At 57.3% G+C, this 57,671-nt stretch carries 48 protein-coding genes, 1 other RNA gene and 1 riboswitch (2 of these 50 running past the window's edge); of the genes, 28 read left to right on the forward strand and 21 right to left on the reverse strand.

The window, feature by feature from the left end:
- The 3 genes from H4317_RS12095 to H4317_RS12105 form a co-directional block, all read right to left on the reverse strand.
- Positions 1 to 502 carry the start of a heavy metal translocating P-type ATPase gene (locus H4317_RS12095; protein WP_260625648.1) on the reverse strand. The gene continues 1,571 nt to the left of window position 1, outside the view, so only the first 502 of its 2,073 coding nucleotides appear in the window; the start codon lies at positions 500 to 502; the stop codon falls past the left edge of the window.
- A gap of 161 nt (positions 503 to 663) precedes the next feature.
- Entirely contained in the window at positions 664 to 1,062 is a 399-nt protein-coding gene (locus tag H4317_RS12100; protein WP_185886854.1) for a hypothetical protein, read from the reverse strand.
- Between the two features lie 74 nt (positions 1,063 to 1,136).
- The gene (locus H4317_RS12105; RefSeq protein WP_185886855.1) at positions 1,137 to 1,730 is read right to left on the reverse strand and encodes a glutathione peroxidase; all 594 of its coding nucleotides are present in this window, start codon (positions 1,728 to 1,730) and stop codon (positions 1,137 to 1,139) included.
- A gap of 480 nt (positions 1,731 to 2,210) precedes the next feature.
- Here H4317_RS12105 and H4317_RS12110 point away from each other — a divergent pair, with 480 nt between their 5' ends.
- Positions 2,211 to 6,005 carry a PAS domain-containing sensor histidine kinase gene (locus H4317_RS12110; protein WP_185886856.1) on the forward strand — a complete coding sequence of 1,265 codons (3,795 nt, stop codon included), beginning with the start codon at positions 2,211 to 2,213 and terminating at the stop codon, positions 6,003 to 6,005.
- Positions 6,006 to 6,140: 135 nt separating this feature from the next.
- On the opposite strand, the gene H4317_RS12115 is transcribed toward H4317_RS12110, so the two are convergent.
- Positions 6,141 to 6,536 (reverse strand): thiol-disulfide oxidoreductase DCC family protein, encoded by a 396-nt coding sequence (locus H4317_RS12115; RefSeq protein WP_185886857.1) that lies wholly within the window; start codon positions 6,534 to 6,536, stop codon positions 6,141 to 6,143.
- A gap of 599 nt (positions 6,537 to 7,135) precedes the next feature.
- On the opposite strand from H4317_RS12115, the gene H4317_RS12120 reads away from it, so the two are divergent.
- From H4317_RS12120 to H4317_RS12145, 6 genes are all read left to right on the forward strand, one after another.
- On the forward strand, positions 7,136 to 7,363 hold the full coding sequence (locus H4317_RS12120) for a hypothetical protein (RefSeq protein WP_185886858.1): 228 nt from the start codon (positions 7,136 to 7,138) through the stop codon (positions 7,361 to 7,363).
- A gap of 10 nt (positions 7,364 to 7,373) precedes the next feature.
- Complete coding sequence (locus H4317_RS12125; protein WP_185886859.1) at positions 7,374 to 7,709, forward strand: hypothetical protein; 336 nt, start codon at positions 7,374 to 7,376, stop codon at positions 7,707 to 7,709.
- Positions 7,710 to 8,135: 426 nt separating this feature from the next.
- The gene (locus tag H4317_RS12130) at positions 8,136 to 8,849 is read left to right on the forward strand and encodes a DUF5819 family protein (protein WP_185886860.1); all 714 of its coding nucleotides are present in this window, start codon (positions 8,136 to 8,138) and stop codon (positions 8,847 to 8,849) included.
- A 27-nt stretch (positions 8,850 to 8,876) separates the two neighbouring features.
- Positions 8,877 to 9,848 carry an HTTM domain-containing protein gene (locus H4317_RS12135; protein ID WP_185886861.1) on the forward strand — a complete coding sequence of 324 codons (972 nt, stop codon included), beginning with the start codon at positions 8,877 to 8,879 and terminating at the stop codon, positions 9,846 to 9,848.
- Between the two features lie 6 nt (positions 9,849 to 9,854).
- Positions 9,855 to 10,175 carry a hypothetical protein gene (locus tag H4317_RS12140; RefSeq protein WP_185886862.1) on the forward strand — a complete coding sequence of 107 codons (321 nt, stop codon included), beginning with the start codon at positions 9,855 to 9,857 and terminating at the stop codon, positions 10,173 to 10,175.
- Between the two features lie 35 nt (positions 10,176 to 10,210).
- Entirely contained in the window at positions 10,211 to 10,732 is a 522-nt protein-coding gene (locus H4317_RS12145) for a hypothetical protein (protein ID WP_185886863.1), read from the forward strand.
- Positions 10,733 to 10,890: 158 nt separating this feature from the next.
- On the opposite strand, the gene H4317_RS12150 is transcribed toward H4317_RS12145, so the two are convergent.
- Complete coding sequence (locus H4317_RS12150; RefSeq protein ID WP_185886864.1) at positions 10,891 to 12,117, reverse strand: homoserine dehydrogenase; 1,227 nt, start codon at positions 12,115 to 12,117, stop codon at positions 10,891 to 10,893.
- Positions 12,118 to 12,395: 278 nt separating this feature from the next.
- Positions 12,396 to 12,510, reverse strand: a riboswitch (SAM riboswitch).
- A 175-nt stretch (positions 12,511 to 12,685) separates the two neighbouring features.
- Here H4317_RS12150 and H4317_RS12155 point away from each other — a divergent pair.
- Positions 12,686 to 14,080: a dihydrolipoamide acetyltransferase family protein gene (locus H4317_RS12155; RefSeq protein ID WP_185886865.1), complete on the forward strand. Its 1,395-nt coding sequence runs from the start codon at positions 12,686 to 12,688 to the stop codon at positions 14,078 to 14,080.
- 60 nt (positions 14,081 to 14,140) lie between these two features.
- Complete coding sequence (locus tag H4317_RS12160) at positions 14,141 to 14,347, forward strand: hypothetical protein (protein ID WP_185886866.1); 207 nt, start codon at positions 14,141 to 14,143, stop codon at positions 14,345 to 14,347.
- Between the two features lie 74 nt (positions 14,348 to 14,421).
- Here H4317_RS12160 and H4317_RS12165 read toward each other — a convergent pair whose 3' ends face one another.
- Positions 14,422 to 17,013, reverse strand: a complete 2,592-nt coding sequence (locus H4317_RS12165) for a TonB-dependent receptor (RefSeq protein ID WP_185886867.1) — start codon at positions 17,011 to 17,013, stop codon at positions 14,422 to 14,424.
- A 378-nt stretch (positions 17,014 to 17,391) separates the two neighbouring features.
- A complete protein-coding gene (locus H4317_RS12170) occupies positions 17,392 to 20,022 on the reverse strand; it encodes a valine--tRNA ligase (RefSeq protein ID WP_185886868.1) in 2,631 nt (876 codons plus the stop codon).
- Between the two features lie 276 nt (positions 20,023 to 20,298).
- Here H4317_RS12170 and H4317_RS12175 point away from each other — a divergent pair, with 276 nt between their 5' ends.
- Together H4317_RS12175 and H4317_RS12180 are read left to right on the forward strand one after the other, a co-directional pair.
- Positions 20,299 to 21,246: a carbon-nitrogen hydrolase family protein gene (locus tag H4317_RS12175; protein WP_185886869.1), complete on the forward strand. Its 948-nt coding sequence runs from the start codon at positions 20,299 to 20,301 to the stop codon at positions 21,244 to 21,246.
- An 80-nt stretch (positions 21,247 to 21,326) separates the two neighbouring features.
- Entirely contained in the window at positions 21,327 to 22,490 is a 1,164-nt protein-coding gene (locus H4317_RS12180) for an N-acetyl sugar amidotransferase (protein WP_185886870.1), read from the forward strand.
- 144 nt (positions 22,491 to 22,634) lie between these two features.
- Here the strand turns inward: H4317_RS12180 and H4317_RS12185 are convergent, their stop codons facing one another.
- Entirely contained in the window at positions 22,635 to 22,979 is a 345-nt protein-coding gene (locus H4317_RS12185) for a 4Fe-4S binding protein (protein WP_185886871.1), read from the reverse strand.
- Positions 22,980 to 23,227: 248 nt separating this feature from the next.
- On the opposite strand from H4317_RS12185, the gene H4317_RS12190 reads away from it, so the two are divergent.
- Both H4317_RS12190 and H4317_RS12195 read left to right on the forward strand, forming a co-directional pair.
- Complete coding sequence (locus tag H4317_RS12190; RefSeq protein WP_185886872.1) at positions 23,228 to 24,241, forward strand: acyl-CoA reductase; 1,014 nt, start codon at positions 23,228 to 23,230, stop codon at positions 24,239 to 24,241.
- 137 nt (positions 24,242 to 24,378) lie between these two features.
- Positions 24,379 to 24,684 (forward strand): hypothetical protein, encoded by a 306-nt coding sequence (locus H4317_RS12195; RefSeq protein WP_185886873.1) that lies wholly within the window; start codon positions 24,379 to 24,381, stop codon positions 24,682 to 24,684.
- Between the two features lie 139 nt (positions 24,685 to 24,823).
- On the opposite strand, the gene H4317_RS12200 is transcribed toward H4317_RS12195, so the two are convergent.
- The 8 genes from H4317_RS12200 to H4317_RS12235 form a co-directional block, all read right to left on the reverse strand.
- Positions 24,824 to 25,696, reverse strand: coding sequence for a nucleoside phosphorylase (locus H4317_RS12200; protein WP_185886874.1), 873 nt, complete (start codon positions 25,694 to 25,696; stop codon positions 24,824 to 24,826).
- Between the two features lie 172 nt (positions 25,697 to 25,868).
- A complete protein-coding gene (gene trhO, locus H4317_RS12205; RefSeq protein ID WP_185886875.1) occupies positions 25,869 to 26,822 on the reverse strand; it encodes an oxygen-dependent tRNA uridine(34) hydroxylase TrhO in 954 nt (317 codons plus the stop codon).
- Positions 26,823 to 26,913: 91 nt separating this feature from the next.
- Positions 26,914 to 27,546 (reverse strand): NeuD/PglB/VioB family sugar acetyltransferase, encoded by a 633-nt coding sequence (locus tag H4317_RS12210; protein ID WP_185886876.1) that lies wholly within the window; start codon positions 27,544 to 27,546, stop codon positions 26,914 to 26,916.
- A 94-nt stretch (positions 27,547 to 27,640) separates the two neighbouring features.
- On the reverse strand, positions 27,641 to 28,909 hold the full coding sequence (locus H4317_RS12215; protein ID WP_185886877.1) for a hypothetical protein: 1,269 nt from the start codon (positions 28,907 to 28,909) through the stop codon (positions 27,641 to 27,643).
- Complete coding sequence (locus tag H4317_RS12220) at positions 28,906 to 30,210, reverse strand: DUF2851 family protein (protein WP_185886878.1); 1,305 nt, start codon at positions 30,208 to 30,210, stop codon at positions 28,906 to 28,908. Before H4317_RS12220 ends, H4317_RS12215 begins: the two co-directional genes overlap by 4 nt.
- 148 nt (positions 30,211 to 30,358) lie before the next feature.
- Positions 30,359 to 31,003, reverse strand: a complete 645-nt coding sequence (lolA1, locus tag H4317_RS12225; protein WP_185886879.1) for an outer membrane lipoprotein periplasmic chaperone LolA1 — start codon at positions 31,001 to 31,003, stop codon at positions 30,359 to 30,361.
- A 119-nt stretch (positions 31,004 to 31,122) separates the two neighbouring features.
- Complete coding sequence (locus H4317_RS12230; RefSeq protein WP_185886880.1) at positions 31,123 to 34,110, reverse strand: FtsK/SpoIIIE family DNA translocase; 2,988 nt, start codon at positions 34,108 to 34,110, stop codon at positions 31,123 to 31,125.
- A 119-nt stretch (positions 34,111 to 34,229) separates the two neighbouring features.
- Positions 34,230 to 35,948 carry a DUF6044 family protein gene (locus H4317_RS12235; protein ID WP_185886881.1) on the reverse strand — a complete coding sequence of 573 codons (1,719 nt, stop codon included), beginning with the start codon at positions 35,946 to 35,948 and terminating at the stop codon, positions 34,230 to 34,232.
- A gap of 105 nt (positions 35,949 to 36,053) precedes the next feature.
- On the opposite strand from H4317_RS12235, the gene H4317_RS12240 reads away from it, so the two are divergent.
- A complete protein-coding gene (locus tag H4317_RS12240) occupies positions 36,054 to 36,485 on the forward strand; it encodes a hypothetical protein (RefSeq protein ID WP_185886882.1) in 432 nt (143 codons plus the stop codon).
- On the opposite strand, the gene xerD is transcribed toward H4317_RS12240, so the two are convergent.
- Positions 36,482 to 37,384 carry a site-specific tyrosine recombinase XerD gene (gene xerD / locus H4317_RS12245; RefSeq protein WP_185886883.1) on the reverse strand — a complete coding sequence of 301 codons (903 nt, stop codon included), beginning with the start codon at positions 37,382 to 37,384 and terminating at the stop codon, positions 36,482 to 36,484. The genes H4317_RS12240 and xerD overlap by 4 nt on opposite strands.
- A 143-nt stretch (positions 37,385 to 37,527) precedes the next feature.
- Between xerD and aroQ the strand changes: the two genes are divergently transcribed.
- The 9 genes from aroQ (at position 37,528) to H4317_RS12290 (ending at position 47,800) form a co-directional block, all read left to right on the forward strand.
- Complete coding sequence (gene aroQ / locus H4317_RS12250) at positions 37,528 to 37,974, forward strand: type II 3-dehydroquinate dehydratase (protein ID WP_185886884.1); 447 nt, start codon at positions 37,528 to 37,530, stop codon at positions 37,972 to 37,974.
- A gap of 189 nt (positions 37,975 to 38,163) precedes the next feature.
- Complete coding sequence (locus H4317_RS12255; protein WP_185886885.1) at positions 38,164 to 39,228, forward strand: aminotransferase class V-fold PLP-dependent enzyme; 1,065 nt, start codon at positions 38,164 to 38,166, stop codon at positions 39,226 to 39,228.
- 5 nt (positions 39,229 to 39,233) lie between these two features.
- Positions 39,234 to 39,794, forward strand: a complete 561-nt coding sequence (locus tag H4317_RS12260; protein WP_185886886.1) for a MarC family protein — start codon at positions 39,234 to 39,236, stop codon at positions 39,792 to 39,794.
- A gap of 80 nt (positions 39,795 to 39,874) precedes the next feature.
- Positions 39,875 to 40,342, forward strand: coding sequence for a ribonuclease HI (rnhA, locus tag H4317_RS12265; protein WP_221899155.1), 468 nt, complete (start codon positions 39,875 to 39,877; stop codon positions 40,340 to 40,342).
- Positions 40,343 to 40,360: 18 nt separating this feature from the next.
- Positions 40,361 to 40,768, forward strand: an RNA gene (rnpB, locus tag H4317_RS12270) — RNase P RNA component class A.
- 86 nt (positions 40,769 to 40,854) lie between these two features.
- Entirely contained in the window at positions 40,855 to 43,488 is a 2,634-nt protein-coding gene (locus tag H4317_RS12275) for a cellulase family glycosylhydrolase (RefSeq protein ID WP_185886888.1), read from the forward strand.
- 2 nt (positions 43,489 to 43,490) lie between these two features.
- Positions 43,491 to 45,905, forward strand: coding sequence for a glycoside hydrolase family 2 protein (locus H4317_RS12280; RefSeq protein ID WP_185886889.1), 2,415 nt, complete (start codon positions 43,491 to 43,493; stop codon positions 45,903 to 45,905).
- A gap of 106 nt (positions 45,906 to 46,011) precedes the next feature.
- Positions 46,012 to 47,169 carry a sigma-54-dependent transcriptional regulator gene (locus H4317_RS12285; protein WP_185886890.1) on the forward strand — a complete coding sequence of 386 codons (1,158 nt, stop codon included), beginning with the start codon at positions 46,012 to 46,014 and terminating at the stop codon, positions 47,167 to 47,169.
- A gap of 112 nt (positions 47,170 to 47,281) precedes the next feature.
- A complete protein-coding gene (locus H4317_RS12290; protein WP_185886891.1) occupies positions 47,282 to 47,800 on the forward strand; it encodes a DUF421 domain-containing protein in 519 nt (172 codons plus the stop codon).
- A gap of 44 nt (positions 47,801 to 47,844) precedes the next feature.
- On the opposite strand, the gene H4317_RS12295 is transcribed toward H4317_RS12290, so the two are convergent.
- Positions 47,845 to 48,849, reverse strand: coding sequence for a long-chain-fatty-acid--protein ligase (locus tag H4317_RS12295; protein WP_185886892.1), 1,005 nt, complete (start codon positions 48,847 to 48,849; stop codon positions 47,845 to 47,847).
- A 117-nt stretch (positions 48,850 to 48,966) separates the two neighbouring features.
- On the opposite strand from H4317_RS12295, the gene H4317_RS12300 reads away from it, so the two are divergent.
- On the forward strand, positions 48,967 to 49,548 hold the full coding sequence (locus tag H4317_RS12300; protein ID WP_185886893.1) for a hypothetical protein: 582 nt from the start codon (positions 48,967 to 48,969) through the stop codon (positions 49,546 to 49,548).
- A gap of 75 nt (positions 49,549 to 49,623) precedes the next feature.
- Here the strand turns inward: H4317_RS12300 and H4317_RS12305 are convergent, their stop codons facing one another.
- Complete coding sequence (locus H4317_RS12305) at positions 49,624 to 52,044, reverse strand: alpha-ketoacid dehydrogenase subunit alpha/beta (protein WP_185886894.1); 2,421 nt, start codon at positions 52,042 to 52,044, stop codon at positions 49,624 to 49,626.
- A 265-nt stretch (positions 52,045 to 52,309) separates the two neighbouring features.
- Between H4317_RS12305 and H4317_RS12310 the strand changes: the two genes are divergently transcribed.
- The 4 genes from H4317_RS12310 (at position 52,310) to H4317_RS12325 (ending at position 57,179) form a co-directional block, all read left to right on the forward strand.
- Positions 52,310 to 53,083 (forward strand): DUF1573 domain-containing protein, encoded by a 774-nt coding sequence (locus tag H4317_RS12310; protein WP_185886895.1) that lies wholly within the window; start codon positions 52,310 to 52,312, stop codon positions 53,081 to 53,083.
- A 214-nt stretch (positions 53,084 to 53,297) separates the two neighbouring features.
- Positions 53,298 to 54,425 (forward strand): alanine dehydrogenase, encoded by a 1,128-nt coding sequence (gene ald / locus H4317_RS12315; RefSeq protein ID WP_185886896.1) that lies wholly within the window; start codon positions 53,298 to 53,300, stop codon positions 54,423 to 54,425.
- Between the two features lie 161 nt (positions 54,426 to 54,586).
- Positions 54,587 to 55,186, forward strand: coding sequence for an SMI1/KNR4 family protein (locus H4317_RS12320; RefSeq protein WP_185886897.1), 600 nt, complete (start codon positions 54,587 to 54,589; stop codon positions 55,184 to 55,186).
- A gap of 76 nt (positions 55,187 to 55,262) precedes the next feature.
- Positions 55,263 to 57,179, forward strand: a complete 1,917-nt coding sequence (locus tag H4317_RS12325) for an LTA synthase family protein (protein ID WP_185886898.1) — start codon at positions 55,263 to 55,265, stop codon at positions 57,177 to 57,179.
- Between the two features lie 25 nt (positions 57,180 to 57,204).
- On the opposite strand, the gene H4317_RS12330 is transcribed toward H4317_RS12325, so the two are convergent.
- Positions 57,205 to 57,606 carry a response regulator gene (locus H4317_RS12330; protein WP_185886899.1) on the reverse strand — a complete coding sequence of 134 codons (402 nt, stop codon included), beginning with the start codon at positions 57,604 to 57,606 and terminating at the stop codon, positions 57,205 to 57,207.
- 4 nt (positions 57,607 to 57,610) lie between these two features.
- Positions 57,611 to 57,671, reverse strand: partial view of a PAS domain-containing sensor histidine kinase gene (locus tag H4317_RS12335; RefSeq protein ID WP_185886900.1) — the end only. It continues 1,790 nt past the right edge of the window; only the last 61 of its 1,851 coding nucleotides appear in the window; its start codon lies off the right edge, out of view; its stop codon occupies positions 57,611 to 57,613.

The following is a 57,671-nucleotide window of genomic DNA, read 5'->3' on the forward strand; positions in this document are numbered from 1 at the left end:
CCCCAATGGTGTAGAATAGCATTACTGCTACGCCTTCCGGATATTCGCCAATGGCAAAAGCGCCCAGTGTGGCAATGCTCATAAGCAGAAACTCATTGAACACGTTGCCGGAAGGAATACTCAATACGGCTGCTTTCATCACCTTCCAGCCCACCAGCAGGAAGGCTACGCCATACCACGCCAGGCGCACATACCCCGCAAAGAAACCTGCGTCATAATAATCCAGGCCAATACCAACGAGCAACAGCACCAGGCTTACGCCGGGTATCAAATAGGGATTCTCACCGAGCGGCCCGTGGTTATGGTCATCTTCCCCAAAGCCCAACTTGCCTGGGTCGTGCGAGTGGCCAGCATGGTCGTGGCCGGCTACATCATGGCCCTGAGGCTGGCGGGCTGCTTCAGGCGTAAGCTGCTCCCGGCTGAGTGCGCCCACGTTTTCGGGCTTAAGCTGCTTGGCGGTATTCAGTTTTTCGCCAGTATTGCGGGATGTCGGATCAGGCATGAGGAAGTAGATGCGTCTTGGGTTGGAGTACACAGTGGCTTACGCTTGCTGCTACTACGCAAAACCGGCAACCCCAACCATATCTACCGTTGCCTACGCACGCACACCGTATCCATTGCGGCCTGCCGCATGAAAACCCAACAGACGTAAGACTCCGTGGCTTATGCTACCGCCCATTCCCGGGCCTGCTGCAGATCAGAAAACGAGCGTATTTCCAGTTGCGGACCGGGGGCAGCCTGCTGGTACATGTTCCCAATCAGCAAGCGGTTCATCGTGTCCTGTGCTTCCAGGCGGGCAAACCGGCGCACCCCAAGCGCCAGCAGGGTCGGCAACACGTGCCTGGATACCCACTCCAAATCGATGGGGCGCACTGCGCCCAGCAGCTGGTCGTTGGCAATCCAGCCGGTAACGCCGTGCTGGCGGGCCAGGACCAACGCCTCAGTGAGGTAGCGCCGAAAATCCCGGCTGTTTGTAAACGCCAGCCACTCCGTTTCTAGCGCGGCAGCCGAACCTGAGTGCAGGTGTATCGTCAGGGAAGGGTGAGAAGCAACAACTGTCATAAAGAACCAATCAGCAGGCCCCTAACGGGTTGTGCCGTCCAGATGTTACAAACAGCTCCCGCCCGACCGGCGTTCTACTTGCCTTTTAGCTGGCTGGTAACTGCGTCGCTGAGGGGCGAAACAGCGGGGCCGAAATAGTGCGTCAGTCGGCCGTCTTCGCTGATGAGGTATTTGGAGAAATTCCAGTCGGGAGCCTGCTCATTCCAGCCGTTACGGCGGGCATCACTTAGCCACTGGTACACCGGGTTTTGCTGGGGCTGCTTCACTACCACGCTCTTTTTCATTAGCGGGAAGCTCACTCCAAAATTCACTTGGCAGAATTGCTCTATGGTCTTGTCGTCGTCTTTTTCCTGCTCAGCAAAGTCGTTGGCCGGGAAGCCCAGTACCACCAGTTGATCGGCATATTGCTCCGAGAGTTGCTGCAGTTCCTGGTACTGGTTGGTGTAGCCGCAGTTGGACGCCGTATTCACCAGTAGCACCTTTTTTCCTTTGAGGTCCTCGAAGGAAAACGTACTGCCCGTGTTGAGTTGGCTATCCAGCTGGTAAAACGGCACCGGCGCGGCCACAGGCTTGGGAGTTTCCAGCACTTTGCCCCGGTTGCTCGATTTGGAAAGCCGCATAATCAGCGGATACAACTGTTTCAGGAATTTCTGGCGGAAGGAGGCCATTGAGTCTGGTTAAGCAAAAAAGAAAAGAACTGCCTGCAAAGGAAGATGTTTTGCGGGATGCCGCCAGCATACTGCCAAGGCGGTTCCGGTTCAAAACCATTGCCCAGGCCGTTGCCGTCGTCATGCTGAGGTCAGAGCTGAATTGAGCGCAGGATAAGGGCCGCACCACGCCAGCACAGGACCAGCTGGCACGCAGGATTCCGCAAGTAGCTGTAGCAGCGTGCCCTGCTTATACGCCTGCACCAATGAAGCGGGCATACGGTCCGTTGGCAATGGCACAACAGAACCGAGGAAACTTCATAACTACAGATGAGCTCCATAGAAGTATGCCAAGCTCTCCAACTATTTATTGGTAAACAGCGCCTACTTTCAGGAGGAATTACGAGGTCCGCCAAGCCCCGAAACACTGTTCCCGAGGGACAGTTTATGCTGTACCAGCTGCACTCCCCTTCAGTCTGCTCACTGCCGCCCACTGCTCCCATGCCTGAACTCCCACCGCTGTCAGCCGTCTTCAGCGCCCTGCCCGATGCCTACCTTCTGCTCTCTACGGAGCTAATAATCGAAGCGGCCAGCAATGCTTATCTGGCGGCCACACTAACGCAGCGGGAAAGCCTCCTAGGTAAGTCACTGTTCGAGGTATTCCCTGATAATCCCGGAACGCCCGAAGCCTACAGCACACACAATCTGCGGGCATCTCTGAACCAAGTACTGGCCACCGGCAAACCCCACCAAATGGCGCGCCAGCGGTATGATGTACCTTCTCCGCAGCACGCTGGGCAGTTTGTAGAGCGGTATTGGCTGCCGTGCAATACGCCCATTCTGGACGAGCAGGGCCAAGTCACCCACATTCTGCACGCCGTAGTGAATATTACGGAGCAAATGCAGGACGAAGCGCGGCTGCGGGCCAGCCAGCTACGGGAAAAAGAAGCGTTGGCCGAGGCCGAAGCCCACCGCCATCAGCTGCAGGCGCTGCTATTGCAGGCCCCGGCCCTGATTGCCAGTCTGCGGGGCCCCGACCATGTAGTTGAACTTGTAAATGAAGGATTCCGGCAGATGTTCGGCGGCCGCGCCATGGAAGGCAAGCCCTACCGCGAGGCCGTACCGGAACTGCAGGACCAGCCATTTTTTGATCTTCTGGATGAGGTGTACCGCACCGGGGAAACGTATTACGGCAACGAAGTCCTAGCGTACATCAAACGGACCAACTCAGATCAGCGGGAGGCGCTGCATTTCAATTTCATTTACCAGGCTACCCGCGACGCAGTCGGCAGCATCACCGGTATTCTCATCTTTGCCTACAACGTAGAAGACCAAGTACGCGCCCGGCAGCAGGTGCAACACCTAAACCAAGACCTGGCCGCTGCTAACGAGGCCCTGGAAAAAAGGGTATCGGAAAGGACGCAGGCGCTGCAGCAAGCTCAGGCCGACGCCGAGCAGCAGCGGGCTCGGCTGGAGAGTCTTTTTATGCAGGCACCCGCCGCAATCTGCATTCTGGACGGTCCTGATTTGGTGTATGGGTTGGTTAATCCCAGCTATCAGCAGCTGTTTCCGGGCCGCCAACTGCTGGGCCAACCCATTCTGCAAGCCCTACCGGAAATAGCGAACCACCAAGTGTATCATACGTTCCGGCGGGTTTATGATACCGGCGTGACGCAACAGGAGCTGGGTACTCTGATTCCGTTGGCTCGCCCAACAGACGGCATATTGGAGGACCGTTACTTCAATTATATTCAGCAGGCCCGCTACAACGCTGATGGCTTCGTGGATGGCATTATCGTGTTTGCGTTTGAAGTAACGGAGCAGGTGATGGCGCGGCAGCAAGCCGAAAAAGCCCAGCAGAATAGCGAGTCGACTGCCCGGCAGCTGCAGTTGCTTACCGATGCGCTGCCCGTACTTATTGGCTACGTAGACCAAAATCGGACCTACCAATTTGCAAATCGCGCCTATGAAAACTGGTTCAAGATGGCTCCTGATGAGTTGGTTGGGCGGGCTGTGCAGGATGTGCTTGGTGATGAAGCCTATGCAAGAGTAGCTGGCTATATAGAGCGGGCTCTGGCCGGTGAGCGGCTGACGTTCAATGCGACCATGCCTTACCGCGAGAATTTTAGCCGCCACATCCATACCAGCTACATCCCTGATGTACGCGAAGGAAAGGTAGTGGGCTTCTATAGTCTGGTAGCCGATGTGACGGAGCAGGTACAGACGCAACAGCAGGTGCAGGAGCTCAATGAGGCCCTGGCCGCCATCAACAAGGAGCTGCAGGCCTCCAATCAGGAGATTAGCAGCAATCATGCGGAGCTGATCCGGACCCAGCAGGCCTTACTCGATGCCGCCCAGCACCAGATTCAGCAGCGGGAAACCTTTTACCAGGTGTTTGAGCAGACTCCTGCCAGCATTGGGTTACTGCGCGGTCCTGAGCACCGATTCGAGTATATCAACGAGGCGTATCAGCAGCTTTTCCCGAACCGGGAGCTACTGGGCCGGCCGGTAGCCGAAGCCCTTCCGGAAACCGTAGAGCAAGGATTTCTGGCCCTGATTGACAATGTGTACCGCACGGGCGAAACGTTTTTCGGCACCGAATTGCGGTTGAGCCTTGCAAACCCCGACGGCACGCAGCCAAATCAGGACGTGTATTTCACGTTTACGTATCAGGCCTACCGCGAAAACGGCGTTATTATCGGCGTTTCCATCTTTGCCTACGATGTGACCGAGCAGGTGCTGGCGCGGCAGGAGCGTGAAGCGGAGCGGCAGCGGCTGGAAAATCTGTTTATGCAGGCCCCCGCTCCTATCACTATCCTCGATGGGCCAGATTTGGTGTACCAGTTAGTTAATCCTGCCTATCAGCTCATCTTTCCTGGCCGCGAGCTGCTACACAAGCCACTGCTAGTCGCCCTGCCTGAACTGGCTGACTCGCCCATTCCACAGTTGCTCCGGCAGGTATATACCACCGGCGAAACCTATGTGGCGCAGGAGATGCCGCTCATGCTGGCCCGCAACGCAGGTGCTCCGCTCGAAGAAATATTTTGGACTTTCACCTACCAGGCTCGGCGCAATGCACAAGGCGCCGTGGATGGAGTTATGTGCTTTGCCCACGAAGTGACGGACCAAGTGCAGGCCCGCCGCGTGGTGGAAGAGCGGGAGCAGTCGTTCCGGCAGATGGCCGACAGTGCCCCGGCTATGCTGTGGGTAACCGACGCCAACGGGTATTGTACCTACCTGAACTACCCCTGGTATGCTTACACCGGGCAAACCGAGGCACAGGCCCTAGGCATGGGCTGGACAGAGGCCGTGCATCCCGATGACGCCGCCGCAACCGGAGCCGCTTTTATAGAAGCTACCGCCAAGCAGCTACCATTTCATTGCCAATATCGGCTCCGGCGCCACGATGGCACGTACCGCTGGGCCACCGACTCAGGGCTGCCGCGCTTCGGGGCTTCCGGCGAGTTCGAAGGCATCGTTGGGACGGTTATTGATGTGCACGAGCAGAAGCTGGCCGAGTTGGCCCTGCAGCGCCTCACCCAGAAACTGCGCACCTCCCGCGACGAAGCCCAGGCGCTCAACGCGGAGTTGCGCGAAACCAACGAGCAGCTGGTGCGCACCAACGTCGATTTGGACAACTTCATCTATACCGCGTCGCACGACCTCAAGGCGCCTATTTCCAATATTGAGGGGCTGCTGCATATGCTGCAGGACGAATTGCCGCTACCCAGCAAGGCTGGAGAAGTGCCTCATATTCTGGACCTGATGCAGGAATCGGTGGATCGGTTCACCCGTACTATTGAACACCTGACGGATATCAGCAAGCTGCAGAAGGAGCATAGCCAGCCGGTTGTGCCGGTGCCCCTGGCCGCCGTACTTGAGGACGTCTGCCTCGATCTGGCGCCGCTGCTCCAGCAAGTTGGAGGCCGCATCAGCGCGCATATAGACGCTACTCCTACGGTCAATTTCTCAGAGAAGAACCTGCGTTCAGTAGTTTATAACCTGCTGAGCAACGCCCTCAAATACCACCACCCCGACCGGCCGCCGGAGGTACAGGTACGCAGCCGGGTGGAAGCCGCCTACCACGTACTAGAAGTGCAAGACAATGGCTTGGGGCTGGACCTCACGCGTGAAAAGTCGTTGTTTGCTATGTTCCGGCGCTACCACACTCACGTAGAAGGCTCCGGAATTGGCCTCTACATGGTGAAGAAGATGGTGGAGAATACCGGCGGCAAAATTGAGGTAGAAAGCCAGGTCGGCAGCGGCTCTACCTTTTCGGTATATTTCCCCATCTGAGGTATGGCGCTGGCATTGCACAGCCCGGGTACTTCAACATCTGGCAGCACGTGCCTGGATCTGCCACTGTTGTGGCCTAAGAGGTAGTTAAATATCCTGCATTTCTGGCAAATGAGCAGTACAGCTAAAGCCGAACTACAGAAAGCGACGACGCAGTGCCGGCGTCGGAATTCGGCATTCCGTCTGTTTGCCCAGTAGTTGGTAGCGGTGTCGGGCCACTAGTTCATACGCCCAGTCCCGCAAAGGGCGTGGCAGCACCAACAGTACCGCCGCATAGCGCCATCCCGAACTCAGTTGTTGCAGAATGAGCAACACAGCTTCGGACCGCTCATATAGTTGCCCATTGCGCAGCAGATAAATAGTGGAAGGGGTTGCTGGTGGCTGCTCACCGTGTTGGAGCAATAGCTCGCGGGCTACTGCTGACTGCAGCGACACAAACCGGAAGCGCTCCGCTTTATCCCGGTCGATAACAAACTGCACAAACCCATCACAGAGGTTACACACCCCATCAAAAAAGATTATATCGTCCATCTGATGTCTGCCTATAGATTGGAGTAGCCTTACCCTGCACTTTATTGCAATTAACTAGTATATGAAAAAGTAATGAGGTTTTCTATCCCAGAAAAAAATAATTAAAAATTTCCTATCAACCCTTGCATCTTATAGTTGATACTTGTTATTTGGCCTCACCGATTTGCGCTTGCTGCTTGATTTGCAGCCACTTTTAGTACTGCCTGGTTAAACTCCGGCAGATAGTACCGCGCCCTTCTACTACCAACTACCTATTGCATCCGGCTCCCTAATTGTATTGTGCTTTTGCACAATAACAGGAGACGCATTGCCGTATAAGCCGCCTTTCATGTATAGGCGGGGCTTCCCACCATACCCTAAAAATCCTACTTTCAGCTAACCGAAAATCGGCTGGCTATATAATAGCATTCACCCCTCCTGGTCACTCTGTTACCAGTACAATTCATTTTTTCAACCTTAACATCTTTCCAGCGATGAAAAATTTACGCAAGATGAAACGGCCCATAGCGGCTGCAGTGTTGAGCCTATCCCTTTTTCAATTTTCCATTCAAAATGCAGTGGCTGTCGGTAGCTACCAGCAGGCGCCAGCATACGCTTCTATGCAAAGCCAGCAGGACTTGGCTTTCGGCTGGGCAGCTATTGCCGCTGGGGTAGCCGTTGTGGGTGCAGCTGTGGGCGCGGTTGTAGGAGCCTATGAAATAGGCACCATAGTTGGGCACGCCGCACACGACTTGCTGGGCCGCTCCAACGACATGGCCAGCAACTATGAGCGGGCTAGCTATGTAGCTGGCGACTTTTCTCAGTTTGACAACGCAAGCCATAACTAAGCAACTGACTATGAAAATCTTCCATAAATTTCAGCGCGTTATTGCAGCCTGCCTGCTCACGGTACTGCTGTTCACGGCATCCATGCAGAACACCGTAGCCTTGGGAACATACACCCAGGCCACGCCTCTCCAATCACAAAATGCTATGCTGGAAGAAGCCGTATTTCCGGCTGTAGCGGCAGTGGCATTTGGTGTGGTGGTAGTAGGTGCTTTCGCCTATGGTGTGTACACCGGCTACCGGGAGGCGGCTAATGGCGACAGCAACAACATGGCCAATTCGGTACTGCTTGATCCGTATCAGAGCAACGATTTCTCGGAATTTGACCTGAAAGCCGCAGCTATTTAGGCTTTACCGGCGTTAGCATCCCCGGCCAGGAGGGGTTTGGGGATGCAGATACCACCAGCAAATACCAGTGCTTTACGCGTAGCTAACACAATACAATTCATCTGCCAACATCAGTTGGCTCACTAATACGCAGCAACTAGCTGTAGCACTTTTACACAACAGCTCGGACACATCTTGACAAGGCTTTGGCGCCATCTGACGAGCATACAACCAGCACGACATAGTACTACTCTGTTTTCTTGTCGGCTCCCGCAAGCGTCTCCGTAGAGCGCCGGTTCCGATTCAGAATCAAGACACGGGTGCTTTTAGCCTTCCATATCCTGGCCCCACCTGACTACAAACACCAAGGAATAGTTCTGTTTTACTTACACTTCGTCCTGCTTGACGGTAGTGCCTGACCAGCATTTTTCACCCTCGCTGTGCCCTATGAAACCGAAACTTCTACCCCGTACTCTACTTTCCCGGCGTTACTGGTGGCTGCTGCATACCGGGCTGGTATTGATACTGATTGGCCACTTTACGGTAGTAGCATTCAGTATGCTCCCGGCAAACCCGATCAGCCACCAGTACAAATACCAGATTCAGGGTTACATGAATCCGTGGTTCTCTCAGACCTGGAATCTGTTTGCGCCTAACCCTATTGCAGCAAATCAGCGTCTCCTGTTTCAGTACGAAGTATTTCAGAAGGGAAAGCCCCTGAATTCTGGCTGGGTTGATGTGGTGGAACCACTCACGGATCTGAAAAAAGTAAGCTACTGGTCACCCGTACAGCGCATTCTCAAGCACATGTCGGCGTCGACGAACGAGGTGATTGAGACGCAGAACAAGGCCTTCCGCTTTGCAGCCCGCCAGGATACGCTGGCCAAGGACACGGCCAAAACCAAGCGTTTTCTGCGTGCTGTTGTCAAACAGTCGCCGGGCCACCGGGCTATTCTGCAGTACTCACGCCACACGCTGCAACGCCTCACGCAGGCGAACCCCACTTGGAATCAGGCTGACTCAATACTTGTAACATACCGCATTATGAGTCAGGAGTTTCCGCGCTTTTCCAAGCGCGAGCAGGATTACTTCGACGAGAAGAATTCGCGCTATACGCACATGACCAGTGAGGCCTATCTGCTGCACGTGGCCCGCCGCTAACCTGTCTTCACCTCATTTTACTTCGCCATGCTTCCCACTTCTGATTTGCTGCGCAATTCTATGGGCCTGTCGGTATTCCGGTGCCTGCTGGCCGGGCTGGTCATGAAAAATATGATTTTCTACCTGCCGATGGCCGATAATCTGCTGGGTCCCCAGGCCATAGTAGACTATGACACGTACCTGGGGCTTATGCACGCTTACGGCTTGGAGGCCCTGCTCTATCCGTTTCATGTGCCCTACGCGCCGCAGGCTTTTGTGCTGGTCACGTTTGTAGTGGCTTTTCTGCTCTTTTTTGGGGTGTTCGGGCGCGTTACGGCTTTTGTGTTGTGGCTACTGTTGCTGCTCTTCAAGCAGCGCAACGGCTTCATTCTCGACGGCTCCGACAACGTGATTGAAGTAACGCTGCCGTTTCTCATTTTGGCCGATGCCTACCGCTACAACACGCTGAGCACCGGCTCCCGCTGGCAATGGCCGGCCCCTCTGAGCAAGGCGGGCCAACTTGTGATGCGCTATGCCTCCTTGGCCCTGTTGATTCAGATCTGCTATGTGTACTTCTTCACGGCGCTGGCCAAACTGCAGGGCGACTTGTGGCTGAACGGTACAGCCACCTACTACACAATGCGCGTGGACGAGTTCCGGCAAACCAGTTGGAATATTCCGCTGACGGAGAACCACTATTTTGTGGTGTTGAGCACCTATTTCACCATTCTGTGGGAACTGTCTTTTGCCTTCCTGATTTGGTTTAGGCCCACAAAATGGCCCGTAATTGTAGGTGGCGTATTGCTGCATCTGGGCATCTGGTACTTCATGCGCATCGACAACTTCTCCTGGATTATGATTGGCTCCTATGCCATGTTTATCACCAACCGAAACTACGTGCATGCGTTGGCCTACGTGCGGCGCTTTCTACCACGCCGGAGCCGGGCCCCACAGCCCATTTCTGAGCTGGGACAAACCGTGGTGGTCCACAGTGAGCAATCCATTTCTTCTCAAAACTAGGCGCTCATGACAGTTTTCCTGATTCTGTTGTTGTCTCATCTCGCTACCACAGCAGCCAGCCTGAGGCTACACCGCCGCCTGTTTGCCGGCCGTTCTTTTCAGTTTCCCCGAACCATAGATACAGCCGTGCAGGATCCGGTTTTCCGGGCGTTGCTGCTACTGGGCATCATCCTGCCTTATGTCGTTGCATTGGTGATTAATACGTTGGTTTTCAAGCTGGATTATGCTTCCGGGCGCTATACCTGGACACTGGCACTACATACCAGCCTGAGCATCCTGTACTACCAGGCCAGCCTCCGTGCTGCGTCCAAGAAAAAACGTTCTTAGCTCTACTTACTATGAAAAAAGATCTTCTTTTTCCTTTGCTGACTTGGTCCCTGCTGACATCGTTGGTATACCTGGCAATGCTTTATGCGGTATTCTACAACTGGATGGATGCTGATACCGGATTATTCCGCGACGACAAGATGATTCTGCTGCCTGTGGTACCGGGGCTGCTGATGCTGCTGGCGGAAGGACTGCTCCACACATTTCCAATCTACCAGCACCGCGCAGAGGCGTTCCGCAACCACCTGAATCCAGTAAAAGGCATCTGGCTGCTGCTAGTGCTTTCATTGGGCACGTTGGTGTTCTGCTTTTCCCTCGATCTGCTTTACTGCCAGTTTGTGGATGCCAGCATTCCGCAGACCTACGCCGAAACCGTGGCCCAGATGTCGCTGAAAGGCGGGCGTGTCCCCGACGATTCTGTTGTTCGCTCGTTCGCGCAACTTCCTTTTTTCGCGCAGAACATCTTCATGAACATCATTTCCATCATTTTGGGCAACGTGCTGGCCCTCATGATTGGCCGTAGTATTGCGAAGCCCCTAGTGCCACAGCTCACTTGAGGCCTTATTCCGGCACCCAGAGTAAGCAGCCAAGCAGTACGCCTGAACTTCTGTTCTGAAGGCTGAAACGAAAAAGGGCCGGACGGCTTCTGGCACTTGTGCCGAAACCGCCCGGCCCTTTTTCTATTGCGTATTTCCGATGGCACCAGCGGCAGCTTCTACTGCTTGTCTACTGCTTGGGCAGCCCGCAACGAGCCCGGTAGCCGCACGACACAAATACCTGGCTCCCGCAGCCAGCGGGCCTGCGCCAACTGTTCTAGCCCAATAGTACCGGTCAGGTAGTGGCCCCGCACATCGGATTGGAACTGCTCATGCACGCGGCTAAAATCGGCCGGGTCTGGGGCTGTTTCCGCCGTAAACGTAACCAGTACTTCCACCTCAGCAGCGGCGGCCCCCAACGCCAGATGGGTTTGCTGGCGCAGTTTTTTGTACTCGTAGCGGTAGCCATAGGTGAGGGCCGACAGGTCGCTGAGCACGGCCGAAGCGGTAGGAAAAGCCCCGGCACCGCGGCCCAGAAAAAACTGCCGGTCGGCGAAACTGCTTTGGGTGATGAGGCCATTGTATTCGTCGTGCACATGCGCTAGTTCGTGCTCCGGCTTCACCAGGGTAGGCAGCACCGCCGCCGCAATAGTGCCGTTGGGCAAGCGCCGCGCTTCTGCCACCAGCTTCAGAGCATAGCCTTGTTCCTTCGCATACGCCGTAGCCAGTGGGCTTAGCCTGTCGATGCCAAGCGTAAGCAGTTGCTCAGGGGCCACTACCAGCCCAAAGGCATGGGCTAGCAGCAGCACCAGCTTGTTGCGAGCATCAAGACCTTCCACATCCAGAGCGGGGTTGCTCTCGGCGAAGCCCAAGGCCTGCGCTTGGCTTAATGCCTGCCCAAACGACAAGGCGTCGCGGTGCATGGCCGTAAGAATGTAATTGGTGGAGCCGTTGATGATACCTTCCACCGACTCCAGCAAATCCGTGTCGTAGTACTCTTCCAGATTGCGGATTACGGGCAGGCTGGCACAAGCAGCTGCTTCGTAGAGGAGCGGCGTGCCCGTTTCACGCTGCAACTCAATAAGCTCCCCCAGATGCTCAGCCAGCATCTTTTTGTTAGCCGTTACGACTGCTTTACCCCGGCGCAGTGCCTCGGTCACAATGAGGTAGGCTTCGTCAGCATCGTCAATCAATTCTACTATTACGTCCAACGCAGGGTCGTCGAGCAAGTCGTGGCGGCTGAAGGTAAACAGGCCTGGAGGCAACGTACGCGGCTTAGCGCGGTCCTTCACCCCGATACGCCCGATGCGGGCCCGCAGGCCCGGCGTACGCTCCAGTACCGTGTGCAGCCCCTGCCCTACCACTCCGAAGCCAAACAGCCCGATATTGATGTTTTTACGCAGCATATTCAATACCTAAACAGTCCAGGAAAACAAACCAGAAGTAGCCAGCCCAGGCCATAGTAGGGCAACATCAGCACAGGTTTTCTTTCCGAATGCCTGAGCAGCGGCAGTGGTAGCAGGTTGAGAACAGCATGTGGTACGCATAGGAAAAGGACGTATTGAGGTGAATGAAACGCCTCCCCTACCAAAGCACCTGATCAAGATTCCTTACCGAAATGGGCATAAAAAAAGCCCTTCCGATAAGTCAGAAGAGCCGCACCCGCAGCAGCGGGGCATCATTCAGCTTATCTTCTCCCAAGCCTGCCGTAGCACGCCTGAAACAGGATTTAGCACCTGGTATTGCTACTGGTTGCTAAGGCATCATAGGGCCTGTCCCTCCGCCTTTCTTGATAAGTACTCCGTGAAAGGAGCGCACGGCAAATATACAACCCGAAGCAGCAGACGCAAGTAGGTATACCTGCACTAGACATTTGCAGCGCGGCAACCAATGGCATTGGCCGGCGTTGTGGCTTTCTGTTACCTTTGAGTCCGCAAATTCCCCACCCAATACTCCAACCCCTACCCCAACCGCATGGCACGAGTGGAAATGACGATGCCCAAGATGGGCGAATCCATCATGGAAGGCACCGTCCTGAAATGGCTTAAACAAGTTGGCGACACCATCGAGCAGGATGAATCCGTGCTTGAAGTAGCAACCGACAAAGTTGATACCGAAGTGCCTGCCATTCATGCCGGCGTGCTGCAGGAAATTCTGGTGCAGGAAGGCCAGGTAGTAGCCGTAGGCGCTCCTATTGCTATTGTGGAAACTGATGCAGCCAATGCTGGTGCTTCTGCTCCGGCAGCTGCCCAAGCCACTGCTACCTCCTCCGACAACGGCGTGGCGGCAGTGCCCTATCTGCCCGAAGCCGGCGACCCACAGGCCAACCAAGCGCAGGCAGTGAGTGCCCCAGCCGCTCAGCCGCAGCCGGGCCGCTTCTATTCGCCGCTGGTGCTCAGCATTGCCCGCGAAGAAGGCATTTCGATGGCCGACCTAGAGTATCTGCCCGGTACTGGTAGCGAAGGCCGGGTCACGAAGAAAGATATTCTTGACTATGTAGCTGGCGGCAAGAAGCCACTTGGTGCTGCACAGGCGGCGGCAGCTCAACCAGCAGCTCAGCAGGCCCCCGCTACTCCTGCTCTTCAGGCAGCAGTTCCGGCAGCACAGCCAGTAGCCCAAACACCAGCGGCAGCGCCCAAAGCGGCGCCCTCAGTAAGTGGAAACCAGGAACTGATTGAGATGGACCGGATGCGCAAAATGATTGCGCAACGCATGGTTGACTCTAAGCGCATCTCGCCCCACGTTACTTCCTTCGTAGAGGCCGACGTGACGGACATCGTGAACTGGCGCAACAAGCACAAGGATGGCTACAAGAAGCGCGAGGGCGAAAACCTCACCTTCACGCCCATCTTCATCCAGGCCATTGCGCGCGCTATCCAGGACTTCCCGAACATCAACGTATCGGTAGAAGGCGACTACATCATCAAGAAGCGTGACATCAACGTGGGTGTAGCGGTGGCGCTGCCTTCCGGCAACCTCATTGTGCCCGTGATTCACAACGCCGACCAGCTTAACCTCAACGGCTTGAGCAAGCGGGTGAATGACCTCGCCAACCGCGCCCGCGCCAACAAGCTGAAGCCCGAAGATCTGGAAGGCGGCACCTACACGGTATCCAACGTCGGCTCATTCGGCAACGTGATGGGCACGCCCATCATCATGCAGCCACAGGTAGCCATCATGGCTGTTGGCGCTATCAAGAAGAAGCCGGCCGTCATCGAAACTCCGCAGGGCGACTTGATTGGCATTCGCCACTTCATGTTCCTGAGCCACAGCTACGACCACCGCGTGGTAGATGGCTCGCTCGGTGGCCAATTCGTGCGTCGCGTGGCCGACTACCTGGAGCAATTCGACCCGAATACGGCTATTTAGGTTGCCTCATTTACTGGAAAGCCCGTCGTTCCGGCGGGCTTTTCTTTTGTCTGAACCACCATGAAAAACGTTATTACCCTTGGGGCACTGGTTATTTCTCTGGTCCTGATTGTTTTCCTGTACGTGCGCCTTTCTGATACAGAACAGAAACTAGCTGCTGCCGAACAGAACGCCAAAGACTGTATGCAGGTGACTTTCCAACTGCAGAACAAGCTCACGCAAGCTACCAACGGCAAAACACCCGACAGCCTGCAAACGCGCAACTAGCCTCCTGCACAGCTACACAAAAAAGGCCCGTCTGCTGAGCAGACGGGCCTTTTTTGCATAAGGAGTACCAGCCGTTATGGCCGGCCACCGCTGGGTCCCTGGGCAGGCGTTGCGCCAGCGCCGTTGCCTCCGTCGGTATTGCCTCCGTCCTTCAAGTCATCGTTGTTTACGGAGCGTTTACGCCGCGCAGGAGCCATGCTCATCTTCCCGATGCGGTAGCTGATGTTCATGCGGAAGCCCGTCCGACGCAGTACGTTCACGCTATTCTGCTCCAGAAAGGGCGTGCTGATGGAGCTGCGGATTTTGTTGGTGGGCGTAAAGAAGTTGTCGGCCCCGAAACCGATGGAGCCTTTTTTCTCGGCAAAATCCTTCTTCACTCCTACGCTATACACCCCGAATCCACCCTGGTAGCCCTGCAGCTGCACCTGCCGGCCGCGGTAAAACGCAAACGCCTGCATGCCCCAGCCTTTAGTAAAATTATAGCCCCCCATCATCCGGCCGCTGGCCACCCAACCCTGGTTGCTGGCTGCATACAGCGGGCTGGAAATGTTGTTGTCAAGGCTGGCGTAGTACACGTCGGCGCCGCCGCCCAACGTCAGCTTGTTGTTGATGTTTACGTTGGCGTTCAGGCTGCCGCCGTAGGCGTTTTCGGTGCCGATGTTGTCGTAGGTAGTCCGGACAATGGCTCCGTCCTGTGTGCGGATGGGCTGAATGGAGCCATCTGTATTCCGTGCAAACACCGAGAAATTCAGCGAGGTCTGCTTGATGAATGTGTTATAGCCCAGCTCGTAGTTGTTGGTGTATTCCGGCTGCAGCAGCGGGTTGCCTTCCGTGGTGCTGACCTGGTTAGGCACCTGTCGGTTAGGGTTCAGAAACTGTAGCGACGGACGCTGAATGCGGCGGTTGTAGGCCACTTTCAGTACGTTGCCGTTGGCTAGCTTCCTTGACAGATTCACGCTGGGTACCAGCACCCCGTAGGATGGAATAGAAGGCGCGTTTTCGGTGCGGAAGTTGGCATCAATGGTCGTGTACTCGTAGCGGGCACCGGCTTTCAGCGTGTAGCTTTTCAGAAAGCTAAGCGTGTACGAGGCATAGGCCGCCGCCACGTTCTGGTTGTAGTCGAACACGTTCGAGAGGTTGGTGCCGGACTGTGGCTGGCCATTGAGCAGCGTGGTGTAGTCGCTGTTCACACGGCGCATAATGTCCTTGGCGCCAAACTCCAGTAGCTGCGTTTTGCTCAGCGGCGTCTGGTAGTCGGCTTGCACCGTTACTTCCTGATTGTAGCTGTCGTTGTCGTTGCGCAGGTTGTCACCTGTATTTTCACCGGCCAGAATCAGATTGGTGAAGTTGTTGGTGCGGGTGTTGCGGCTGTACTGGGCCAGCAGGCTGAACTCGCGCTGCGGCGTTTCGAAGGTACGGGTGTAGTTCAGGGTTGCGTCCAGCGTGTTCGAGTTATCAAGCACACTGATGTCGCGCAGGCTGCTGGTGGGGTTGCGGCCATCGAAGTAGGCAATACTGGTGCTCTGGTTGTCCTGGTAGTTCGTGCCATTGCGCAAACCCAACTGTACCGATGCCGACAGGAAATTATACTTGTTGATATCGTAGTCCCAGCCCAGCGAGTAGCGCCCAAACAGGTTCTGGTTGCGCGTGTCGGCTTCCTGCACGGTGCGGCTCAGCAGCTCACGAGTGCTCAGGTCGTTGTCCTGGATAGAATAGGTTTGCTGCTCGTTGCGGAAGCTGCCCGGCGTATTGTACTGGCCCCGGCCGCCGCCACCTAGCGAGAAGCCCATTTTGCCCACGCGGTACGTGGCGTTCAGGCCCAGATCAGAGCTGCGCAACCCGATGCTGCTACGCAGGTCCAGCGTGAACCCCTGCAGGTTATTCTGCTTGGTCACGATGTTGATGATACCACCGGAGCCTTCCGCATCGTATTTGGCCGAAGGCGAGGTAATGACTTCCACCGACTTAATCTGGTCGGCGGGAATCTGCTTCAGGGCATCGGCAATGCTGTTGGCGGAGATGGTGCTGGGGCGGTTGTTGATGAGCACCCGGATGTTGGAGCTGCCGCGCAGGCTCACGTTGCCATCAAGGTCGACGCTGAGCATGGGCACCCGTTTGAGCACGTCAGTAGCGTCGCCGCCACGGGTGGTTTCGTCCTTCTCGGCGTTGTATACGGTGCGGTCTACCTTCTCTTCTATCAGGCTGCGCTGGCCTTCCACTACTACTTCGCCCAGCTTCTGCGCCGACGATTCCAGCACGATGCCGCCCAGCGCCACCGTGTTACCGGCGTCCGTAATTACAACGCCGGTTTTTTCAACGCTCTTGTAGCCGATGAAACTGATCTGCACGGTATAGGTGCCAGCGGCCACACGCGGAATCGAGAATTTGCCGTTATCATCGGCCGAAGTCCCGTCCACCGCTTTGCCAGTAGCAGGGTTCAGCAATACTACCGTAGCATAGGATACTGGCTGCTTGGAAGCCGCGTCCGTCACGGTGCCGGTGATACGGCCGGTGCCTGCTTGCGGTGCTATGGCTGCACCCTGCGGGGCCTGTCCGGGCGCACCAGCGGGGCGCATAGCTCCGGCAGGCCGTTCGCCCTGTGGCATCTGTGCCCAGCCCAGTCGGCCAGCCGTGGTGAGAACCAGAACGAGGAAAATCTTTTTCATGAACTTCTATTGAAAGATGCCGCCCGGCAAACCGGCGCGGCGTTATGGCTGCTCTATTGTTGACGCGAACTTACCTCAGGTGCCAAAGGCCCGAAAATCAAACCGACTAACCAGCAGTTTCTGCCCCTGAAAACCCACAAATCATCCGCTGGTTTCGCCGGCCAGCCGAAGCCACAGACACGCTTTCGGCAGTAGAGTGGCACATGGTGTAGAAATTAGTTTCGAATCGGGCCTTGCAACCGGAATACTCTTGATTTTTCCCTGCAAGCGCTCCGCCAACTACCAGGCTCCACGCCTTTCCCCATGCTTTGGGCTGAGAAAAGAAAAGGCCGGCTCCTTGGGAGCCAGCCTTTTTCAAACCACTCTATTGCGGTAGTGCTACAGCGCCGCTAGGCTTTGCTCTAGGGCCGTGATTTTGGCTTCGGTGTCGGCCAGCTTCTGCCGCTCACGCTCCACCAGGTCGGGCTTGGCATTGGCCACGAACTTGTCGTTGGCCAGCTTCTTCAGCACCGAGTCGCGGAAGCCCTGGGCGTATTCCAGTTCCTTCGAGAGGCGCTCCTTCTCGGCCCCGAGGTCAATCTGACCTTCCAACGGCACGAAAAACTCCGCGCCGCCCGCCACGAAGCCCACCGAAGCCGCCGGCGCTTCCGTTACCACCGATACGTCGGTGAGAGCGGCCAGCTTGCGGATGATGGGGTCATAGTCGGTGAGCAACTGGGCGTCGTCGGTTTTGGCGGACAGGGTCAGGGGCTTGTTGGGGCCCAGGCCCTTCTGGTTGCGGATGGTACGCACACCGGCCACGATGGCCAGGGCCTTTTCCATGCGGGCCAGCACCTCGGCGGCGCCCGCCACAGGTTGGGCCTTGGGCCAGGCGGCCACGCACACGTACTCCTTGGGGCCGCGCTCCTTCAGCTCATGCCAGATTTCCTCGGTGATGAAGGGCATGAACGGGTGCAGCAGTTTGAGCAGGGTTTCCAGGAAACCGGTAGTCAGGCGTAGCGTTTCGGGGTCGATGGGGGCCTGGTAGGCGGGCTTGATCATCTCCAGATACTCCGAGCAGAAATCGTCCCACACCAGCTTATACACCGTCATCAGCGCGTCGCTCATCCGGAACTTCTCGAAGTGCTCGTCCAGCTCGGCAATGGTGGCGTTGAGCTTAGCCCCGAACCACTCCACGGCCTTCTCGTTGGGGAAAGGCAACGCGGCATCTACCTCCCAGCCTTGGGTGAGACGGAAGGCGTTCCAGAGCTTGTTGGAGAAGTTGCGGCCCTGCTCCACCAGCTTTTCATCGTAGAGTAAGTCATTGCCGGCCGGGGCCGAGAACAGCATGCCGGTGCGCACGCCATCGGCCCCGAACTGCTTGATGAGGTCCAGCGGATCGGGCGAGTTGCCGAGCTGCTTACTCATCTTGCGGCCCTGGGCGTCGCGCACGATGCCGGTGAGGTACACGTTGCGGAAGGGCACTTCCTTGCGGAATTCCAGCCCAGCCATAATCATGCGGGCCACCCAGAAGAACAGGATGTCCGGCCCCGTCACCAGGTCATTGGTGGGGTAGAAATAGTTGACGTCGGCATTGTCGGGGTCCTTGAAGCCGTCGAACACCGAAATCGGCCACAGCCACGACGAAAACCAGGTGTCCAGCACGTCCTCGTCCTGGCGCAGGTCCGAAAGTTGCAGGTCGGCGTTGCCGCTTTGCTCCCGGGCCTGGATCAGTGCCTCTTCGGCGGTGAGGGCCACCACGTAGGTGCCATCGGGCAGGTAGTAGGCCGGAATCTGCTGGCCCCACCACAGCTGCCGCGAAATGCACCAGTCGCGCACGTTCTCCATCCACACCCGGTAGGTGTTCTTGAACTTGGCCGGGTGCAGCTTTACAGTGTCGTTTTCCACCACTTCCAGCGCCGGCTTGGCCAGGTGCTCCATTTTCAGGAACCACTGCAAGCTTAGGCGGGGCTCAATGACAGCTTTGGTACGCTCCGAAGTCTGCACGATGCTGGCATACTCCTCCACCTTCACCAGGTGGCCGGCTTCCTCCAAATCCTTCACGATGTTGCGGCGGGCCGCAAACCGGTCCTGGCCCACGTAGAGCACCGCTTTTTCGTTGAGCGAGCCGTCGTTGTTGAGGATGTCGATAACGGGCAGGTTGTGCTTGACACCCAGCTCGTAGTCGTTCAAATCGTGGGCCGGCGTCACCTTCAGCGCACCCGTCCCGAAGTCGATGCTCACGTACTCGTCCAGAATCACCGGAATTTCGCGGCCCAGCAGCGGAATCCGCACCTTCGCGCCGTGCAAATGGGTATAGCGCGGGTCGTTGGGGTTCACCGCCACCGCCACATCGGCCATGATGGTTTCGGGCCGGGAAGTAGCCACGGTCAGGAACTGCCCCTCCTGCCCCACTACTTCATACCGCAAATGGTACATCTTGGCCATGACGTCCTTGGGAATCACTTCCTCGTCGCTGATGGCCGTTTGGCTTTGCGGGTCCCAGTTCACCATCCGGACGCCACGATACACGAGGCCCTTCTGGTGCAAATCCACGAACACGCGCAGCACGGCCTCGGTCAGCTCGGGCTCCATCGTGAAGCGCGTCCGGTCCCAGTCGCAGGAGGCGCCCAGCTGCTTGAGTTGCTCCAGGATGATGCCGCCATACTTTTCCTTCCAGGCAAAGGCGTGCTCCAGAAACTGTTCCCGGGTCAGGTCCTTCTTCTCGATGCCCTGTTCCTTCAGCAAGGCCACCACCTTGGCCTCGGTGGCAATGGAAGCGTGGTCGGTGCCGGGCACCCAGCAGGCTTCCTTGCCCTGCATGCGCGCGCGGCGCACCAGCACATCCTGAATGGTATTGTTGAGCATGTGGCCCATGTGCAGCACGCCCGTTACGTTGGGCGGCGGAATCACCACGGTGTAGGGCTGTTTGCGGGGGTTGGCCCGGGCTTTGAAGAAGCCCTGCTCCTGCCAGCGCTGGTACCACTTGGCTTCAACGTCGGCGGGCGTATAGGTTTTGGCGATGGACATCGTCAAGAGGGAATAAGATCAGTGCAGAATACCCGCAAAAGTAGGCATTTCGGGCGGGGGGCGGAAATGGGCCGTTTTAGGCGAAAGGTGTGGACTTCGCGTTCAGGTATTGCCGGCCGGCTAGCTTTACACACGCCCTTCTTTCTGATATTTATCGGGTTCATATCTTGCAGAAACCGTATTTTGGCGCTTCGCAAGGGTGCCTTCCTCTGCCTTTTCCTAGGTATTGCCGTTTTAGTTTTCCCCTGTTTCCTTTCTTGTAGTTGATGCGTGCGTATGGCTCTTTTCTCTTTTCGTAAACCGTCAGCCTCCAAAGCAGCCCCCACGTTACCAGTTGCTGCCCCACCTCAAGCTACGAGCACAGCTCCTTCTTTCGCCGGTTCTATTCGGGTAGGCATGGGCCAGTTGCTGGTAGAGGGCGGGGAGCCAGAGCGTAACATGGAGCGCGCCGCCCAGATGATTGCCGAGGCCGCCCGCCAGACCTGCGACGTTGTGCTGCTGCCCGAAACACTGGATTTTGCCTGGACACACCCTAGTGCCCTTACTGAGGCTCAGCCTATCCCGGGCCTCTACTCCGACCGGCTCTGCCAGGAAGCCCTGCGCCACCAAGTATATGTGTGCGCGGGCCTGACGGAACGTGGCCCCGACGGCCGCAACTACAACGCCGCCATTCTCATCAACCCCAAAGGTGAAATTCTTACCAAATACCACAAAATCAACCTTCTGACTGTAGAACAACCTTTCTATGCAGTAGGCCAGACCCTGAACGTAGTGGACACTCCGCTCGGCAAAATCGGGGTCAATATCTGCGCCGACAACTTCCTAGATGGCCTCAGCATTGGGCACACGCTGGCCCGCATGGGTGCCGAATTCATTCTGTCGCCTTCTTCTTGGACTGTGGACTACTCCATTACGGAAGAAGACGACCCATACCGCGAGAAATGGGTAAAGCCCTATTCCATTCTGGCTCAGCTCTATAACGTAGCCATTGTAGGCACTACATCTGTGGGCTACATTGTGGGTGGCCCGTATGAGGGCAAAAAAAGTGTGGGCTGCTCATTAGCTGTCGATGCGCTGGGTGTCCGGGCCCAGGGCACTTTCAATGAGTTTGCCGGTGACCTGGTTGTGGCAGAACTACCGCGGCCAATCCGGGCGGAGAAAGGCACGCAGATCGGGGAAATGCTGCTGCGCAAAGGATTCCGCTTTGATGTGCTGCCCGGTTAATTTTTTGCCAATCCACTTTCTTTTAATCCCTCTTTAACTCGGCTATGCCAATTTGCAGGCATATTCCGTTCCGCTACCGCATGACTCAACTTTACCAACAGTGCACCCGCTGCATCATGGATACCACCGTACCCGGTATTCAGTTCGATACGCGTGGTGAATGCAATTTCTGCGCTGTACACGACCACATGGACCACGCTTTTCCTTTAGGAGAAGCCGGCCGCCGGAAGGTGCAGGAAATAGCAGATGATATTAAGCAGCTTGGCAAAGGCAAAAAGTACGACTGCGTATTGGGGGTAAGTGGTGGCCGCGACTCCTCCTATACCATCTGGTACTGCGTGGTAAAACTGGGGTTGCGGCCCTTGGCGGTGCATTTCAACGACGGGTTCGGTAATCCGGTAGCTGGCGAGAACATGATTAAGGCATGCCGCAAGCTGGGCGTAGAAATGCGCACCATCACATCGGACTGGCGCGAATCCAAGGACCTCAAAATTGCCTTCCTTAAAGCCTCGACTCCCGATATGGAAGAAGGCACCGATGTGGGCATTGCCACTGCTCTGTACGGCGTAGCCGCCAAGGAAGGCATTCAGCGCATTGTCATTGGGCAGTCGTTCCGTACGGAGGGGATTGCGCCGCTGAGTTGGAACTACCTGGATGGCAAGTACCTGAAAGCAGTGCAGAAGCAGTTCGGCACGGTGCCGCTACGCCCCTGGAAACCCGATGACCCGGGATTCAATCTGGGCATTAAGGAAATGTTCTACTATGCTTTCGTGCGCCGCATCAAAACCGTGACTCTACTCTACCACGTGGATTACGTGCGGGCTGACGTGGATGAACTGCTGGAGCGGGAACTGGACTGGGTGAACCCCGGCGCGCACTACTTCGACGACCTCTACCAAAGCGTCATCTACTACCTCAACCGCACCAAGTTCAACATCGACCGACGGCTGTTCAATTACTCAGCCTTGGTGCGCTCGGGCCAAATGAGCCGCGAAACGGCGCTCGAACGAGTTAGTCACGTCAATAAGATCGAAGACGAAAAGGTTATTTCTCTTTGCATCAAACGGCTGGGCCTGACGCGGGAAGAATTTGAGCAGATTGTGGCAACCCCACCCAAAACCTTCCGGGATTATCCCAACAATTATGCGCTGATTCAGCAGCTGCGCTGGCCCATCAAAATGCTCAGCCGCCTGAACCTGATTCCGGAATCCGCTTACGATAAGTATTTCAACTGCGGCACCTAAGCGTAGATGCTCACTTGGTTGTGAGCATGTGCCACGGGCGGCACCGGATTAGTCAAACAAACGCCGCCACAACAAACAAGAGGCTTGCCAGTTGGCAAGCCTCTTGTTTGTTCAACGCAAATCATCTGACTATAAAAGCCGTGATTAGGCGTGCAACCATTCTTTTTTGGCCGTCAGCTTCTCCTGCGATTCGCGGTAGTCAGGGTCGTCTACGCAGCAATCAACGGGGCACACAGCAGCGCACTGGGGCTCTTCGTGGAAACCGACGCATTCCGTGCACTTATCGGACACGATGTAGTAGTACTCGTCGGAGACGGGTGTTTGGGGTGCTACCCCTGACACAGTCTGACCTCCATCAACAGTTACTTCCTTCAGCGTGGTGCCATCAGACCAGCGCCAGGCAGCGCCGCCTTCGTAGATGGCCGTATTGGGGCATTCCGGTTCGCAGGCACCACAGTTGATGCACTCGTCGGTTATCATGATGGCCATAGCCGTGGAATCAGTTTAGTGAGTAGTCGGAACGTTATAACGCAGAAAAAGGCTACATGGCAGCCTAACTGGTAGGCAAAAGTAGAAACTAACTCGTAGCCTTGCGAGTTTTTTACTACTAGTGCCCGCAGATAGTACGAAGCCGGCAGGTGAAACGGCTCGTTTGACGTTCTTGCGTCTGTTTACCGGCAACTGCTCCGGCACCTCAGCTTCGCTACCGCCTTCTTTCTGACACTCTACTCCCGCTCATGACCCATACCGAACGACTCACCGCCTTTGTTGCCCTGGGTCAGCTGCTGAGCCACCTTTCCAAAGATGAACTGGCCTCTCTCACGTCCCGTGCCCGCAACCAGAATGCCTGGTTTGATGGGCCGAATGTTGAATCTGCTATTCGTGGGGTAGCAGAGCTTCTGGCTGAAGGAAAACTACTCCATTGGGCGGCACGCTACCCTGCCGAACCTGCTACGCCCCGGCAGATAGGCGTTGTGATGGCCGGTAATATTCCGCTGGTGGGTTTCCATGATGCGCTGTGCGTGCTGCTGAGCGGCCATACGTTGCTGGCCAAGCTCAGCAAAGACGATACGGTACTGATGCAATGGATTCTAGAGGAGTTGACGCGCCTGGAGCCACGCTTTGCCGAACGGATTCAGGTAGTAGACCGCCTCAACGCTGCCGACGCCTTCATTGCCACCGGCTCTGACAATACTGCCCGCTACTTCGAGTATTACTTCGGTAAGAAACCCAACATTATCCGACGTAACCGCACCAGCGTAGCCGTACTTACAGGCCGCGAAGAGGCGCATGATCTGGGTTTGCTGGGTGAAGACATCTTCCGTTACTATGGCTTGGGCTGCCGCAACGTGAGCAAGCTATATGTGCCCAAGAACTACGATTTTACGCCTTTGCTCGACTCCTTGCAGCCCTGGCACCACATCCCTGACCACCACAAGTACCAGAACAACTACGACTACAACAAGAGTATTCTGCTCGTAAACCGCGTGCCACATCTCGACACCGGATTTCTGCTACTGACGGAAAGCGCACAGCTCGTTTCGCCGATTTCGGTGCTGCACTACAGCACATATTCCAGCGAAGTAGATCTGGTGGATCAGTTGACGGATGTAGCTACTCAGACTCAGTGCATTGTGTCGGGCGGCGGGCAGTGGGCGGGCAGCTTTCCTTTTGGGCGGGCACAGTGTCCCACCGTTTCCGATTATGCCGATGGCGTAGATACGATGGCCTTTTTGGCGGAGCTAGCGTAAAACACAGCAGAACGGTAAGGCACGGTTTTCGCCTCGCACCATCTCGGGTTTTGTGGTATCTGCCTCATGAATTCCTCATTGGCTGGCGGCCATATTCCGGCCTCCTGCCGTTCTCTGACCTTTTAGCTTCCACTTTTATGTCTCTGCCACTCCCGACTCTCGCTGCCGAGGTAATCGATAAAGACCTCATTCCAACTCTGCGCTTCCCCCACGATGACGTGCTGACTGACCCAGCCGATATCAAACAGCGCCGCCATGATGCGGAACGCGCCACCAGCCTCGGCAACAACTACCATGGTAAGCTGGATATTTATTTTCAGACTGATGATGGCGCCGTGAAGCGCGTGTACACTACCATCTGGGCTACTCATGAGGAATACCTCACGCTAAAGTCCGGCATCACGCTGCCGCTACATGCTGTGCTGGCATTCGACTTTTACTAGTCGGTGCTTGACACGCTTGAAGCCACAGTAGGGCCCGTGTTTCCGGATGCTATGTGCCGGATTCATTTTTGTCTACAAAAGAAAGGCTTGCCATGTGGCAAGCCTTTCTTTTTTACTGTGGCTACAAGCTCTTTCTGACCTAGATACGGTCCAGGGTATTCTGAATCAGGTCGTTGACAACGTCTTCTGAGTTGGTGGCGAATTCGCCGGTAGCGCGGTTGGCCACAATGGCATTCAACGACACTACTTCGTGGCCCAACATACGGCCCAGCGCATAGTAGCCAGCCGTTTCCATCTCGAAATTGGTCAGCCGGAACTCGCCTTCTGCGCTTTGGTAGCGGAAGTTTTGGAACTGCTGAATCAGATCGGGAATACGCAGGTCGAGGCGCAGCACGCGCCCCTGCGGACCGTAAAAGCCAGGGCACGTGAGCGTGTTGCCGACTACCATCCCAGCGCCCAGTTGCTCGCGCAGCAAATCGTTGCCGCGCACGCAGTATGGACGGTAGCTCAGGCCTAGTGCCTGCTGCACACCACTCGCTACTTCCACTTCCAAGCCGGTTTCTACCAGCGGATAAAACTGCATCAGCGAGTCGAGGCCCACGGCATGCTCGGTTACGAGGTGCGAGCCCACCGGAATATCGGCCTGCAGCGCACCGCTGGTTCCTACGCGCACAATCCGCAGCGCAATCCGCTCTTCCAAGGGCCGCGGCTCCCGCGTTACGAAGTCGATGTTGACCAATGCATCCAGCTCATTGAGCAGAATATCTATGTTGTCGGTGCCCATACCGGTGCTGATGACCGTGAGGCGCTTGCCTTTATAATAGCCCACATGGGTCACAAACTCGCGCTTCTGCATCACCGTCTCAATGGAGTCGAAGTGCTGGCTGACGAGTGGCACCCGCTCCGGGTCGCCGACGGTAATGATAGTATCGGAAATGTGGTCGGGCTGCAGATTCAGGTGATAGATGCTGCCATCCTTGTTGAGGATAAATTCGGAGTCGGCGATGGGCATAGTGGGAGGGATTAAGGGAAAGGAAGGTGCAATGGTACTGAAAAACGGAATATTGGGCAGCTGCCAAACCAAGGCTACTGCAGAACGAAAAGGACCTTGTCGCGCCGGAATGAGTCGTGCAAACGACAGCCATTCCAGCAGGACAAGGTCCTGACCGGGAAATGATAAGCGCCTACCTCACTGGGGCGCGGTAGGAAATCAGGCCTTGCTCAGGACTGTAATGGTTGCTGATTTTGGGATAGGTACCCGTACCATCATAAGGGCGCTTGTCGGGGTGCTCCAGGCAGGTAGCAGAGCAGGCGCCTTCCAATTGCTGGCCGCAGGTTTCGCAGAGCGGCACGTGGGCGTTGCAGTGCGGATTAGCGCAGTTCACCATCCGGTCGGAAAGCGTGCCGCAATGGTGGCAGTGGCTGATAACGGTGGGGTTGACGCTGTTCACATCCACAGCCACCCGGCCATCAAACACATAGCACTTACCGTCGAAATCTTCGCCGCCAGCCTCCAGTCCGTACTTGATAATGCCGCCGTGCAGCTGGTAGACGTCCTCGAAGCCCTGCTCCAGCAAAAAGGCGCTGGCTTTCTCGCACTTGATGCCACCAGTGCAGTATGTCAGGATTTTCTTGCCTTTGTACTGCTCCAGCTCGGCCACCTTCTCCGGAAACTCGCGGAAATTCTCGATGTCGAGGGTGACAGCGTTTTTGAAACGGCCCAGTTCATGCTCGTAGTCGGAGCGCACGTCCAGCACCACCACATCTTCCTGGTCTTTCAGGTCCCGAAACTCCTGCGGCGAAAGATGCACGCCGGTCCGCTCATAGGGCTTGATGTGGGGCAGCCCCACATGCACGATTTCCGGCTTCACGCGCACGTGCAGCTTCTGAAAAGTGTGCGCGGCAGCGGGTTCTACTTTAAATTCCAGCGTCGCAAAACGCGGATCGGCCTTCACTATGCGCATGTACTCCGCACAATCAGCCACGGTGCCCGATACGGTACCGTTCAGGCCCTCAGGGGCCACAATGATGCGCCCCCGCAGATTCAGATGTAGGCACAGCCGATGATGCTCGTCGCGGAACTGCTCCGGATTGTCAATCGGCGTGTAGCAGTAATACAGCAGAACGTGGTAGTCCATCTTTTTAATAGAAGTGAGATGTCGGAGCCTAGAGCCGAGAAATTCTTATGCTATTTCTCGAGTCTACCCTCCATCTTCTAAGTTCTCAAGTTTATACTTTCTGAGCGGGGTTGCCGAACACTGTCTGGTTCGCAGGCACATCGGCTACCACTACTGAACCAGCGCCAACACGGGCCTTGTTGCCGATTTTGACGCCGGCCACCACTATAGCTCCCGCCCCAATAAAGGCCTGCTCCCCTACCGTTACATCGGCGTTGAGGATAGCTCCGGCCCCGAGTTGTGCGTAGTCGCCCAGGTCTGCGCGGGCATCCACCACGGCATTGGGTCCAATCAGGCAGCCGTTGCCGATTTTGGCCGTGCCCACTACCACTGCGTTTGCACTTATCAGGTTGCCATGGCCCAACCACGCATGCACCGACACGCTGGCACGCTGATGGATGGCATTGACCGGTACAGCCTGATACTCTTCGTGCAGCATGTTGGTAAGGCTGCGGCGGCTGGCAGTGTCTTCGGTAGCCACAAACACCTCACACTTTTTGCCCAGTAGCTTGAGCAGTTCCTTGTCGTCGGTGCTGCCCATTACGGGCACATCAAACAGCTCCGTGTTTTGCAGCTTGGTATCGTCGTCGAGGAGGCAATACACCACCAAGTCGTTAGAAAGAAAGGCATCGAGGGCAGAGGTGCCCACCGTTTGGGCACCGAGTATGATAATAGGATTTTCCATGCGAAGCGAAAAGCGGCCAGCGGCCGGCAGAGTTCCAAAACGCAAATTTAAGGATTCGTTTGCTCGTATGCCTTACCGGTAGCCAGCAGCAGCCTTACATTCCGATGCGTCGTAGCCAGCGGGCGGCCTCAACGTGCTGCAACCCCAGCCACAGCAAGTAGGGCAGCAGGGCCACCCGATACCGATTGAGGGTTCCCAGATTGGGCGTACTCAGGCCCAACAGCGCCGCCAGCAGCAAGCAATACACCAACAGGGCCACCACCGCTGCAAACGGCAAGAACCCGGCCCGCCCACGGGCTGTTTCTACGGCAGCCCACAACAGCAAGGCCAGCAGCAGCAGGTTTTCGAGGCCGGCCGCGGCATAAAGCGGGCCGCTTCCCTCCCAGGGCCAGGGGCGGCTCAGAGTGGCGCCGATTGCTTGCGGGGCGTGTTGCAGGAGGCTTTCTCCCGTGGGCCGAAGATTTGGGTAGTCGAGGTGCGGACGGCTGCCGGAATTCTGCTGTAGCGTATGGTAGTTGATGAGCAGGCGGCTGGTAAACTTATTGAGGCTGAACACCGGGCTGATTTCTCCCAGCATCCAGGCTCCGCCGAGCAGCCATCCGGCCATCAGCAGCACCGCCACCCCGCGCCGGGGGCCGCCCAGTAGCCGCTCCACCACCCGTATCAGCCCCAGGCCCGACAACGCCGCCAGCAGCAACCCGGCAAAGAAGAAGCGCATTTGAAAGTGCAACACTGCCAAAACCAAGGCCAAAACCACCGCCCTAGGCCGCACCGGCCGGCTGCCGTAGAGCCAGCCCAGTACCAAGGCTACTACTGCCGCTCCGCTCCCTACCAGCAAGCTTTCCTTCGTGATACCGGACGTCCAGTACACTACGCTCGGCCACATCAGAAAACCAACCAGTACGGCTCCGGCAGGCGTAGCAGGCCAGATTTGGACTACGACTCGAACCAACTCCCAGCACGCCACGAAGCAAAATAGCGAGCAATAAAGCCCCATCAGCAAAGCACTGCCATTGCCAGCCAATTGCAGCCCCGACAGCAGCTTAATGAAGAACATGGTGTTTGAAAACCCGTGGAACACCAGATGCCGTCCGGCAAAGTGAAACTCATTGCTGCCCAGCGTATGCAGCCAGGCTGCCGGGTCGGCCCAGAGTTGCTGATTGACTGAGCGTGACCAACTGAAATAGTACAAAGGGTCGCCGCCGATGAAGTAAGTAGCCACAGCGCAGGCCAGCATTTTTAGGGTCAGCAGCGGCAGTAGCCAGCGGCCCACGAGCGGCTCGGCAAGCCGGAGCCGGAGCCAGTGCCACAGCAGCAGCAGCAGTCCGCTATTCAGTACCAATGCTACCAGCAGCTGCTTCACCGGATGGCCATATTGCGTTGCAGAATCCGGCTCCCGATGGCGCACTGCATGCAGCGGCGCGGCACGCAGTAGCCCCGGTGCAGTGCCAGCAGCCCCTGCGAGTCGGCAGCAGTGCGGTGCACAAATCCTTGTGCGGCATACGCATCGGTAATATGATTGTGCTCAGCAGACAGCTGACTAAGCAGTGCTACGGCACTTTCCACCAGTTCTGGTTGGCCTACGTGCCGCGCATACGCTACGCGCAATGGCACTACCACATTGGTAATCAGAACCTGAATACTGCTTTTGCCTAGTGTGGGCACTTTGCCCGGCACACCCGGCCGGTAATGCCCGCGCCAATAGTCGGTGGTAGGCGCTTGAAAAAAACGTAGTAACGTAGGTACGTCAGCGGCAGAAAGCAGAGCATCGAACAGCGCGGGGCGGGCGTGCAGCACAGCCGCCAGCTGGGCTAGCCGCACCGGCGGGAAGTTGGCCGGCCGCATCCGCAGGAAGTTCCATTCGTGGGCGGCCAGCGCTGTACCATGCAGGCTATACTTGTGGCGCAGAAACTCAAATTCCTGCCGTAGCCCGGTTATATACGCATCCGTGCGGGTGTTTTCATTTTCAGTCAGGAAACCAGCCTGCCCAAACAGCAGTGCCTCCAGTTGGCGGGCATCGTGGCGGTGGCGGCGTAGAATACCCAGTGGCAGGGCTTTGGCCAAGCGCGCCAGCGGCTCACTGTTTTTCTGAAACCCAAACGCGCCGGCCAGCGCGTGGTAGGCAGTGGCTTCCCAGTCCTGGCCCAACTGCTGGTGTAGCTCAGCCACAACCGCCGCTTTTTGCTCCACCCGCTCCAGTAAGGCTCGCTCCGCCATACTTACTCTGGTGATATCAGGTACCGTGCCCAGCAACGGAGCGCAGGGCAGGGTATCGGCTGTATCGGTGGCCAACAGGAGGCGTTCGTAGCTATGCAGGAGTTCCGGCGCAAGGCGCGGAGCCAGTACCAGCGCTGGCACCTCACTCCCATCGAGGCGGCACACGGGCTGGTCGGCTTCAAAGACCACATGCAATACTACCTGGTCGTATTTCGGGTCGTGCTGATGCTTGTGACGGTGCCAGTCGGAGGCGCGGATATGGATTTCCACCGCGCCGTTCCACTCCACTTCGCCCAGTTGCAGACGAGCATTCAGGAAGTCAGGGCCAGCATCGGAATTGCGCATGCCGGGCCGAAGCACAGTTAGTACTTCACCAGCTGTGGTGTGCAACTCTGCCTTATCGAAATATTGATGCTGCCAGACGTAGTGGAGGAAATCTTCTTGCATAACGCCATACCTACATATGAGCGGACAAGATACAGGAAACGAAATGTCCTATTTTGATTTCCATGCCGGTAGAGTTGGCTACTCTCTAAAACAAGCCGGCCCGCCTTTGCACGAAGCAGAAGCGGGCCGGCCAGAGTGGCAGAATAGCCTAACGCAGGTCAATGACCTTCACGCCTTTGTATTTAGCCTTGTCGAAGTTGAACGTGGTAGCATCCACGGGCACGTTCGGCGTAAACTTATTGATTTTGAAGGTGTAGCGGTTACCATTCTTCTTGAACATCTGCCAGCTTTTCACCGATTTATCGACTTTACTTACTTTCAGACGAACCTTGAAGACTGGGTTGTTGCGGTCTTCCGGCGACAACTCAATTACGTCCACGGCCTCACCGCCTTCCTTGGCTTCCTGCACGTAGGAGTACTTGTAGCCCTTTTTGTAGAGCGTATAGATCTGTGAGGGAGAAATTTCCTGCTCATCAGCCTCAAAATCCGAGATATTCACCTCGTTTTCCGATTTCATATACGTCCAAACAGTCTGGCCATTGTTGATGACTTCCTGACCACTGATTTTCAGCCGGAACTTTTGGCCGCTTACAAGAATGTCGCCGCTCAGATTCTCCTTCACTTTAGTCGCATCATTTTCCAGCGTCTGCGTGAAGTTGGCCCGGAAAGCTTTCATGGCCTGATACTTGGCGCTCATCTGGTCCAGAATCTTGCCGGCTTTGGGGTCCTGCTGCGCCGAGGCGGCCGACATAAACGACACGGACAGAGCGAGCAGGGCGAGGTATTTTTTCATTGCAAAAAGGTGATTCGGTAGGTTGAGTACAGAGACGTGCAAGAGGCTACTTTGTTTAAGCGAGAACAAAAAGAAGTGAAAAAACCTTCCGTATTGGCCTCCTGAACATTTTCAGACTCTTATTTCGGGAGCGTATTCAACAACTGTTCCAAACTGTACTCATCCGGAATTAATACCTCCCGGGCCTTGCTGCCCTCAAATGGCCCTACAATGCCAGCATGCTCCAACTGGTCTATGAGTCGGCCGGCGCGGTTGTAGCCTAGCTTCAGGCGGCGCTGCAGCAGTGAAGTGCTGCCCTGCTGGTGCGTGACGATGACGCGGGCTGCTTCCTCAAACATGGCATCGCGCTGCGAGGGGTCCATATCCTCAATGTCGCCGCTACCGCCGCCACTTTCGCCTACCACTTCGGGCAGCAGGTACGCATCGGGGTAGCCCTGCTGCTCCCCAATATAGTCGCAGAGGCGGTCCACCTCGGGCGTATCGATGAAGGCGCATTGCACCCGAATGATGTCGGAGCCCTGCGAAATCAGCATGTCGCCCTGGCCTACCAATTGGTCGGCGCCACCAGCATCCAGAATGGTGCGCGAGTCGATTTTGCTGGTCACTTTAAAGGAAATCCGGCACGGGAAGTTTGCCTTAATGATACCCGTAATAACGTTGACGGACGGGCGCTGCGTAGCCACAATCAGGTGAATACCAATGGCACGGGCCAGCTGCGCGAGACGGGCAATGGGCGTTTCCACTTCTTTGCCGGCCGTCATCATCAGGTCAGCCAGTTCGTCAATCACCAGCACGATGAAGGGCATGAAGCGGTGGCCCTTCTTCGGGTTGAGGCGGCGCTCGATGAACTTGCGGTTGTATTCCTTCAGGTTACGGCAGCCCGCATCCTTCAACAGGTCGTAGCGCTTGTCCATCTCCATGCACAGCGAATTAAGCGTGTTCACCACCTTCTTCGTGTCGGTGATGATGGCTTCCTCTGTGTCGGGCAGCTTGGCCAGGAAATGGCGCTCAATCTTGTTGAAGATGCTCAGTTCCACCTTTTTTGGGTCGACGAGCACAAACTTCAGCTGGGCCGGGTGGCGCTTGTAGAGCAGCGAAGCCAGAATCACGTTTAGGCCCACTGATTTACCCTGGCCGGTGGCACCTGCCATCAGCAAGTGCGGCATCTTGGCCAGATCTACCACAAATACCTCGTTGGTGATGGTGCGGCCGAAGGCAATGGGCAGGTCCATTTCGGTGTGCGCAAACTTCTCGGTAGCAAATACTGAGCGGATGCTCACCATTTCCTTCTTGGTGTTCGGCACTTCGATACCAATAGTGCCTTTGCCCGGAATTGGGGCAATAATACGGATGCCCAGCGCCGCGAGACTCAGCGCAATATCATCTTCGAGGCTCTTGATTTTGGAGATGCGCACCCCGGCGTCTGGCACGATTTCGTAGAGCGTGACCGTTGGGCCAATGGTAGCCTTGATGCTGGCGATGTTAATGCCATAGTGGCCCAGCGTCTCCACAATACGGTCTTTGTTGGCTTCCAGTTCCTCTTTGGTTACCTGTGCTTTCGCAACGCCGTAGTCGTTGAGCAGCTCCAGCGTGGGGTACTGATAGCGGGAGAGGTCCAGCGTAGGGTCGTAGTTGACGGCAGGCATGGTATCAGCATCCTCATCGTCGTCGGCAATGGAGGCCATATCGGCACCGGCGGCAGGGTCCAGCTCACCGGGCTTGGTTTCAATCTGGAAAGTGGGTTGATGCGTAGTGCTGAGCGCAACAGGCGTGGCAACTGGCAAGGGCATGTCGCCGTCGGCCAGATCGTCCATGGACAGAGGCGTAGGTATGCGGGCAGCAGTGGGAGCCAGCGGCTCCGGGTCGGTGGGTGCTTCTATGGAGAAGCTGGGGCCTTTGGTAGGAGCAGCGGCACCTCCTGAAGCTACGGTAGCGGCGGCACTAGCAGCACTCAAGCTAGCACCCGCGGCAGCTACACTCAGTGGCACAGCTGAGCCAGCCGCCCCAGCCATACCAGCCGCGGCAGCCGCTATAACAGGCACAGCAGGCGCAGCAAAAGCTGGTGAGGCGACAGAACCAGTCGTGACTACTGGCGCATCGGGCGCCGTAAACTCTTCTTCGTCCTCGTCTTCTGCTGCCAAAAGGGGCTGTAGTACTGGGCGCGTGGCTGCAACCGGCCGGATGTCACGCACGGTAATTCCTAGGTCGGGCTCTTCTTCCGGTTCATCCTGAGCCTCGAATGCGGCAGGCGTGGTAGCCCGATTGGTAGGGCGGCTGCTCAGGCCATCTGCTGACACAGCCTCCTCTTCCTCCTCTTCTCCCTCGGCACCAAAGCGGGGCAGCGTGATAGTGGTGACGTTGAAGAAATATACCACAAAGGAAATCAGCAGGAAGGCCAGCAGCAATACTGTGCCCCAGCCGATGAGGCTGTCGAGCCACACAGCAGCCTCGTAGCCAATACCGCCACTCAAAAAATCGAGGCGGTAGCCCAGGTTGGGGTCGGCATCGGGAGCCTGCATGGTGAGCACCACGTAGCCCAGCAGAACGCTCAGCCAGCCCATGATGAACAGGCACAGGGCCAGCACATAGCTCACCGAAACGCCGGCACGCCGGAATACAATCTTGTAGCCCAAGAAGAAGACAATCGGAATCAGGGCAAAAGCTGCTACCCCGAAACCCTTGTAAATCAGGAACTGTGCAGCCATAGCCCCGATTAGCCCCAGCCAGTTGCCCGACTGCTTGCCAGCTTCCTTCACCGGCGTCTGGTCTAGGCCTTCCACCACGCTTTGGTCGGCGTGCCCTGTGAACAGGAACGAGAAGAATGCGAAGGTCAGGTAGAGGGACCCGATTAGAAAGAAGAAGCCCAGAAACAGTTGAAAACGCCGGTCACGCAGGAAACCGAACATATTTCCCAGATTCAAGGAAGGCAGTTTCAGCGGCTTGCGCGGGGGCTTAGGAGCCGCCTTGGGTTCGGCAGCCCGCCGGTTCTCGCGGGGCGCGGCCACAGGTTCGGGCGCAGCCGCCCGGGGCTGGTTCGCACGGTTCGGCCGCGGCTCGTTGGCCCGGTTAACGGGGGTGGGGTCTTGCTTGTAGGTATTTTTTGCCATTCTCACGCACCAAAGGGCCAAATCTAGGTAATTCCGGTGAGTAACTAAGTAGGGTAGCAACCGGGTAATGACGGAAGCAAATCAACCATTTTCAGGTCAATCCACAGCAGATTAGCTACTCATTGCTTCAGTTTGTAGAGCCATATTCGCCAGTATGCGCCCGGTTGCTCAAACACAGCCGCCAGTTGCAGGCCGCTCCGGCCTGGTGCGGCCAGCTGTGCCGCCGACAGCACGTAGCGCCCGCCCATCTGGCGGAACGCGGCCGCATCGAAGGCGAAATCCTGCACCACTTGCTTTTGAAACGCACCCACCCGAAAATCCTTGCCCAGCTCCGCCGAAAACAGATAGCACCGGTTGCCCCAGGCATCGAAATAGCGGCGCAGCTCCGCGCTTTTGGCCAGCTCGCCAGCAATTATGGGGCGGAACCGGTGCTTATAGGCCAACGGATAATTGTTCTGGTACGAATCGAGAGTGTAAAAATTGTTGAGTTGTGCTACGGCCGGTGGAAGGCCCAGGCACGCCACCCGGTACTGCTCCTGCACAAGGCCCGACTCCTGACGAATAGTCTGCTGCACCAACTGAAACAGGTCCGGAGCTACGTAAGCCGTGTAGTTGGGTTCGTGCGGATTGGGCCGGCCGGCCAGCTCGCGTACATTATTCAGCCATTCCTGGTTCATGCCAAAACCAACGAGCAACTGTATGCCCACTACTACTGCCTGCCAGCGGCCGGGCAGGTAGCGCAACGCTAGGGCCAGCAACCAGAACCAAAACAGCGGCGCCAGAAAGTGGAAGCGGCCGAAATTGAACACGCCCAGCAGCGGCACCCGGTTTTGTCCTAGCGCTACCAGTTGCGGGTAGAAGCCGCTGAACAGCGCCAGCCCGGCCAGCCCCAGCAGCCACGGCAGCAGGCTACCCCAGCGGACAGCGCGCTGTCCGCTGGGAGCCAGGATTACGGCCACCGCTATAGCCAGCAGCACCGCTACACGCAGAAACCGGCTGGCATGGTACTGTCCCATCAGGAAAAACTGGCAGGCGCTGCGGAACCCTGCCTTCAGCCCTAATGGGGTCAGTTGAGCAAGATCAAACTCCAGCCGATGCGGCACAAACTGCCGGGTAACCAGCAAAGAGTAGAATAACGGCCATTCTACGACCAAGTACACACTCAACAGCAGGAATACCCCCAGCAAAAACACCCAGTTCGGGCGGCGCACCTGCCACCAGTCCCAGAGCCACAGCGCCGCCAACGCGGCCAGCACAAACGGCCCCACAAATACGAACATACTCCAGAGCGGAAACCCGACTATAATCACCCAGTGCCACCACCGCCCCACTTGCCGCCGCAACGCCAGAAACGCCAGCAGCAGCGCCGGCTGCCCCATCACCGACAGGCCATACATAGAATACAGCGGCAGCACTGCCCAGCCTAGTGCTACGGCCGCAGCTACAGTTTTAGCCCGAGGTGCTTGTAGCAGTTCTTGCCGCAACAGCGCGTACATTCCCAGCAAACCCAGCAGCCGCACCAAGGCCTGCTGCACCAAGTAGGCGGCCCAGGGAGGGAACAGCGCAAACAGGCCCATGCCCACATTCAGGCCCGAGCGAAGTGCGTTGCGCGGCAACCCATCCATGATGGCGGGCACTATTGCCGAGGGCCGGTAATCAAATATTACCCCATGATGGACAAGCAGATAGGGAATATTCAATTCCGCATCCAGATTATCATCAATTGTAACGTAACTATGCGCCAGCAGAATGCCGTATGGCAACAGAAACAGCAGCAAGCCCAGCAATGCCAGCAGCAACGGTGAAAACCGGGGCGAATCAGTAGGTTTTGATGGCACGCTAGTAAGTTTGTTGCAAAAGTACCCCGCCGCTCCATTACCTCCGCCTACACCTATTGCAATGCCCGATTAGGTTTCCTCCTACTCTTCTCCGCATTGCTCAATATGTCCGACTCCCCTGCCTTCTTCACCGCGCAACAGCCGTTTTGCCGTGTAGAATTTGATGCCTGCAACCATTGGCTCCGGGCCACATGGCGTGGTTTCGTAAATCCACAACAGGCCCTGCAAAGTGTGGTTTCGCACCTGAACCTGCTCAGCAGCCCTCTTTCTCCCCTTTTTCTGAACGATAACAGCCAGGTACTGAATCCGTGGTTTGACTCGCTGACCTGGCTCCGCTATGTCTGGGAAAGCACCAACACCTGCCCGCCTCCCTGTGTGGCCCACGTGATGCAGCCTGGCGCCAATGCCAACGTCGGCGACTTGGATACCAGCTGGACGCGCCGGGCCGGCACCGAATTGCAACTGTTTGAATCGGTGCAGGACGCGGAGGAGTGGCTGCATAGCTGCCAGCGGCAGCACTTTTCGCGCTCGGCCTAGCTCCTGGGGTGAAACGCCGTAATGACCTGCCGCAGGTAGTCCCGGTCGAGGTGGGTATAGATTTCGGTGGTTGTAATGCTTTCGTGGCCCAGCATCTCCTGCACTGCCCGCAGGTCAGCACCACCTTCTATCAGGTGTGTGGCGAAAGAGTGTCGAAACGTATGTGGGCTGATGCTCTTGCGCACCCCGGCCTTATCGGCGGCGGCTTTGATAACGGTAAAAACCGTCACTCTCGATAGTTTTGAGCCGCGCTTATTCAGGAATACGAAATCCTCATGGCCGGGCTTGATGTCGAGGTGGCAGCGGATGCCCTGCAGGTACAGGCCCACATGTTTCAGTGCGTCGCGCCCGATAGGCACGAGGCGCTCCTTGTTGCCTTTGCCGGTCACACGCACAAAGCCTTGGTCGGCGTACACATTGGAAAGGCGTAAATCGGTCAGTTCGCTCACGCGCAGGCCGGAGGAGTACAGCACTTCCAGCATGGCGCGGTTGCGGGTGCCTTCAGCCGTGCTCAGGTCGATACCGTCGAGCAGCTGCACTATCTCATCGTAGCTGAGCGTATCGGGCAGTTTGCGGCCGGTTTTGGGGGCTTCCAGCGTGTCGGTGGGGTCCAGCGTGAGCAGGTCTTCCATAATCATGAAGCTGAAGAAGGCCTTAATACCCGACAGAATTCGGGCCTGCGAGGTGGCGCTCAGGCCCATGCCGCCCAGCCACTCCAGAAACTCGCGCAATAGCGCCGTTGTCACTTCCTTGGGCGAGTTGGGCAGGTGCCGCAGTTCCAGAAAGTGTCGCAGCTTGCCCGCATCCCGCACATAGGCCTCCACAGAGTTGGCGGAAAGCGACTTTTCGAGCTGCAGGTAGCCTTCGAATTGCCGGAGCGTGACGGACCAAGTAGACATGTGTTGCGTGTTGGTTGCTGATTGTTGGCAGGTTGCCCGGATATTCGTGCAAGTTTAGCGAGACTTACCCGAGAAACCGGTTTCGTGGCCCGGTGGCCTGCCCACCGGCACTCAACAATCCAGCACTCAACCTATTTAACTATATGCAGCTTCTCATTCTCAACGGCCCCAACCTGAACCTGCTGGGCCGCCGCGAGCCAGGCATCTACGGCACCCGATCCTTCGACGACTACCTGCCTGAGTTGCGCGCCGCTTTTCCGGAAGTCACCATTGAGTATTTCCAGAGCAACCATGAGGGCGAACTGCTCGACAAGCTGCACGAAGTAGGCTACACGTATCATGGCATTGTGCTGAATGCCGGCGGCTACACCCACACCAGCGTGGCGCTAGCCGATGCCGTGGCTGCCATCAATACGCCCGTAATTGAGGTGCACCTGAGCAACCTGCACGCCCGCGAAGACTTCCGCCAACGCAGCCTGCTGGGCAAGCACTGCGTGGGCAGTATCAGTGGCTTCAAGCTAGAAAGCTACCGGCTGGCCGTGCAGTATTTCGAGAGCCTACGGCCCCGGCGGGTTGGGTTTAAAGTCTGACGCTGTAAGGCGGTTAACTGTGACGAGGTGATAACGTGACAGGAAAAAATGTTCTTGCGCATCTTAAGCCTGTGAGGATGTTTTTACTTGTTGTCTTCGTCACCCCATCACAGTTGGCCTCATCACTTTCTCACCTTATCCCCCCATCAGCTTACTACCTTTGCAGTTCCTCTAGCCTCACCACACCTTATGTATACATTCAATCCCGGCCCTTCACAGGTGTACCCACAGGTGCGCCAATACCTCCAGGATGCTTTCGATGAAGGCTGGCTCTCGGCCCCGCACCGCGGTGAGCGGTTTACGGGCCTCATGCGCCAGACCGTGCAGGAGCTGAAAAATAAGCTCAATGTCCCGCAGGACTACACCGTGTTTTTCATGAGCTCGGCTACCGAATGCTGGGAAGTCCTGACACAGAGCCTCACGCCGCGCAAGAGCTTCCACCTCTACAGCGGCGCGTTCGGCGAGAAATGGTACGAGTACGCCAAGGCGCTGCGGCCGGCCTCCATCGGCTACCAGTTTGGCATCGATGAGGTGCCCGACGTGGCAGCCCTGCCCCTGCCCGACCACGAAACCGACCTTGTCTGCATCACGCAGAACGAAACCAGCAACGCCACGCAACTCCGCGACGGCTTCATCCTGAACCTCTACAACCGCCTCGGTTCGGCGCTGCTGGCCGTTGATGCCACCTCTTCCATGGCGGGCGTGCAGCTCAAGTACATCAAGGCCGATGTGTGGTACGCATCGGTGCAGAAATGCTTTGGGCTGCCGGCTGGGCTGTCGCTCATGATTCTGTCGCCGCGGGCCGTGGCGCGCCTGCGCGAAATCAACGAGCGGAGCCACTACAACTCGCTGGCCTCGCAGTACGAGAAGATGCTGAACTGGCAGACCACGCACACCCCCAATGTGCTGGGCATTTATCTGCTCTACCGGGTGCTGCAGGAGCGGCCCGTTATCAAAACGGTGCACCAGCATTTGCAGGAGCGGGCTACCAAGCTCTACGACTACTTCGAGCAGGCCACGCAACTCACGCCGCTCGTCACGAACCCGGAAACCCGCTCCACCACGGTTATTGGCCTGCAAGGCGCGCCCGCCCTGATTGATGAGGTGAAGCGCCGCGCGCTGGCGCAGGGCTTACAGCTCGGCAACGGCTACGGTAACTGGAAAGCTGGCAGTCTGCGTATTGCCAACTTTCCGGCCATTCCGGATGCCGCATTTGAGCAGTTAGTGCAGTTTTTCGCCAAGGAGTTTGCCTAAACCGCATGTTCAGTCTCAAGGAAATATTCTCTGTCACGCTCACGCTTTTCGCCGTGATTGATATTCTGGGCTCCATCCCGATTATCATCCAGATCCGGCAGCGCGAGGGCAAAATCAACTCCGAGAAGGCCACACTGGTTGCGGGCCTGCTGATGTTCGTGTTCCTGTTTCTGGGCCAGAGCATTCTGAGCTTATTTGGCGTCGATTTTCAGTCGTTTGCGCTGGCAGGAGCTATTATCATCTTCCTGATTGGCATGGAAATGATTCTGGGCATCGAGCTGTTTCGGCACAATCCTACGGCGGCATCGGGCTCCATTGTGCCACTGGCGTTTCCGCTCATTGTGGGGGCCGGCACCATGACCACCTTGCTTTCTCTGCGGGCCGCCTACTCGCTGCCCAACGTGCTGGTGGGCATTCTGCTGAACCTCGTGTTCGTGTACGGCGTGCTCAAAAGCAGCGCCTGGATTGAGCGGAAGCTGGGCAAAGCCGGCGAAGACATTCTGCGCCGCGTGTTCGGCGTGATTCTGCTGGCCATTGCCATCAAGCTGTTTAAGAGCAATTTTTGACCCTATAACGTCATTCCGAGCATGTGGCGCATCAAGCCAAGGCCCGAGGAATGACTGCCTTTTTTTCATTTCCCCGCACATTGATTTACCTGTTCACCGACGGTTCTTCCCGCGGCAACCCTGGCCCCGGCGGCTACGGCGCTATCCTGCGCTTTGGGCAGCACGAAAAGGAGCTGACCGAAGGCTTCCGCCTCACCACCAACAACCGCATGGAGCTGCTGGCCATCATCGTGGGCCTCGAAGCCATCAACCGCCCTGAGCTGCCCATTACCGTCGTCACGGACTCGAAGTACGTGGTGGATTCGGTAGAGAAGAAGTGGGTGTTTGGCTGGGAAAAGAAGGCCGACTTCGGCAAGAAAGCCAACGAAGACCTCTGGCGGCGCTTCCTGAAAGTGTACCGCCAGCGCACCGTGCACTTCAAATGGGTGCGCGGCCACAACGGCCACCCCGAAAACGAGCGGTGCGACCAACTGGCCGTGCGCAGCGCCACCGGCACCAAGCTGCTGGTAGATGAGGGCTACGAATTGATAGAGGCTCGCCGGGCGTAAATGCCTACCTTTGCCTCAGTGATGAGTCGCTCCACCGCGGCGCCTGTGTCAAAAGCAGGCGACGAGGAAAGTCCGGGCAACACAGAGCACCTTGCTTCCTAACGGGAAGGACCGGGAAGTATAATGCAACCCGGGACAGCCAGTGCCACAGAAAATACCGCCTACGTTGCCCTCGGGCAGCCGGTAAGGGTGAAAAGGTGCGGTAAGAGCGCACCAGCGGCTGGGTGACCAGTCCGGCTGGGTAAACCTCAGGGGTTGAAAGACCAAATAAGCTGGCACGCGTCCTGCGAGGGCGCACCGGGCGGCTCGTCCGGGGCCAGCGGGTAGGTTGATGGAGCCTTTCCGCGAGGACTGGCCTAGATAAATGGTGGAGGCGCGGCCTTTCGGGGCAGCGTACAAAACCCGGCTTACAGACTCATCATTACGGCTTACGGCCGCCGCAACGTTACTTGCGGCGGCCGTTTTCGTTTCTGCGTAGTGTTACTTCGCGCATCCAATTGTCTCTACTGTCTATGCCTCTTTTTTCCCTTTGCCGGCTCGCAGCTACATTGTTCCAGCAGCGTACGGCCCTCTGCTTTCTGGCCTTTTCCCTGCTAATCAGCATTTCAACGCAGGCCCAGTCCCCGCCGCCCGCCAAAGCCGATGTGTATTTAGATGCCAAAGGCGTGATGCGCTGGCAGGGCAGCAAGCAGGAAGTAGCGCTGTTTGGCGTGAACTATACGGCTCCATTCGCCCACTCGTACCGCTCTATTAAAAAGCTGGGCATGAAGCCCGAGCAGGCCATTGAGCAGGATGTGTACCACCTTTCCCGGCTGGACATAGATGCTTTCCGGGTCCACGTGTGGGACGTAGAAATTACGGACACGCTAGGCAATGTGCTCGAGAATGAACACCTACGCCTGCTCGACTACCTGATTCAACAGCTCAAGCAGCGCCGCATCAAAATCATCCTGACCCCAATTGCTTACTGGGGCAATGGCTACCCGGAAAAGGACACCGCGCAAACCGGCTTCTCCAGCATTTATCCCAAGGGACGCGCCTACAACAATCCGCGCGCCATCAAGGCGCAGGAAAACTACTTGGCGCAATTCCTCAACCACCGCAACCAGTACACCGGCCAGCTCAACCGCGAAGACCCCGACATCATTGCCTACGAAGTGTGCAACGAGCCCCACTACCGGCAGCCCGAAGCGGAGGTAAGCACCTTCGTGCAGCGTATGGTACAGGCCATGCGGGCTACTGGCTACAAGAAGCCTATCTTCTACAACATTGCCGAAAGCCCGGCAGTAGCTAATGCCATCCTGAATAGCCCCGTGCAGGGCTTCACGTTTCAGTGGTACCCTTCGGCGCTGGTGGGGGGCCATACACTGCGCGGCAACCTGCTGCCGCTGGTAGACAGCTACCCGATTCCGTACGCCAAAGACCCGCGTTTCAGCAGCAAGCCACGCATGGTGTATGAGTTCGAGTCGGCAGATATTCTGCAGCCGGTGGCGTACCCGATGATGGCGCGCAGCTTCCGGAGTGCCGGCTTCCAGTGGGCTACCCAGTTTGCCTACGACCCGCTGGCCATAGCCTTTGCCAACACCGAATACCAGACCCACTACCTCAACCTAGCCTACACGCCCGCCAAGGCCCTGAGCCTGCTGATTGCGGGGAAAGTATTCCGGCAGGTAAAACTCGGTCAGCAGTTTGCCACCTATCCTGCCGACTCGGTTTTTAATGATTTCCGGATCAGCTACCGCGCCGCCGTGAGTGAGCTGAACACGCCGGAAGAATTCTACTACACCAGCAGCACCACCACGCAGCCGCGCAAACTTGCTGCTCTGCGCCGGCTCGCGGGCACCGGTTCGTCGCCGGCAGTACACTACGAAGGCACCGGCGCCTACTTCCTCGACCGGCTGGCTACGGGCGTGTGGCGGCTTGAGGTGATGCCCGATGCCATTGCAATACGTGACCCGTTTGCCACTACTTCGCTCCGTCAGGCTGTTACGCGCATCGTCTGGAACACCCAACCAATGCAGCTGACGTTGCCGGGCCTAGGTTCTGATTTCGCAGTGCGCGGTCTGAACGCCGGCAATTCGTTTCAAGCACAAGCCACCAGCAGCACCGTGCGACTGCAGCCAGGCGTGTACCTAGTGTCGGCGCGCGGCAAGTCTACGGCAGCCTTCACGGCTGAAACCATGCTGGGCGCTATAAAGCTAGGCGAGTTCGTGGCGCCCCCAGCTACAGACCTCCCTACCCAAGTGATGCACACGGCCCCTACCCAACTGGCTACCGGGCAGCCTGCCGTGCTACAGGCCACCATAGCCGGTGCCGCCGCTACCGATTCGGTGATGCTTGTGGCCCAGCACTATTATGGTCGCACCCGCACTCTGCCCATGCGCCGCCTCACGCTTACAACAGCCGAAGCTACCGTCCCCGCCGACTTGTTGTATCCGGGCCTGCTTCGCTACTGGATTGTGGTGAAGCGCAACGGCACTTCCACCACTTTCCCGGGCGGTTTCAGAGGCAGCCCCCTCAGCTGGGACTATGCGCCCCGGGAGCATTATGAGGCATCTGTTGTAGCACCCGGTTCCGCTCTGCCGCTCTACGTGGCGGCGCTTGATCAGCAACGAACCGAAACCGGCGGCATCAACGGAGGCGGCTGGGCCGACTACGTGACGAGCAGCAACGGCCAGTTGGCGCTGCGTCTGCTGCAGAGCCCGCCGCCGGCTAGCCCCATTCCCTTCTCCGACCCGACCGCACCGGTGGCCTTCCTGCGCGCCTACTTCGGCGACCGGCTGGCTACGCGGGCCGCCGATGCCGCCAATTTCCGGGAACTAGTGATACGCGGCCGCCGCGGTGCCGGCGCCGGTACTGTGCGCTTGGTTCTCACCACCCGCGACGCGGAAGCCTACGTAGCCGATGTGGATCTTCCGGCTGAAATGCAGGAAGTGCGGGTTCCTTTGACGGCTTTCCGCCCGGGTGCTCAACTGCTGCTGCCACGCCCCTACCCTAGCTTCCTGCCCCTCTCCTTCCAGGCCAATGGTCCGGTGGCGCTGCCACTGGCACAGGCTGAAGTGCTGCAAGTGCTCCTCGGGCCTGCGGCCCAGTCAGCGGCTGATGCCCGCCCCTTCCTCGACCTTGAATCTATCTATCTGCGCTAACGATGCTGCTTCGCAACTTTCTCCCACATAGTCTGGCACTAGTAGCCTGGCTGTCTCTGGCAGCCTGCACACGCTCCGGCAGTTCCTCTCAGCCCAGTGAAACCGCGCTGCCTGCTAGTTTCAACACGGACTGGGAATTTGTGCGGGATGTGGATACCGTAGTCGGACCGGCCTTCTTTGTTCGCGAAGACAAGGTTCGTCCTTGGGCGGGCGTACTGTTGCCGCACACGCCGCGCCTGGAGGCAGTCGTTACCAAGGAACAGCAGTGGCAGGGCACCTGTTTCTACCGCCGGTTTTTCCGGGTTTCGGCCGCCGACACCAGCCGCCGTGTGGCAGTCCGCTTCGAGGGAGCTATGCACGAGGCCGATGTGTACCTGAACGGCCTGCGTCTTGCTCGCCACCAAGGCGGCTACCTGCCCTTTACCGTAGATCTGACGCCTTATCTGAAAGCTAATGTGGAGAACTGCCTGCTGGTGAAGCTCAACAACCAGGACAACCAGGCCATTCCGCCCGGCAAGCCTCTTAAAGACCTTGATTTTAACTACTATGGTGGCCTTTACCGGCCCGTGCAGCTAGTCGTGCAGGAGCGGCTGCGCATCACGGACGCCGTGGAAGCTGCCCGCCCGGCAGGCGGCGGCATTATGCTGCACTACGAGAATGTGAGTGAGCAGCAGGCTACCCTGCATGTTCAGACTGAGGTCCGGAATGATTACCGCGACGCCCGCATTTCCAAGGTGCAGACTGTGGTGCTGGATGCGCAGGGCAAGGAAGTAGCACGTACCCTCACTGATGCGCCGTTGCTCACGCCGGGCGCGGCTACATCGGTAAGGCAACTTCTGCCGCTGGCGCAGCCCACTCTGTGGTCAGCAGACCGCCCTTACCTCTACCAGGTAGTGGTGAGTGTGCTGAACGACAAAGGCCAGCGTGTGGATCAGCAACGGCTTTCTACCGGCGTCCGCACCATTCGGTTTGCGCCGGATGGCTTCTACCTGAATGGCCAGAAAACCCGACTTCGGGGTACCAACCGGCATCAGGAATACCCCTACTTGGGCTACGCCCTGTCGGATGAAATGCAGTACCGAGACGCCTGGAAAATCAAGGAGGCCGGCTTCAACTTTGTGCGCTGCTCCCACTACCCTCCTTCGCCGGCCTTCCTGCAAGCCTGCGACGAACTGGGGCTACTGGTGATGAACTCGATTCCGGGCTGGCAGTTTTTCGGCGACGCGGCGTTCCAACTCAACAGCCTGCAGAACGTGCGCGACATGGTGCGCCGCGACCGAAACCACCCCAGCATTGTGCTCTGGGAAGCGGCCCTCAATGAGACGGACATGAGCAAGTCGTTCATGGACCAGGCCCACCAGGCAGTGCACGAGGAACTGCCCTGGCCTACCGATGTGTATACCTGCGGCTGGCTAGACTATGCCTACGATGTATTCATTCCGGCCCGCCAGCACGCTAAAGCCCCCGACTACTGGCACAAATACAGCAAGCAGAAGCCTATTTTGCTCTGCGAATATGGCGACTGGGAATACTACGCCCAGAACGCCGGCTTCAACCAAACAGCCTACGCGGGCCTGAAGGCCTCGGAACGCACGTCGCGGCAATTGCGGGGCCAGGGCGAGCAGGCGCTGGCGCAGCAGGCCCTCAACTTCCAGGAAGCCCACAACGACAACTTCATCGGGCCGGCCATCGGCGACGCCAACTGGCTGCAGTTCGACTATAAACGCGGCTACGACCCGGACATCGAATCTTCAGGCATCATGGATATCTACCGGCTGCCCAAATTCGCGTTCTACTTCTACCAGAGCCAATATGGCCCCGTGCCCGACGCCTTGGGTTTCGGTAAGCCCATTGTGTTCATTGCAAGCTATGCCCAAGCCAGCAGCACGCCCCGGCAAGTGCGCGTATACAGCAACTGTAGTGAGGTAGAATTGCAGCTGGATGGCCGCACGCTAGCCCGCCAACGCCCCGACCAAGACCGGTACTCCAACCAGCTGGCGCACCCCTCTTTCACCTTCACAGTCCCGGCGTTTGCCACGGGCACACTGCGGGCAGTAGCCTACCAAAACGCAAAACCGGCAGCAGAACACACCTGTCGCACTCCAGGCAGCCCTCACCATGTGCAGCTCTCTTTCGATAAAAGCGGCCGCGACCTGACGGCTGGCCGCCAAGATGCCGTGTTTGTGTACGCTACCGTAGTAGATGCCCAAAACACGCCCATCCCGACTGCCACCACGCCCATTCGTTTTGCCGTAACGGGTGATGCAGAACTGCTCGGCGACAACCCGGTAGCGGCTGAGGCAGGCGTCGCTACGACGCTGCTACGGGCCGGCCGAACAGCGGGTACCCTGCGTGTCACGGCCACGACCGAGGGCCTGCCCGCTGCTACGCTGGAGCTACCAAGCGTTAACCCCTAGCGTGGGCAGCACGCCCCTATACTAGTAGTGTCTTCCGTGCCGACGACATCGTTTGCACGCAGGTTTTCGTTACTTTGACTTTTCCCATTTCCTCTTACTTCAGCCCATGCCCCGCATTCTCATCATTGACGACGAAAAGGCCATTCGCAATACGCTAAAGGAGATTCTCGAATACGAAAGCTACCAAGTAGATCAGGCAGAAGACGGCCCCACCGGCCTCGACATGCTCATCCGCGACAAATATGACGTGGTGCTCTGCGACATCAAAATGCCCAAAATGGATGGCATTGAGGTGCTGGAGCGGGCTAGTGTGCTGGCTCCGGATGCCGCTTTCATCATGGTATCGGCGCACGGCAATGTGGAAATGGCCGTGGATGCTACCAAGAAAGGCGCCTACGATTTCCTGCAGAAGCCACCAGACCTCAACCGGCTGCTCGTGACCGTGCGCAACGCCCTGGACCGCACCAAGCTGGTGGCCGAAACCAAAACATTAAAGAAAAAAGTGGCCAAAAGCTCCGAGATGATTGGCTCATCGGAGGGCCTTGGGGCAGTACGCAAGGCCATTGAAAAAGTAGCTCCTACTGACGCGCGGGTGCTCATTACCGGGCCTAATGGAGCTGGCAAAGAGATGGTAGCGCGCCAGCTGCACGAACTCAGCAACCGCGCCAACGGCCCGCTGGTAGAGGTGAACTGCGCTGCCATTCCTTCCGAGTTGATTGAATCAGAGCTGTTTGGGCACGAGAAAGGGTCGTTTACGTCGGCCGTGAAACAGCGTATCGGTAAATTTGAGCAGGCCGATGGCGGCACGCTTTTCCTGGATGAAATTGGCGACATGAGCCTTTCGGCGCAGGCTAAAGTGCTGCGTGCTTTGCAGGAAAACAAGATTACCCGCGTAGGTGGCGAGAAGGAAATTTCGGTGAATGTGCGCGTGCTGGCGGCCACCAACAAAAACCTGCTCCAGGAAATTGCAGACCGTAACTTCCGCGAAGACCTGTACCATCGCCTCTCCGTCATCCTGATTCAGGTACCGGCCCTCAATGACCGCCGCGACGATATTCCGGAGCTTATTGAGAAGTTCCTCAAGGACATAGCCAGCGACTATGGCACCAAGCCCAAACAGATTGATGCTGCTGCCTTAGAGTATCTTAAAGGCCTCGATTGGCGCGGCAATATCCGGGAGCTACGCAACGTAGTGGAGCGCCTCGTCATCATGAGCGACGACACCATTTCCGCGGCCGACGCCAAGGCGTTTGCCGGTAAATAACTTCCGGTCGTTGGCAAACATCAGCTAGCGGCGGCAGTTTTAGTGTAACTACAGACAGCGCGGGCCAGCCGCCGGGTAAGCCTCCGGTTGCTGGCCCGCGCTGTTGTTTATTTTGTCTCAAACCCGATATGCAATGCAGGAGTTTTTCAACAACCTACTGGGCATGCAAGCCACGGCCGACACCATTACCATTGGGCAAACCTGCGCGCGGGCTGTACTGGTGTTTCTGGTGGCGCTGGTGCTGCTGCGGCTGTCGGGTCGCCGCACATTCGGCGGCAATAGTGCCCTCGACATGGTAGTGAAATTCATGTTTGGCGCCCTACTCAGCCGCGTCATTATTGCTGATGCGCCAATGGGCATTACGTTCGTGGCCGCTGCTGCTTTGGTATTTGTGCACCGGACACTGGCATACGCAGTGTATTTTTCGCCACTGCTGCGCAAGCTGGTGAAAGGCTCCGACTCCATCTTAGCGGAAGGGGCAACCATTCATCAGCACGAGTTGCGCCAAGCCAGTGTGAGCGAGCAGGAGCTTCGTGCCGGCGTACGGGCCGCTGCCAGCACCAACGACCTGTCCACTATCAAAGAGGTTCGCCTGGAGCACGACGGCGTGATTACTGTCGTGAAGAAGTGAACTGTCAGCCCGATTCCTATGCTGTTCGGAAAGACAAAGCCAGATTAGCTGCTCACCATCTGGTTGCAGCCGCGCACATCAGAGTTATCTATCCGGCCAAGCACTTCGAAGGACCCATCGGGATGCATCCGGGCTAGGTCCTTGGTTTCGATGAAAGCGCAGGAGTCTATGTTGGCTAGGTCGATGACATTAATGGCGCCGTCGGGGCGGGTGGCGGATACGGCAAACGGGTCGGCGGGGTCGCGCAGCAACACTTGCAACTGCGGCGGCGCATGGAAACGCCCATCCCCGAAGCTGTAGGCCTGGCTGAGCAGTTCCGTCATACCGTACTCGGAGTGAATGCCGGCCGGCCCGAATGCCTGCTGGAGTTCCTGGTGTAGCTCCTCCCGGATCATCTCGCGGCGGCGCCCTTTCATACCACCAGTTTCCAGCACGGTCAGGCCCTGCAGTTCCGACACGGCACCATATTCTGCTGCTAGGTCCAGTAGCGCATAGCTCACCCCAAACAGCAGTACGCGCCGCCCCTGCTCTTTCGCCTCGCCCAGCGCCTGCAGCAGCGCGCTATGGTCGTGCAGGAAAAAGGCCTGCTGCTGTTGTCCTGATTCGCGGGCAAAGTACTCGACCATAGCGACCAGCGACGAATGGCCCTGCTCCAGATAGGATGGCAACAGCGCCAAAAACGTCCAGTCCTGCAAGGGACCATAGTAGCGCTGGAAAATATGGGCGGCGTTCTGGCGGTAGAGCTGCGGGTGGCGGAGGTGATGGTGGCTGCGCTGCTGCTGCGTGGTGCCGCTGCTCAGAAACAGCTCCTGCGGCGTCCAGCTTTCCGGCTTCGTGCGGACCTCATGCGTTTTGAAAAACTCGATGGGCAAAAACGGAATATCCGCCAGCTGCTGCACCTGCGCCGGATTGCGGCCTAGGGCCGCGAGGTAGGCGCGGTAAGGTGGGCAGTGCTCGGCCTGGTGCCGGAACAGGCGCAGGGCCACCGCTGGGGCCGTAGCATCCGTCAGGTGAGGCAATGCATTCAGGTAGTCGTCGCGGAAACTCATTAGCAGGAAGCGGGGTTTGCAGAGAGTATAACAATTGCGTTCCGGCTTCGTTGAGAAGTTGTACCTTTTGCCCGTTGCTTCGGCAGCTCGTATCGTAGTTTACAGTTTCCTATGACCATGTTTCGTACTCTTCGTGCAGGGTTGCTCATCGTGGTGGGCGGCGTAGCCATTGGCTCTTGTATCAGTCCGCCCGACTTTCCCGAAACACCCAGCATCGAATTTAAGGAGCTGATTGTGAAGCGGCAGCCCTCCAACGGCAGCATTCCGGTTGATAGCGTAATTGTGACGGTAAGCTTCAAAGACGGCGACGGCGACTTGGGCCTTACGGAAGAAGAATACAACAATGATCCGTACAAGCGGCTTAATAGCGACGGCACGCTCAACCTGAACCACTGGAATTATTACTTCAAGCTCTTCGTGAAGGCTCCTGGCGATACGGAATTCCGGCCCTACACGATAACGCCTGATTTGCTGGTGCTCAAACCGGAAGACTATTACGGCCAGTTCCCGCATCTGGAGCCACCAAACATCGACAAGAAAGCTCCGCTGCAGGGTGATTTGCGCTTCAGCCAAGCATTTACGCTGGGCTCCCCCTTTTACCCAGGCCAGGAAGTGCGGTTTGAGGTGACGATTAAGGACCGTGCGCTTAATACCAGCAACACCGTTACTACCTCCAGCTTTGTTGTAGCGCCCCAGTAATAAGCAGCATAACCCACATAAGAAATCCCCGCTGGCCGCGTTTTGCAGCACCAGCGGGGATTTTCTGTTTAGGCACTAGTAAATGGCCGGGAACTGCTTGGGGTCAACTTCCTGCATCAGCGCGTACACCGTATCGAACACATCTTCGGTATTAGGCTTGCTGAAGTAGTCGCCGTCGGAGCCGTAGGGCGGGCGGTGAGGCTGGGCCGCAATGCAGCGCGGCGCTGAGTCGAGGTAGCGGTAGGCATCCTGCTCATCGAGCACCTGCTGCAGCATGTACGCCGTAGCGCCGCCCGGTACGTCTTCATCGGCGAAGATGACCCGGTTGGTTTTGCGGATGCTGTCCGTGATGATGTGCTCTAAATCGAAAGGGAGTAGGGTTTGCACGTCCAGCACTTCTACCGAAATACCCGCGTCGGCGAGTTGCTTAGCGGCTTCCAGCACAATGCGGCACATCGAGCCGTAGGTAACAATCGTTACGTCGGTTCCTTCGCGCAGCACTTCGGGCATGCCCAGCGGCAGCGTAAACTCGCCTACGTTGCTCGGGATCCGCTCTTTCAGGCGGTAACCGTTAAGGCACTCAATCACAATGGCTGGCTCATCAGAACGCAGCAAGGTGTTGTAGAATCCTGCGGCCTGCGTCATGTCGCGCGGTACGCACAGGTGCATGCCCCGGATGGAGCCCAGAATCATCTGGATGGGTGAGCCGCTGTGCCAGATGCCTTCGAGGCGGTGGCCGCGGGTGCGCACGATGAGCGGCGCTTTCTGACCACCCTTGGTGCGGTACTGCAGGCAGGCTACGTCGTCACTCAGAATCTGAATGGCGTAGAGCAGGTAGTCGAGGTACTGAATTTCGGTGATGGGACGCAGACCGCGCAATGCGGCCCCGATGCCCTGCCCCACAATAGTGCACTCCCGAATGCCGGTATCCGTCACGCGCAGTTCGCCGAACTTATCCTGCAAGCCGGCAAAGGCTTGGTTTACGTCGCCGATACGGCCCACGTCCTCGCCAATGGCGAAGATGCGCGGGTCGCGCTGAAAATTGGCGTCGAAACAGGCTTGCAGTACTTCGCGGCCATCTACCTGTGGGGCATCGGCAGCAAAGGCCACCTTCACCTCCTCGATGTTGCCAACGGCTTCCTCGCTTTGGCTGAACAGGTAAGAGTTGTAACGGTCCGCGTTTTCGGCGAGGGCCTGCTCCAGCCAGTTTACCAGTTCGCGGCGAGCCCCGCTACGCTGGCCCCGCACTTGGCGCAACGCCCGGCGTGTGGTGCGCACCAAATCAGCACGGATAGGCGTGGGACTGTGCTCCAAATGCTCTACCAGCTCATGCAGGCCATTTTCTGTTCCGGTTTCGGCTACCAGCTTGTTGAGCATCACCACCACCTCGTCGCGTTCCTGCTTGATGGGGTTGAAGAACTCACTCCAAGCGGCTGTGCGGGCTACTTTCACAGTTTCTTTGGCCTCAGCTTCAATCTGATTCAGCTCCTCTTCGGTAGCATAGGCTTCGGCCAGCAGCCACTCGCGCATCTTGCGCAGGCAGTCGTGCTCCTCTTCCCACGAAAGCCGATCTTTGGACTTATACCGCTCGTGCGAGCCGCTGGTGCTGTGGCCCTGCGGCTGCGTTACTTCGGTCACGTGAATGAGCACTGGCACGTGCTGGGTGCGGCACAGCTCGGCGGCGCGCTGGTACGTATCAACCAAGGCAGCGTAGTCCCAGCCTTTTACCACGAAAATCTCGAAGCCCTGCTCGCCTTCCCCGTCGCGCTGCAGGCCAGCCAGAATGGCGGAAATGCTTTGCTTGGTGGTCTGATACTCAGCCGGCACCGAAATGCCGTAGTGGTCATCCCAGACGCTCATCAGCATCGGAATCTGAAGCACACCAGCGGCATTCAGCGCCTCGAAGAACATGCCTTCGGAAGTACTGGCGTTGCCGATGGTACCAAACGCCACCTCGTTGCCGTTCACCGAAAACTGGTCGAACTGATGCAGGTCGGGGTTCTGGCGGTAGAGCTTGGAAGCGTAAGCCAGCCCTACGAGGCGCGGCATCTGGCCGGCTGTGGGCGAAATATCGGCGGAAGAGTTTTTGCTCTGTACCAGGTTTTTGAAGTTGCCGTCCTCGTCCAGGATGCGCGTGGCGAAGTGGCCGTTCATGGCGCGGCCGGCAGTGGCGGGCTCGGCTTCGGCATCGGGGTGGGCATAGAGCTGCGCGAAATACTGCTGCAGCGTTAGTTCGCCGGCGGCCAGCATAAACGTCTGGTCGCGGTAGTAGCCGGAGCGCCAGTCGCCGGGCTGAAAGGCCCGCGCCATGGCCAGCTGCGGCAGCTCTTTGCCGTCGCCGAAGATGCCGAACTTGGCCTTGCCCATAAATACTTCCTTGCGGCCGGCCAACGACGCCTGCCGGCTTTCCCAGCCCAAACGATAGTCGCGGAGCAGTTCTTCTTTAGTTAAGGTAGTGGCAGTAGCCATCAGGTCAGCAGATTCAGCAGTGGGCATAAAACGGATGGGGAGGGATGTTGATGCCAGGTAAACAGGGGGCGGAAAGAGTACCTGCGAGGAACAGATGCCCAAAAGTACGGATTTGGCCGGGAGCATTCGTTGCGCCAATGCTTACGGTGCCGGAGCGTTTTTGTATATCTTTGGGGAGGCATGCCATAGTGCGACATTTTTGCCTCGTGTTATGTTTGCCCTTGCGGCTTCTGCACCGGCCGGTACCTTCCTACTCAACGAAACACAAAGCACCCACTTTGTGCCCCATCTTATGAAACACCTTGCCTCCCTCCTGCTCCTTACCCTGCTGGCTTTCGGTAGCCGCGCCCAGGGCGTAATGACCTTCGAAAAGGACGCGCATGACTTCGGCAAAGTGCCGGAAGGCACCATGGCGACGCACGAGTTCAAATTCAAGAACACCGGCAACCAGCCCATCATGATTGCCAATGTGCAGGCTTCATGCGGCTGCACTACGCCCGACTGGACTAAGACGCCGGTATTGCCAGGTAAGTCGGGCATCATCAAGGCTATGTACAGCAGCGCGGGCCGCCCGGGTATCTTCTCCAAAACCGTGACCGTAACCAGCAATGCTAGCACCCCCAGTGCGGTGCTCACCATCAAAGGCGACGTCGTATCGAAGTCAGAAGCCAAGGAGGCACTGACGCCTGCACAGCTGGCACAGTCGCCACGGCTGATGCTGGACCGCACCACCCACGATTTTGGCAAGATGGAATCGGGGCAGCAGGTGGTGGCCAAGTTCACGGTGAAGAACACAGGCAAACAGCCACTGGAACTGGGCATGATTACGTCGGCCTGCAACTGCGTCGGGTATAAGTCGGTGCCGCCTACTATTCAGCCGGGTAAGAGTGCTGTAATAGAGCTTCTGTATGCTCAGCGCCAGACCGGCCAGATGGCCGATGTGGCCACGCTGACATCCAATGATTTGAACGGCGACGTAAAAATCACGCTGAAAGCCAACATTGTGCGCGACCTGAACGGCGGCAGCATGGTGAAGGAAAGTGGTGCTGTGGTGCCGTTCAAGTAGCGCATTGCTTAGCTTAGACCGGCTGATTGGCTTGTCTGAAACGTTTCCTGCTAACACGATACCCGAGCCCCTGGCGTCTGTATGGATGCCAGGGGCTCGGTGCATTATAAAATTTGGCGTATTGCCGGCAAGCAGTGGCAGGCTTCGTGCACAATGCCAGCGGCGGTGCCTATCTTTGTGGCCTTATTCCACCCATTTACCCTCACGTTCTGCCATGATCATCGGCGTACCGAAAGAAATCAAGAACAACGAAAACCGCGTAGGTCTGACTCCTGCCGGTGTAGCTGAATTCCGCAAGCATGGCCACGACGTGTACGTGCAAGCCACCGCCGGCCTCGGCAGCGGCTTCTCGGACGCCGAGTATGAGCAGGCTGGCGCCACGGTTTTGCCGACCATCGAGGATGTGTACGCCAAGGCCGAGATGATTGTGAAGGTGAAGGAGCCCATTGCCTCGGAGTATCCCCTCATCAAGGAGAATCAACTGCTGTTCACGTATTTCCACTTTGCCTCGGGTGAGGAGCTGACCCACGCCATGATTGAGCGTAAGGCAGTTTGCCTGGCTTACGAAACGGTGGAGCTGCCCTCACGCGCGCTGCCCCTGCTCATCCCGATGAGTGAAGTAGCTGGCCGTATGGCCCCGCAGGAAGGTGCCAAGTACCTGGAGAAGCCGCTGAAAGGCCGTGGTATTCTGCTGGGTGGTGTGCCCGGCGTTAAGCCTGCAGAAGTGCTGGTGCTGGGTGCTGGTATCGTGGGTACGCAGGCTGCCAAAATTGCGGCCGGCCTGGGCGCCAAAGTAACCGTAATGGACATCAGCCTGAACCGCCTGCGCGAGCTGGACGACTTCATGCCCAAGAACGTGGTAACGCAGTACTCCAACGAGTACAACATCCGCGAAGCCATCAAAACCGCCGACCTCATCATTGGCGCCGTGCTGATTCCGGGTGCCAAAGCCCCGCACCTCATCACGCGCGACATGCTGAAGACCATGCGTGCCGGCACGGTGCTCGTGGACGTAGCGGTGGACCAGGGTGGCTGTATTGAAACCTGCCGCCCCACCACGCACGAAGACCCAACTTTCATTATCGACGACATCGTGCATTACTGCGTGGCCAACATGCCGGGCGCAGTACCCTACACGTCTACACTAGCCCTGACCAACGCCACGCTGCCTTATGCGGTGAAGCTGGCTAACCTGGGCTGGCAGGAAGCCTGCCGCCGCGACGAGGCCCTGCGCCTCGGCCTGAACGTGGTGCACGGCAAAGTGGTGTACAAAGGCGTAGCCGACGCTTGGGGGCTGCCACTGGAAACCGTAGAATCCGTAATGGAAGAAGCTGTTGCTTAACTAGTAATTGAGAAGTAGCAAGTAAGAATTGGGCGTTCTGGCAGCATGTTGGCTGTTAGGGCGCTCAATTTTTCTTTACTATCCGAATTCCGGCTGTCGTGCCGGTACACACTGAATCGGCAGGCAGCCACTTGCTCCTTCCTGATCTTATTAACTCCCACATGAAAGGCATTCTATACAAAGGCAGTGAACTGACGGATCTGGTGAGTTTCGCGCGCCTCCCTTCCTACCTGCAAGCCTTTTTGCGCGAACAAAACGGTATAGTGGCTTACTTTGGCGGGCTGCACATCCGGGGCTGCGTTTCTGATCTAAGCTGGCACTCTCTGGCGGAAGCATGGCAGGGCGAGCAGGCGTTCTGGCGCACGTATGCTATAGTGCAGGAAACCGATATTCCGTTTGCTCAGGATTGCGCCGGCAACCAGTTTCTGCTGCGTGGTGATGCCGTGCTATGGCTGGACACGGAAACCGGCGAGCTGGCCGACCTGGAAGTGGATTTCAAGCACTTTCTATTCGGGGCCGAAAAGTTTCCGGTAGATGCACTGGGAATGGAGCCGCTGCGAGCCTTCCAGCAAAATGGTGGTGTGCTGCGGCCAGGCCAGTTGCTAAGCGTTTACCCGCCTTTCTGCATGGCCACCGATGGGCAGCAAACGCCCAGCTTTAAGGCAATAGGTGCCACTGAGAGGCTGGCTTGGCTAGCCGATTTCTACCGCCAGATTAAGGATTTGCCAGATGGACAGTCCATCAGTCTGAAACCGCTGTAAGCTGTAGCGTCCTTCACTCTTCCGCCGCTAGCCGGCCTGTTCAGGGCAGGCGGGCAGCACTGATTTCTCGTTTTGTATGCCTGCTGAGTTTCTGTGGTTGCTGCTACGCCGTCTGGCCCTGTTAATGGGGGCTTACCTATTGCTGCGCCTTGGATTCTACGTAGCCAACGCCAGCATTTTTCAGGAAGCGGAACTCACTGCCCTGCTGCTGGCCTTCTGGCACGGCTTCCGCTTCGACATGTCGGCGCTGTTGCTGCTGAATGTGCCGGTTATTGTGCTGTCGTTGGTGCCGAGCCGCGGGCAAGTATGGCAGCGGATGCTGCGGGCGGTATGGCTGCTACTCAATGGGTTCGGGGTGGCCCTTAACCTGATTGATACGGAATACTTCCGCTTCATTGGGCGGCGCACCAGCAACGAACTGGTTACTATCGGGGATGATGTGCGGCGGCAGGCCGGACAGCTACTGCTCAACTACTGGTATCTGCTGATTCCGTTTGGGCTGCTGCTGCTGGCACTGTGGCGGCTGTATCCACTGCCCAAGCCCTTGCCCGCGCCAACTGGCCCACTACCAGCAGCCAAAAGCCGTACAACTATTGCGCTGATTTTTGGGGCGCAGTTGGTACTGCTGGCCGGGCTGGTGGTGCTGGGTATTCGGGGTGGGCTGCAGCTAAAGCCGTTGCGCACCGGGCACGCATTCGGGCAGCAGCCGGCCGTGCTGGGCCACTTGGCCCTCAACAGCACCTTCACATTCCTGAAAAGTATTGATGCCCAAACGATAGAGCGCAAAACGTATTTCCGCTCTCCTGCTGAGTTGCGCCAGGCCCTGGCAGCCCGCCCTCTGCCACCAGCGGCTGCCCCACCCACCGCTGATAACGTGGTGATTCTGCTACTGGAAAGCTTTGCATCGGAATACACGGGGGTTGAAAACAGCGGCCAAACCGGCTACACGCCGTTTTTCGATTCGTTGGCGACGCACGGCGGCGTGCTGTTTCGTGAGCATTATGCCAATGGCCGCCGCTCCATTGAGGCCCTGCCCGCCACACTGGCCGGCTTGCCCGGCTTGATGGACAATTCGTTCATTACTTCCAGCTTCCAGACCAATGAGCTGCATGGGCTTGGTGAACTGCTGGGCCAGCGCGGCTATGCTACATCTGTTTTTCACGGCGCCCAAAACGGCACTATGGGCTTCAATACCTTTTCCGGTATTGCGGGAATACAGCAGTATTATGGTCTGGACGAGTACCCAGGTGGCGCAAAGAGCCCCGATTATGACGGCCACTGGGGTGTTTTCGATGAGCCTTACCTGCAGTATTTCAACCGGGAACTTAGCCGAAAGAAGGAACCATTTTTCAGCACTGTATTCACGCTAAGCGCCCACGAGCCATTTACGCTACCAGGCGAATACAAAGGAAAATTTCCGGCTGGCACCCTGCCTATCCAGCCCACTATTGCCTACACCGATTATGCGTTGCGGCGCTTTTTTGCGGCAGCTGCCCGCCAGCCCTGGTACCGCCGCACGTTGTTTGTGCTACTCGCCGACCACACTTCCCAGAGCGACAATCCGGCCTACCTCAACACACTGGGCGCTTACAAAACGCCGCTTCTGCTTTTTCATCCTGGCCGAACCTTGCCCGCCGCCAACGTGCACCGCATTACTCAGCAAGCCGACGTACCAGCTACGGTGCTGGATGTGCTGGATGTACCCGTGCCAGCGTCTCGCTTATTGCCTTTCGGCTACTCAGCTTTTGATGCCGGAACCATGGGGCGGGCTCTTTTCCTGAGCGGCGGCAGCTATTTTCTGGTGCATGCTGACTTTGTAACGGAACTGACCGCCGACAATAAAGTCCGGTTGTATCCTTATCAGACGCACTTTATTCCGGCCAAACCGCTGCTCAACCCCGATCCGCAGAAGCTGCAGCAATACGGCAATGAGCTGAAAGCCTGCGTGCAGTTCTTCACCGCTGGGCTACTCGACAACACGCTCTACCGCTGAGCCAGCCGGTTTGTGTGGCGCTGTTCTACCCTTCCTGCTCCTGCAGCCGTGCCTGGATGGCCTTTATTTCTTCCGAATCAATGGGCTTGTGGATCAAACCGGCAACCAGCTCATATTGCTTCGCCTTTTCCATGTCCGAAAGTGCCAGCGACGAGGTGAGAATGTAGATCTGGCAGCGCCCCTGCAATTCGTCGGTGTAGGGTGCTAGCGCCTCCAAAAACTGCCAGCCGTTCATCACGGGCATATTCAAATCCAGAAAAACTACTTGCGGCACCGTCTTCTCCTTGTTCTGGACCAGCTGCTGCAACGCCTGAGTAGCCGAAACAAACGTGCAGATCAAGTTTGAAAACCCTTCGGCCCGCAACAGCTGCTCTGTAAGGTAGATGCTGAGTGAATCGTCGTCAATTAAGTAGGTTTCAATTCGCATAACGCTAGAACTCTAGGGTGAAGTGGGTTCCGACCCCCACTTTGCTCTGAACGCTAATACGGCCG

This window comes from Hymenobacter sediminicola, from assembly GCF_014250515.1.
Lineage (GTDB): Bacteria > Bacteroidota > Bacteroidia > Cytophagales > Hymenobacteraceae > Hymenobacter > Hymenobacter sediminicola.

Excerpts from the sequence above, each read along its gene's own strand:
- H4317_RS12155 (WP_185886865.1), top strand. The coding sequence starts at position 12,686 with ATGGCACGAGTGGAAATGACGATGCCCAAGATGGGCGAATCCATCATG.
- H4317_RS12300 (WP_185886893.1), top strand. The coding sequence starts at position 48,967 with ATGTTTCGTACTCTTCGTGCAGGGTTGCTCATCGTGGTGGGCGGCGTA.
- H4317_RS12120 (WP_185886858.1), top strand. The coding sequence starts at position 7,136 with ATGCAAAGCCAGCAGGACTTGGCTTTCGGCTGGGCAGCTATTGCCGCT.
- H4317_RS12200 (WP_185886874.1), bottom strand. The coding sequence starts at position 25,696 with ATGCCCATCGCCGACTCCGAATTTATCCTCAACAAGGATGGCAGCATC.
- trhO (WP_185886875.1), bottom strand. The coding sequence starts at position 26,822 with ATGGACTACCACGTTCTGCTGTATTACTGCTACACGCCGATTGACAAT.
- H4317_RS12285 (WP_185886890.1), top strand. The coding sequence starts at position 46,012 with ATGCCCCGCATTCTCATCATTGACGACGAAAAGGCCATTCGCAATACG.
- H4317_RS12130 (WP_185886860.1), top strand. The coding sequence starts at position 8,136 with ATGAAACCGAAACTTCTACCCCGTACTCTACTTTCCCGGCGTTACTGG.
- H4317_RS12190 (WP_185886872.1), top strand. The coding sequence starts at position 23,228 with ATGACCCATACCGAACGACTCACCGCCTTTGTTGCCCTGGGTCAGCTG.
- aroQ (WP_185886884.1), top strand. The coding sequence starts at position 37,528 with ATGCAGCTTCTCATTCTCAACGGCCCCAACCTGAACCTGCTGGGCCGC.
- H4317_RS12310 (WP_185886895.1), top strand. The coding sequence starts at position 52,310 with ATGAAACACCTTGCCTCCCTCCTGCTCCTTACCCTGCTGGCTTTCGGT.
- H4317_RS12260 (WP_185886886.1), top strand. The coding sequence starts at position 39,234 with ATGTTCAGTCTCAAGGAAATATTCTCTGTCACGCTCACGCTTTTCGCC.
- ald (WP_185886896.1), top strand. The coding sequence starts at position 53,298 with ATGATCATCGGCGTACCGAAAGAAATCAAGAACAACGAAAACCGCGTA.
- xerD (WP_185886883.1), bottom strand. The coding sequence starts at position 37,384 with ATGTCTACTTGGTCCGTCACGCTCCGGCAATTCGAAGGCTACCTGCAG.
- H4317_RS12230 (WP_185886880.1), bottom strand. The coding sequence starts at position 34,110 with ATGGCAAAAAATACCTACAAGCAAGACCCCACCCCCGTTAACCGGGCC.
- H4317_RS12195 (WP_185886873.1), top strand. The coding sequence starts at position 24,379 with ATGTCTCTGCCACTCCCGACTCTCGCTGCCGAGGTAATCGATAAAGAC.
- H4317_RS12280 (WP_185886889.1), top strand. The coding sequence starts at position 43,491 with ATGCTGCTTCGCAACTTTCTCCCACATAGTCTGGCACTAGTAGCCTGG.
- H4317_RS12110 (WP_185886856.1), top strand. The coding sequence starts at position 2,211 with ATGCCTGAACTCCCACCGCTGTCAGCCGTCTTCAGCGCCCTGCCCGAT.
- H4317_RS12125 (WP_185886859.1), top strand. The coding sequence starts at position 7,374 with ATGAAAATCTTCCATAAATTTCAGCGCGTTATTGCAGCCTGCCTGCTC.
- H4317_RS12275 (WP_185886888.1), top strand. The coding sequence starts at position 40,855 with ATGCCTCTTTTTTCCCTTTGCCGGCTCGCAGCTACATTGTTCCAGCAG.
- H4317_RS12325 (WP_185886898.1), top strand. The coding sequence starts at position 55,263 with ATGCCTGCTGAGTTTCTGTGGTTGCTGCTACGCCGTCTGGCCCTGTTA.
- H4317_RS12255 (WP_185886885.1), top strand. The coding sequence starts at position 38,164 with ATGTATACATTCAATCCCGGCCCTTCACAGGTGTACCCACAGGTGCGC.
- H4317_RS12220 (WP_185886878.1), bottom strand. The coding sequence starts at position 30,210 with ATGCAAGAAGATTTCCTCCACTACGTCTGGCAGCATCAATATTTCGAT.
- H4317_RS12180 (WP_185886870.1), top strand. The coding sequence starts at position 21,327 with ATGACTCAACTTTACCAACAGTGCACCCGCTGCATCATGGATACCACC.
- H4317_RS12330 (WP_185886899.1), bottom strand. The coding sequence starts at position 57,606 with ATGCGAATTGAAACCTACTTAATTGACGACGATTCACTCAGCATCTAC.
- H4317_RS12115 (WP_185886857.1), bottom strand. The coding sequence starts at position 6,536 with ATGGACGATATAATCTTTTTTGATGGGGTGTGTAACCTCTGTGATGGG.
- H4317_RS12320 (WP_185886897.1), top strand. The coding sequence starts at position 54,587 with ATGAAAGGCATTCTATACAAAGGCAGTGAACTGACGGATCTGGTGAGT.
- H4317_RS12170 (WP_185886868.1), bottom strand. The coding sequence starts at position 20,022 with ATGTCCATCGCCAAAACCTATACGCCCGCCGACGTTGAAGCCAAGTGG.
- H4317_RS12105 (WP_185886855.1), bottom strand. The coding sequence starts at position 1,730 with ATGGCCTCCTTCCGCCAGAAATTCCTGAAACAGTTGTATCCGCTGATT.
- H4317_RS12165 (WP_185886867.1), bottom strand. The coding sequence starts at position 17,013 with ATGAAAAAGATTTTCCTCGTTCTGGTTCTCACCACGGCTGGCCGACTG.
- H4317_RS12175 (WP_185886869.1), top strand. The coding sequence starts at position 20,299 with ATGGCTCTTTTCTCTTTTCGTAAACCGTCAGCCTCCAAAGCAGCCCCC.
- H4317_RS12210 (WP_185886876.1), bottom strand. The coding sequence starts at position 27,546 with ATGGAAAATCCTATTATCATACTCGGTGCCCAAACGGTGGGCACCTCT.
- H4317_RS12305 (WP_185886894.1), bottom strand. The coding sequence starts at position 52,044 with ATGCCCACTGCTGAATCTGCTGACCTGATGGCTACTGCCACTACCTTA.
- H4317_RS12240 (WP_185886882.1), top strand. The coding sequence starts at position 36,054 with ATGTCCGACTCCCCTGCCTTCTTCACCGCGCAACAGCCGTTTTGCCGT.
- H4317_RS12140 (WP_185886862.1), top strand. The coding sequence starts at position 9,855 with ATGACAGTTTTCCTGATTCTGTTGTTGTCTCATCTCGCTACCACAGCA.
- H4317_RS12160 (WP_185886866.1), top strand. The coding sequence starts at position 14,141 with ATGAAAAACGTTATTACCCTTGGGGCACTGGTTATTTCTCTGGTCCTG.
- H4317_RS12150 (WP_185886864.1), bottom strand. The coding sequence starts at position 12,117 with ATGCTGCGTAAAAACATCAATATCGGGCTGTTTGGCTTCGGAGTGGTA.
- H4317_RS12100 (WP_185886854.1), bottom strand. The coding sequence starts at position 1,062 with ATGACAGTTGTTGCTTCTCACCCTTCCCTGACGATACACCTGCACTCA.
- H4317_RS12135 (WP_185886861.1), top strand. The coding sequence starts at position 8,877 with ATGCTTCCCACTTCTGATTTGCTGCGCAATTCTATGGGCCTGTCGGTA.
- H4317_RS12185 (WP_185886871.1), bottom strand. The coding sequence starts at position 22,979 with ATGGCCATCATGATAACCGACGAGTGCATCAACTGTGGTGCCTGCGAA.
- lolA1 (WP_185886879.1), bottom strand. The coding sequence starts at position 31,003 with ATGAAAAAATACCTCGCCCTGCTCGCTCTGTCCGTGTCGTTTATGTCG.
- H4317_RS12295 (WP_185886892.1), bottom strand. The coding sequence starts at position 48,849 with ATGAGTTTCCGCGACGACTACCTGAATGCATTGCCTCACCTGACGGAT.